The sequence below is a fragment of the Ruegeria sp. BI7 genome (assembly GCF_056537925.1).
Window position 1 is genome coordinate 169,272 of sequence record NZ_JBQFSK010000005.1, and the last position, 53,695, is coordinate 222,966.

Sequence of the window (53,695 nt, forward strand, 5' to 3'; positions counted from 1 at the left end):
TCATCAGCAGGGTCGGGTCATCCTCACCCCGGTTGGGATCAATCACCAGACGCGAGAAATTGGCGGCAATAACTGGCGCGTTCAGGATTTCCCCCAAATGCTTTGACACCTCATACGCGCCCACGTCATAGGCGATGTGACGCTCCATATCCTCGCGCGGCAGGCCGAGGTCTCCGCCGTTGATTTCGGGGGGCACCGTGTTGGTTGCGTGGTCACATGTGATCAGCCAGCGCGAGGGGCGATCAGCGCCGTGGATAAAAAACGGGGAATACGTCATAAGCCTGTCATCTAGTTTGCCGCAGGTGTAGGGCAGTTGCTTCGGAAAGGGAATTGCGCAATAAGCAGCCTGATGCAATGTTTGCGGTAACATTTGTGCGATTCAGACAGAAGACGTGAGGAGAGAAATACCAATGCGACGCCTGAGGAATGTAAAAATCGTGGCGACGCTGGGACCGGCGTCTAATGATTATGACACCATCCGTGCGCTGCACGAGACCGGGGCAGATGTGTTTCGTCTGAACATGAGCCACGGCAGCCATGATGAGATTCGCGAACGTCACCGGATCATCCGACAGGTGGAAAAGGATCTGGAAAGCCCGATTGCGATTCTGGCTGACCTGCAAGGACCCAAACTGCGCGTGGGTGAGTTCGCCAATGACGCCGAAGAACTGGAAGAGGGCGCAGCCTTCCGTCTGGACCTTGACGCCACACCGGGGGACAGAGGCCGCGTTTGTCTGCCGCATCCCGAGATCTTCGCCGCACTTGAACCGGGCGCGCGGCTATTGGTCAATGACGGCAAAATCCGCCTGATCGTTCAGGATTGTGGCAAGGAATTCGCCAATTGCACGGTGGAGGTCGGAGGCACGATATCGAACCGGAAAGGTGTGAACGTCCCCGATGTGGTTCTTCCGTTGGCCGCGCTGTCTGAAAAAGATCGCGATGATCTGGAGTTTGTCTGTAAATTGGGCGTTGACTGGCTGGGGTTGAGCTTTGTTCAGCGCGCCAAGGACGTCTTTGAGGCCCGCGCACTGGCTGATGGTCGCGCCTCGATCCTGTCCAAGATCGAAAAACCGGCGGCAGTTGAGGCATTTGACGAAATACTCGATGCCTCGGACGGGATCATGGTGGCGCGTGGTGACCTGGGGGTTGAATTGCCGGTTTCAGCCGTACCTCCGATCCAGAAACGGCTGGTAAGACGATGCCGCGCGGCGGCTAAGCCGGTGATCGTGGCCACTCAGATGTTGGAGAGTATGATCGAAAGCCCGATGCCAACGCGAGCCGAGGTTTCGGACGTTGCGACAGCGATTTATGAAGGCACTGATGCCATCATGCTCAGTGCTGAATCAGCGGCGGGGTCGTATCCGATAGAGGCCGTGCAAACCATGAACAAGGTCGCTATCGAGGTCGAGGCCGATCCGACCTACACCCAGATCATCGCCGCCTCGCGCACCGCAAAGGGCACCACAATTGCTGACGGGATCGTGGCAGCTGCGCGTGAGATTGCTGAAAAGACAGACATCAAGGCCATTTGTTGCTTTACCCAAAGCGGCACAACGGCGCTGTTGACCGCGCGGGAACGTCCCGGTGTGCCGATCATCGCCATGACGCCCGCCACCGGAACCGCACGGCGCCTGTGCCTGAGCTGGGGCTGCCATTGTGTGATGACGCCCGAGCTTGAGCGCTTTAAGGGTGCTGTTGTCAATGCCGCCCGCACTGCCCGCGCCAGTGGGTTTGCGACCGAGACCGATCAGATTGTGGTCACCGCTGGGGTGCCGTTCAACGTACCCGGAACCACTAATATCCTGCGTATTGCGCCCTGTGACGAACGTTTGATTTACAACACAGATCCGGGCTGATGAACTTGCGTCAACGTGCATGCTGCCTCATGGCAGACAGGTCACTTGTCAAGCGACAGGGCTTTTTACGATCTCCATTACAGTAAATGAGCTTGTCTGGTGAATTCCAGGCAGCTTATTAATTTTCTCACCGAGGATATCGCGGAAGTGCGTGATATCCCGGGTGCGCACCGTCAGGAGATAATCAAACGATCCTGCCACCATTAAGCAGCTTTCAATTTCTGGAATATTGCGGACAGCGTCATTGAACCTGCCAAGAGATTGCTCAGCCGTCGCGGCCAGTGAAACCTGCACAACCGTGACCAAGGCTAGCCCCATTCGCTCTTTATCGACGATGGCACAATAGCCTTTGATGTACCCGTTTTTTTCCAAGCGCTTGACCCGCTCGGAACAGGGAGTATTGGTCAGGTTGACACGTGCCGCAAGATCGACGATTGACAACCTTCCGTTGATTTCCAGCTCTTGCAGGATGCGTTGGTCTATTTTGTCCAATTCTCTATCGATCAGTAAAAATCCCTGAAATCTTAGCGTAAGACGACATTTTTCACTGAATATAGACTAAAATAATCCCCAATTCCTAGTGATTATTCCTGATACTTATCTGAAGACAGCTGCGTCAATGTGTTCCAAGTTTGGCTGTCTTGTCGAGGGCACGGGCCTCGACCCAACGAAAAAAAATTGGAGAACCGACATGACAACAAAAATTGTCATTGGACTGGACGGGACAGAGACCGGGGAGCGCGCGATCGCTTTTGCCAAGGATTTGGCAGGGCGCATCGGTTCATGCGAGTTGCTTGTGGTTTATGTGATCGAATGGTCCCCATTTACTTTTCAGACACCTGAAGAAAATGCCCTGCGCCATAAGCGGCGCGAGGAAGAGGTCGAATTGGCCTCGACACGGATCGTCACCCCTGCGGTGGAAGCTTTGAACGCGGCCGGTTTTACGGCCCATGGCATTGTACGCCATGGTGACGTTGCTGAAACGCTGAACGCGATCACAGTCGAAAACGGTGGTACCCAGATCGTCGTCGGACGCGCCTCGGCCGATGGGTTTAAGAAACGGCTCTTTGGCAGCTCGACCCAAAATCTGGTCATGCATGCCGATGTACCGGTCACCGTTGTGAACTGAGCGGAGGGACGAGAATGAATATGCTTAAAAAACTGGGCTTTGCCACAGCGGCTGCCCTGTTCGCCAGCCCCGCTTTAGCCCAAGAGGCGCCGGGTCTGGACGACAAGATCAACCAAGCCTTTGCTGATTTCACCGGGCCGTTCGTTAGCTTTATCTTTGCCCCGTTTCCGGGCACTAGCTTCCCTTGGATCGTGGGTTGGCTGGTCGTCGCGGCCACAGTGTTCACGCTGTATTTTGCCTTTGTGCAGCTGCGGTTCTTTAGTCACGCGATCAGCCTTGTGAAAGGCGACTATTCCGATCCCAACGATGCGGGTGAGGTCAGCCACTTTCAGGCGTTGGCCACGGCGCTTTCAGGAACGGTCGGTTTGGGCAACATCGCTGGTGTGGCGGTGGCCGTCGGGATCGGCGGGCCGGGTGCCACGTTCTGGATGATCGTCGCGGGCCTGCTGGGCATGGCGTCGAAATTCACTGAGTGTACGCTGGGCGTGAAATACCGCAACGAATACGACGACGGCACCGTTTCCGGTGGCCCGATGTATTACATGTCCAAAGGGTTCAGTGAGCTGGGCTTGCCGGGCGGTAAGATCCTGGCTGTTCTGTTTTCGATCTTCTGTATTCTTGGCGCGCTGGGCGGGGGCAACATGTTCCAGGCCAATCAGGCGCACCAACAGATTGCAGGCATTGTCGGGGATTATCCGGGCTGGATTACAGGCCTGGTCTTTGCCGGCATCGTGTTTGCAGTGATCGTGGGCGGCCTGAAATCCATCGCGCGCGTCACCGAAAAGGTCGTGCCGTTCATGGGTGTTATGTACGTGGCGGCAGCACTAGTGATCATCATCATGCACGCAGACCAGATCGGCTGGGCCTTCGGCCAGATCTTTGCGGGTGCCTTCACTGGCCTCGGCATCGCAGGCGGTATGGTTGGGGCGCTGATCCAGGGCTTCCGCCGTGCGGCGTTCTCGAACGAGGCGGGCGTTGGTTCAGCTGCAATTGCCCACTCGGCGGTGCGGACCAAAGAGCCCATCACCGAGGGCTTCGTGTCGCTGCTTGAGCCGTTCATTGATACGGTCGTGATCTGTACAATGACTGCATTGGTGATCATCATCACTCAGCAGCTGATCATCGACCCGGAAACCGGCCTTTACATGCTGACCGAAGATGGTTCGGCTATTGCCACCGTTGACGGTAATTCGGGTGTCAGCCTGACGTCTGCGGCGTTTGGCAGTGCGTTCAGCTGGTTCCCCTATGTTCTGGCGATCGCGGTGGTTCTGTTTGCCTTCTCGACCATGATCAGTTGGTCCTATTATGGCCTCAAGGCCTGGACTTATCTGTTCGGCGAAGGACACACCAAAGAGCTGGTGTTCAAGGTCATCTTCTGCATCTTCGTTGTCATCGGTGCGGCGGCCAACCTTGGTCCGGTCATCGACTTCTCGGATGCGGCGATCTTTGCAATGGCGGTTGTGAACGTCTTTGCGCTCTACTTCCTGATGAAAGTGGTGCGCGAAGAGCTGGCCAGCTATGCAGCCCGCCTGAAAAGCGGCGAAATCCGCAAATTCGAGCACTAAATCACTCTACCGGGGCGGCCAACGCTGCCCCGGTGCCTGACCACCCTGCGAAAAGCGCAGATTCTGGTCAAAACCCCCTTGCCAGTATGGAAGAACTTGCGTAAACGGCGCTTCTGATCGCGTGACCGGCCAATGTGGCATGCCGAGTCGCGTCAAGTACCGAACCCCGAAAGGAGACGGAAATGCCTAAGATGAAGACAAAGTCGAGCGCCAAGAAGCGCTTTAAGGTGACTGCGACCGGTAAGGTCCTTGCTGGCCAGGCCGGCAAACGGCACGGCATGATCAAGCGGACCAAGAAATTCATCCGCGATGCCCGTGGCAACACCACCCTGTCCGCCCCCGACGCCAAGATCGTCAAGGGCTACATGCCCTACGACCGCTAAGAGGAGATTAAGAGATGTCCCGCGTTAAAGGTGGAACCGTAACTCACGCCCGTCACAAGAAGGTTATCAAGGCAGCCAAAGGTTACTATGGCCGCCGCAAGAGCACCTTCAAGGTTGCCCGTCAGGCCGTCGACAAGGCCAATCAGTACGCAACCCGCGACCGTAAGAACCGCAAGCGCAACTTCCGCGCGCTGTGGATCCAGCGTATCAACGCTGCTGTTCGTTCGCATGACGAAGCACTGACATATTCCCGCTTCATCAACGGCCTGAACCTGGCCGGTATCGAAGTGGACCGCAAAGTTCTGGCCGACCTGGCCGTGCACGAACCGGAAGCGTTCGGCGCGATCGTCGCCAAAGCTCAGGCCGCTCTGACTGCCTGATCCTCTTTCGAGAGACAGTGAATGAAAGGCCGTCCCGATTGGGGCGGTCTTTTTTGCATCCAGAAACTGCCTCAATCCGCTTTGAGCCCTAAGCCAACCCATTCACTCACACATCGAGCCCATTGGCCCTGCCGAAGTCAGTATAGAATGACTTGCTGGTCAACTTTGCGACGGTTTCCTCATCAATCGTTTCAGGGTCCCGAGCGACTTTTCTTATACCTGTCCCCTCAACGAGGCGGTTCACCAAGTTGAACACACCACACACCTGTACCGCATCAAACAACGCGCTTTCCGACCATCCAGCTTCATAGACCGCCTGTGCGTCTGCCTCGATCATACGGGAAGGCGATAGCGTGAGCTTCTCTACATAAGCAAGGATGGGCTTGAATCGTTGATCGACAGGCGCTGAATGAAGGTCTTCCATCAGAGCTTCAACCAGTTTTGGGTCAATGCCATAGGCGCGGGCAAATACAGTATGCGCATCGTGGCAATAGGAGCAGGCATTCAACCCGGAAACGTAGGCAGCTATTAACTCGCGTTCAGAGGCGGAAAGCTCACTCTCTCCTCGCATCACAAGGCTCTCATAATGGCACCAGAGTGAAAGTTTGTCCGGAAACATTTGAAAAACGCTGCCAAGTGTTGCGTCCTCGGGAAGGGATGGAAACAGCCTCTTCATTTGATGACCTCCAAAAAATTGGTGCCTAAGCGTTCGTGTTGCCCGGATCGCCGCATGGACATAAGCCTAACAATATTCGCTTGATCGACAAATGTCCGTTTCGTCCCGCATTCCGGACAGTGGGCGCAACTGTTTCGTTGGTTGTTTGGAAAAGCAAAGGATTTAGGGATTGATCTACTAAACACTAATTCACTCTATGAGATTACTTGCCCTCCTTCTTCACCAACTGCGCCGCAAAGGCGACACCGGTTCCCGGCCCGGCATAGGTCACCATGATCACGTCATCCAGATAGACACCGTGGAATATTCCTGACGAAACATCATCTCCTGATATCCCGGCCTCAGCCAAGACAAAACGGGTGGGGTCGTCCAAGCTGAAGGTGCCCATCGCCTCTTCGACGATCCATTCTTTGTCGCCAATACGGCGCCAGCGGTTTGTCGCGGTGATCAGGTTGCCGTCCAATTTGGTGACTTCCAACTCCATCTCAGTCTGCAGCAGGCCCTTCTTGTGGTTCGGGTTCGATTTGGCGAAGGCCACTAGATAGGTGCCATGCCATGTACCGACGATCTGAGGGAAGCCGCTGCCGTCTTCGGCGCTGGCAGGGGTTGCGATGGCCAGCACAAGGGCGGCGGCAATGCTGCGGAAAAGGTTGAGTGTCATGGGGCGATCTCCTGCAAAGGGTGCCATCAGGCTACCCGAGTTCTGGAAATTGGCAAACCATGGTTTAGAAACAAAAAAACCGGCGCCGAAAGCGCCGGTTTTCATAAGCTTTGTGCAGCGACTTAGCCGAACACACGTCCCAGCGCGCCGTCGACGGCGTCGGTGATCTGGTCGATGTCATCTGCCGTTGCGATCAGTGCGGGCGAGAAGCACAGCGTGTTGTTACGGCTTGGGATCGAGCGGTTGGTGGCACCGATGATGACGCCTTGCGCCATACAATCAGCCACAACGGCCTGAACCTTTTTCTCGTCCATCGGCTCTTTGGTTGAACGGTCCGCGACCAGCTCGGCGCCCAGGAACAGGCCCTTGCCGCGCACGTCGCCGATGACCTTGTGCTTTTCCATCAGCGCCTGCAGGTTGCCCATCATGCGGTCACCCATATCGGTGCAGTTTTGCAGCAGGTTCTCGTCTTGAATGATGCGCATGTTTTCAACCGCAGCTGCCGGGCCGGCGGTGCAGCCACCAAAGGTCGAGATGTCGCGGAAATAGCTCATCGGATCAGCGGCATCGTCCTTGAACATGTCAAAGACTTCCTCGGTGGTGACCATGCAGGCAATCGCCGCATAGCCCGAGGCAACGCCTTTGGCCATGGTCACGAAGTCCGGCTTGATGCCGTATTGCTGATAGCCGAACCAAGTGCCCGTACGACCGACGCCGCAGACCACTTCGTCGATATGCAGCAGCACGTCGTACTTCTTGCAGATTTCCTGCACGCGCTGCCAATAGCCTTCGGGCGCTTCGATCACGCCGCCGCCTGCGGTTACCGGCTCAAGGCACAGTGCGCCAACGGTGTCGGGACCTTCACGCAGGATGACCTCTTCGATCTGATCTGCGGCCCAGACGCCAAAGTTTTCTTCGGGCGCGCCGTCCAGCTCGTGCTTGCGGTACTCCATGCAGTGGGGCACACGCACGAAATCGGGCGCGAAGGGGCCGTACTGGGCGTTGCGCTCGTCCTGACCGCCTGCCGACATGGTCGCCAGGGTCGAGCCGTGATAGTCACGGTCGCGGTACAGGATTTTGGTCTTTTTGCCGCCATAGCGCTTATGCGCGATCTGACGGACCATCTTGAAGGCCTTCTCGTTCGCCTCAGAGCCCGAGTTGGTGTAATACACCCGGCTCATGCCCGGCATTTTGTCGATCAGCATTTCGGCAAAGATCGAGCCGGGGATCGAACCTGCGGTATTGGCGAAATAGCACAGCTTCATCAGCTGTTCGTAGACCGCCTTACAGATTGATTCGCGGCCATAGCCAACGTTGACGGTCCAAACGCCACCGGACACGGCGTCCAGATGCTCTTTGCCCTTTTGATCCCAAACGCGCATGCCCTTGCCTTCGACAATGATGCGTGGGTCATTGGTTTCAAAGGGTTTATGCTGGATCAGGTGATGCCAGATGTGGGCGCGGTCAGCTTCGACTACGCGGGAAAGATCGTTTTCGTTGAACGTGCCGTCCATGACATGTCCTTTCAATAAAGCTCGTTGCACGGATTGCAGGGGCTATCCCGAACCGGCAGATGTTTTCGATGGCTCAGATCACCTTGAATGGCCTGTCGGAGATAGGGCCAGATTGCACCATCCCGTATTGCCAGTCCATTCCTGAGACGTATTTTTACGGGTTTGTCAGAGGCTCAACTTTGTGCTCAATTCGCGCAAATCGCGATTGGGAGGATCAGCGGATGGGAGCCACACAAATTTACGAGCGTCATCTGGACAAATGCCGGGCCAACTATGTGCCGTTGTCCCCGTTGAGCTTTCTCGAGCGCACAGCGCAGGTTTACCCTGATTACCCCTCGGTTGTGTATGGTGATCGCCGGTATAGCTGGGCCGAGACCTATTCCCGATGCCGCCGTCTGGCGGGCGCATTGGTCTCACGTGGAATAGGGCAGGGCGACACTGTGTCGATCATCGCCGCCAATATCCCTGAAATGTACGAGGCACATTTTGGCGTGCCCATGGCCGGTGCCGTATTGAACGCGATCAACACGCGATTGGATGCGGCGATCCTTGCCTTCATCCTTAATCATGCGGAATCCAAGGTGCTGCTGGTCGATCCCGAATTTTCGGGTGTGGTGAAAGAGGCGCTGAAACAGGTCGACCACGACCTGCTGGTCATTGATATCGAAGACGCCAGTTTTGAGGGCGGAGAAAAGTTGGGCAACCTGACCTATGACGCCTTGCTGGCAGACAGCGATCCGGAATTTGAGTGGTCCTTGCCCAAAGACGAATGGGACGCGATCACGCTGAATTACACGTCCGGGACAACGGGCAATCCGAAAGGCGTGGTTTATCACCATCGGGGCGCGGCGCTGAACGCACAGTCGGACTTGTTGGATTGGGATATGCCGAAGCATGCAGTCTATTTGTGGACTTTGCCGATGTTTCATTGCAATGGCTGGTGCTTCCCATGGGCGATGGCGGCCAATGCGGGCGTTTCGGTCTGTCTGCGCGCGGTGCGTGCCGAACCGATCTATGCAGCCTTCAGAGATGAGAAGGTCACACATTTCTGCGGCGCGCCAATTGTGCTGAATATGCTGGCCCATGCACCGGATGAGTTGAAAGACTTTGATCATCAGATCAAGGTGATGACAGCGGGCGCCCCGCCACCCGCCGCTGTGATCGAGGCGATGGAGGCCATGGGGATCGAGGTGACCCATGTGTATGGTCTGACCGAGACCTATGGCCCGTCGGTGGTCTGCGCCTGGAAAGACGAATGGAACACCAAGGATGCACAGGAACGCGCGGCGCTGAAGGTGCGGCAAGGGGTGCGCTATTCGGCCCTGTCGGGCCTGATGGTGGCCGACCCTGAAACGCTAGAACCTGTACCTGCCGATGGCGAAACCATGGGTGAGATTTTCATGCAGGGCAACGTGGTGATGAAGGGCTATCTGAAAAATCCCGAGGCAACGGACAAAGCCTTTAACGGCGGTTGGTTTGCTTCGGGCGATCTGGGGGTGATGTATCCCGACGGCTATATCGCGCTTAAGGATCGGTCCAAGGACATCATCATTTCAGGGGGCGAGAATATCTCGTCGGTCGAGGTCGAGGGCATCCTGTACAAACACCCAGCAGTGATGGAGGCCGCAGTTGTGGCGCGACCGGACGAAAAATGGGGCGAAACCCCCTGCGCCTTTGTCGAGCTAAAGCCTGACGCCACCACGACCGAGGCGGAGTTGATCGCATTCTGCCGGGATAACATGGCCCATTTCAAAGCGCCTAAGACAGTGGTGTTCGGAACCTTGCCCAAAACCTCAACTGGGAAGGTTCAGAAGTTTGTGCTGAGGGATCAGGCGCGTAAGCTGACCTAAGCGCCCATCTTGTCAAAGATCGAAAGGTTCAGCTCAAGCATCTCACCCATCCAGATGGCCCGGTCCCGATGATCCTCAAGGTGCTGTCCGGTTTCGGGGTGGGTGAAGATGGTCAGGCCCTGCCGGTTCAGCATCAGCCACGGAATGACCTGATCGAACGCGTCCGGTGCAAAGGCCAGCTGGCAGCTCCAGCGTGGGTGAGGGCCGACATTGCGTTCATGCACGCGACCCATATCAATAGAAAACAGCCGTGCCGCTTCTTCGCAAACCCGTCGTGCGACATCCACTGTGTCCGTGTCAAAATAGACATGTGCGTGATAGCCGGTGATCTCGGGCATGGTGACCTCATCCATCTGTTTCACAGAAAACCTAGGCCGAACTTGCAGTCATTCCTATCCTCATCGGCACACATACCCTGTGCGCTGGGTTAAGTAGGGGCATTCGCATCCGGATGTGCCGCGGCAAAGGCGGGATGGTCGGCACAGGCGGCCTCGACTGCAAGGATGCGGGGCAGGTCTGACAAATCAACCTGCCAGCGCCGCGCATTATAGAGCTGCGGCATCAAGCATAGATCGGCCAGCCCTGGGCTGCTGCCCGTGCAATAGGGTGTCTGGTCAAATCCCGCCAGCAGCGTTTCAAACGCCAGCAGACCGGGTCGGATGAAGTGGCGCATCCAATCGCCCGGCATCCCTTCGGCACCGTTGCTCAGCGTTGTGGCATATTGCGCCACCGACAGGTTGCAGACCGGGTGGATGTCCACCGCGATGGAGTGTGCCAGCGCCGTTGCCTTGGCGCGCAATGCAGGCTCGGCAGGCAATAAGCCCAACCCCCGGCTTTGATCCAGATAATCGATGATTGCCAGAGATTGCGTCAACCGCAGCCCGTCAATATCCAGCACCGGAACCAGCCCCTGCGGGTTACGCGCAAGATGGTCTTGTGACTTCTGGTCCCCGGCCTTTAGATCAACAAAGACAGAGCGATAGGCAATTCCCGCCAAATTCAGCGCCATGCGCACCCGGTAGCTGGCCGATGAGCGCCAGAAATCAAAAAGAACCACTTCGCCCATTGTTTCAGGTCTCTCTAAGGGCCGCGGCTTCGACTGCCTGGTTCAGCACGTCGGAGTCCCCGATATGGTTTGCCAAAACCAGAACCAGACGCGCGTTCAGCGCGTCACTTGCGGATTTGTCCAACCCGTCATGGGCGGCCAGCAGTCCGGCATAGAAATCATCGGCATTGTCGAGATTGGGGGTGAGGATCAGATCAGTCATTTTCTTACTCCTTGCCGGTGGCCCGGCGGATCGCCTGCCGGAATGCGTTTTCTTCGTAGCTGTTACGCCGCGCGGCAACATGCTGGTCGGGGCGGATCAGGTAGACCGCGCCGGCGGCATCGCCCAGATACCGACGCTTGAGTTCCAGCGTCAGGTCATCCTTGACCGACAACGCAAGCCGGGTGGCTTCAACCCCGTCTTCTTCGATCTGCTCGGGGGCGTCGGCGTCAATGGTCAACAAGGTGAACTTGCCTGCCAATTTTGGCAACAAGAATTCATCGCCCAGCGGTGCATCCGGGCAGGCCGAGCCCGGTCGCGTGATATCCGGGCCATCCAGTGCATCGGCTGAGCTGAGCGAAGACCCCTGATAGGCGCAGGGCGTGCTCAACCGTCCGGAATTGACCAGAGGGCGGGCAAATTCGAAATGTTCGCTGAGGTCCAGAACCGCGTCCCGCAACAGTCGCGACATCTGGGACTTCGGCGTGATGAAGTCGGTAGAGCGGCTGGATTTCGTGATATTCTCATCCGCTGCCTGCACTCGCTCGCGGCTATAGCTGTCCAGCAAAAGCTCGGGCGCTTTGCCGTCCAGAACCAGTTTCAATTTCCAGCACAGGTTATCAGCGTCCTGAATTCCTGTGTTTGCCCCAAGTGCCCCAAAAGGGCTGACCTGATGGGCGCTGTCCCCGGCAAACAGAACGCGCCCATGGCGGAACCGCTCCATCCGGCGGCATTGGAACGTATACACCGATACCCATTCCAGATCGAATTCCACATCTTCGCCCAGCATCGCTTTGAGGCGGGGGATGACATTCTCGGGGCGTTTTTCGCGCTCTTTGTCGATGTCCCAACCCAATTGCAGGTCAATGCGCCAGACATTGTCGGGCTGCTTGTGCAACAGAGCCGACTGCCCGCGATTGAACGGCGGATCGAACCAGAACCAGCGCTCGGTTGGGAGATCGGCTTCCATCACCACGTCGGCGATCAGGAAGTTGTCTTCGAAGACGCGGCCATCGAAATCCAGCCCCAGCATGCGACGGGTCGGAGAGCTGGCACCGTCGCAGGCAATCAGCCACTCGGCTTCGACGTTATAGGGCCCCTCGGGGGTTTCGACCTCAAGCACCACGTGGGTGTCATGGGTGCCGATGGCCTCGACCTTGTTGCGCCCACGGATTTCGATGGGCGCGCCCGAAGCCTGCAATTGCCGCACACGGTCGACCAAAGCATTTTCGAAATAGTATTGCTGAAGATTGATGAAGGCCGGGTTTGCAAAACCCGTGTCGGGTTGCAGATTGAACTCATAGACCTGGCGATTGTCGAAATAGACCTTGCCGACATTCCACTGCACACCCTTGTCCACCATGGGGCTACCCGCACCCAGACGGTCAGCAATATCCAGTGTACGTTGCGAAAAGCAGATGGCCCGGCTGCCGAAGCTGACCTTGTCATTGTCATCCAACACCACGACCGGGACACCTTGCTGGGCCAGATCTATCGCAGTGACCAGCCCGACCGGCCCGGCACCGACCACAATGACCTTGTGCCGGATGGCGATGGCAGCGTCCTGATCCGGGCTGCGTTCGTAGGCGTAAAGTGGGACTTCGAAAATCTTGTTCATGGGTTCTCCCCCGATACATATGCGCGCAAGACGCAAATCTCTTGTCTTCTGACGCGGCCACGCCCGAGACCTTGCCCAATGCTTTCATTGATTTTTCCGACGCAAAACGATCTGGATCAAATGCGACGGAATGTCCTTAACTTTGCAGATCCGACCACATCTCAAGGTCGCGCTGAGCGGTCCAGATGCGTGGGGTGTCAATGCCGCGTGCCTCGTCATAGGCGCGCGCGACGTTGAAGGGCAAACAGTGTTCATAGATCGCATAGTCGGCGAATTTGGGGTCGCATTCAGCGCGCACAGCATCCCAAGCCTGTTTTAAGGTGCCGCCACACGCAGCGACCCGTGCCGCCGGTCGGTAGGTGCTGTTGACGAAGTCGCGGGTGCTTTCAATCGCTGCGTTCACCATGTCTGCCCCGATCAGCGCATTTCCGCGCCCCGGGGCGATGGCATTCAGATCAAACGCCTTGATTGCGTCCAGCGTACCGCCCCAGTCGCCGAAATGCCCGTCACCGCAGTAGCAGGCGGAATGATATTCGACGATGTCGCCAGTGAACATTACGTTCTGGTCTGGCACATGAATCACGATGTCCCCGGCGGTGTGGGCGCGACCCAGGTGCATGAGGTCGACCCTGCGATTGCCCAGATAAACAGTCATCCTGTCACGGAATGAAGTCGTGGGCCACGTCAGGCCGGGAATGCTTTCGTACCCTTCAAACAGGCGGGGAAAGCGCTGAAACTCGCTATCCCAATCCTCTTGCCCGCGTTCGGCAACCATAGCGCGGGCCTTGTCCGACATGATGATCTGCTGCGCCTCATAGGCACTGGCGCCCAGTACACGGACCGCGTGATAGTGCGTCAGCGCCAAATGTGTAATCGGCTTATCCGTGACCGAACGCACGCAGTCGATCACCTTGCGTGCCAGCCGCGGTGTGGCTTGTGCTTCGATAATCATCACGCTGTCGTCGCCGATGATTACGCCGGAATTTGGATCGCCCTGCGCTGTAAAGGCATATAGGCCCTCGCCAATTTCGGTGAACGAGATCGCCTTCTCAGAAAGATCCGATTGCGAGGCGAATGCCTTTGCCATCAGTTTGTTTCCTGCAGGATCTTTGCCAACTCAGGTGTGACTTGTAACGTCACGCGCTGCATGTCAGCGGACAGGGCTCCCATGGTTTGCTGCATGAACGGCTGCATTTTGCCCATGATGGCGCTGCCATGCTCTGATCCGTAGAAATCGATCAATGCAGACAGTTCTTCGGCCGAGAACAAGTCAGCGCTGCTGTCGATCATCTGCTGTTCCAGTTTCGGACGCAGGCTTTGCATCGCGCCAGACATCACAACACCGATACGCTGCAACTGATCCTCCGTCACAGTAACGCCCGGCGGAAGAGTGGCCGCAACCTGTGCTGCCATACCTTCGGGTGAGAACATGTTGTCCATCATCAATTGCACATCCGGCAACTTCACATATTCCTCGGCTAAGGCTTGATTATCGGCGGCCAAGGCCGAATGGCTGAACCCGATGGCAAGTATCAGAGAAGCAACAAGAGTTTTCAGGGTCACGTTTGATCCAATCACGTTTGGGCACGTTTCATCGTGCATATGGGGTGTCGAGCGCGGCGAGAACGGTTCCGGTGCAATTGCCGAAGCCAATCGTGTAACCGTCACCTTTGGCAGCGCCTTTCAACTCTAGCGTGTCGCCATCTTCGATGAAACTGCGGGTTTCACCGCTGTCCAGTGTCAGGGGCTCCTTTCCTCCCCAGCTTAGCTCCAGCAGTGAGCCGCGTTCGGGCTTGGTTGGGCCCGAAATGGTGCCAGACCCAAGCAGATCGCCGGTGTTCATCGGGCAGCCGGATGTGGTGTGATGCGCCAGTTGTTGCGCGGCTGAATAGTACATTTCCTTGTAATTAGTTCGCGTGATGGTTGTGGCGGCCTTGCCATTGGGCGCCATGGAGATTTCCAGATCGATATCATACAGCATCGGGCCGCAATCTTTCAGGTGATCCAGCAGTTCGACCTCACGTTCCGGAGTGTCGCAGCGGAACGGCTCCAACGCCGCTTTGGTGACGATCCACGGGCTAATCGAAGTGGCCGTGGCCTTGGCCTGAAACGGGCCGAGAGGCTGGTATTCCCAGGCCTGGATATCACGCGCGGACCAGTCGTTCAGCAGGACGTAGCCAAAGATGTTGTCGTCAGCCTCCTGCACCGAGATCGGACCCTCCGACGGGGTGCCGACGATGGCGCCCATCTCAAGTTCGATATCGAACCGTGCCGAGGGGGCAAAGCGGGGCGTGTCGTCATTTGGCCCTTTCAGCTGACCCCACGGGCGGCGAATGTCCGTACCCGAGACAACAACTGACGACGCCCGGCCGTTATAACCGATCGGGATGTGTAGCCAGTTCGGCGGCAGCGCGTTTTCCGGGCCGCGGAACATGGTTCCGACATTCTGGGCGTGATGCCGTCCCGCATAGAAATCGGTGTATTCGCTGACGGCAAACGGCATGTGCATTTCAGCCTCTGCCTGCGCGATAAGCAGGGGTTCGACCTTGTCTTGCTCTTCCGACCCTTCGGTCAGCAAATCTGTCAGCCGATCGCGCAGGGCAGCCCAGACGGCGGGGCCCTGCTCCATCAGCGGGTTCCAGAAGGGCAGGTCAAACAGCGGCTCATCGGACAGGTCGATCAAACCCTCGGCTTCGGCCGTGGTGACATCCAGGATCAAGTCTCCGATGGCGACACCACAGCGGGGCTCGTCGCCCCCGGTCGAAAACACGCCATAGGGCAGGTTGTTCAGTGGAAAAGGGTGGGCCGCGTCATTGGCCGAGGCCACCCAGGATTTCATCAAAGGCATCTGTGATCCTTGTTTGTCTGATCTATTGCGCGTCGCGCAAGGATTTTAGCCCCAGCAAAAGCGCGGCCACTATCATGAACCCGCCCCCAGCCCGGTCCAGCCACAGCCGCGCTGCCCCCTTGAGTCGCGCAGCCAGCCAGCTGGCGCTGCCGCCATAGGCAGTCAGAAACAGCCCATCGATGGTCAGATAGGTGGCAGAGAGGATTGCGAATTGCGGCCAGAATGGCAGCGCGCCGTCGAGGAACAGCGGGAACAGGGCCGCGAAGAACACCACAGCCTTGGGGTTGGCGGCCGAGGTGATGAAACCCTGCATCCACAGCGCCTTGCTGCTGGCGCGCGGCGCGGTCTGCGTGGTCTTGCGGTCCGCCTTTATGATCATCTTCACCCCAAGGAACACCAGATAGGCCACGCCCAGCCATTTGATCACCGCCAGCGCTGTGCCCGAGGCCGCAATGATCGCGGCCAGACCAAGCCCAGCAGCCAGCATTTGCAGCAGATTGGCCGTCAGGTCTCCGGCTGCCGTGAACACGCCGCGTTTCAGGCCATTGGTTGCGGAATTGGACAGCATCAGCAATTGGCTGGGGCCGGGTGTGCTCATCAGCAGCAAGACGGTGACGACATAGGTGATCCAGATATCAAAGCTCATCTCAGCCTCACTTTTTGCCAGGGGTTCCGTCGAACTTTTTCTCAAGAGAGGTCCAGCAGTCAATGTAATCGTCCTGCAAGGGGGCCTCGTTGGCGGCAAAAGGCGTCAGATGTTGTGGGAAGCGGGTCTCGAACATGAAGGACATGGTGTTGTCCAGCTTGTCGGGGCCAAGGTTGGCATTCGAGGCCTTTTCGAACGCCTCGCGATCCGGCCCGTGCGGCAGCATCATGTTGTGAAGGCTCATCCCACCGGGAACAAAGCCCTGCGGTTTGGCGTCATACTGACCGTAGATGTTGCCCATCAGCTCGGACATGATGTTCTTGTGATACCATGGCGGGCGGAACGTATCCTCGGCCACCATCCAGCGTTCGCGGAACAGGACAAAGTCGATATTGGCCGTGCCCGGCTGCCCCGAGGGCGCAGTCAGCACAGTAAAGATCGACGGGTCGGGGTGATCAAACAGGATCGCGCCGACCGGGCAATAGGTGCGCAGATCGTATTTGTAGGGCGCATAGTTGCCGTGCCAGGCAACCACATCCAGCGGGCTTTGGCCGATCTTGGTGGTGTGGAATTGCCCGCACCATTTGACGGTCACGGTCGAGGGCACCTCGCGGTCTTCAAACGCCGCCACCGGCGCTTTGAAGTCTCGCGGATTGGCCATGCAATTGGCGCCGATCGGGCCACGACCGGGCATCTCGAATTTCTGACCGTAGTTCTCGCAGACAAAGCCACGTGCGGGGCCTTCCAGTACCTCGACGCGATAGACCAGTCCGCGCGGGATGATGGCAATCTCTTTGGGTTCCAGATCGATGATCCCCAGCTCGGTGGCAAAGCGCAGGCGGCCTTCCTGCGGCACCACCAGCAGCTCGGAGTCGGCTGAGAAGAAGTAAGCATCCTCCATCGACTCGGTAACCAGATAGATATGGCTGGCCATGCCCACCTGCGTGTTCACATCGCCCGCCGTGGTCATCGTGCGCATGCCCGTCAACCACGTCAGCCCCTGATCGGAATGAGGCACTGCATCCCAGCGATACTGGCCCAGGCTGATCACATCCGGATCAACGCATGGCGCGGATTTCCAATAGGGCAGGTCGATCTTCTCGTAGCGATGCGAATGCTTGACCGAGGGCCGGATGCGGTAACACCACGTCCGCTCGGGCGGGTTGGCGGTAAAAGCCGTGCCGCTGAGTTGTTCTCCATAAAGGCCATAATTACAGCGCTGAGGACTGTTCATCCCCTGCGGCAAGGCACCGGGTAAAGCCTCAGTCTCAAAATCATTGCCAAAGCCGGGCATATAGCCTGCATGGGTGCCGACAGGGCTGCTGGCTTGTGTCATTTCATGTAGATCGGTGGGACGGTTCATGCTGTGTTCCTCCGGTTGCTGCTTGTGGAATAATAGTTGATTTTGTAACTAACAAGCATGTCTCAGACTGATTCCAAGAAAATTGATGACTTTGATTTGCAGGAATTCCTGCCCTATCTGCTGAACCGGTCAGCCGAGGAAAGCTCACTGGAGTTTCAGCAGATTTACAAAGATCGCTATGGCATGCTGCGTACCGAATGGCGGGTTTTGTTCCATCTGGGCAACTATGGCGAGATGACCGCGAAAGTGATCGGTGAACGGGCCAGGTTGCACAAAACCAAAATCAGTCGCGCGGTGCACAGGTTGGAAACTCGCCGATATCTGGTGCGCAATCGCAGCGAAACAGACCGCAGGGTGGAAAACCTGATATTGACCCAGACCGGGCTATCCGTCTATCGCGAGCTGTGTGGTATTGCCGCGCAATATGATGCAAAGCTGACAAGCCAATTCGACGTGGATGAAGTTGTACTGTTGCGCAAAATGTTGCGGCGGCTGGCGCATATAGATTGAACACTGGTAATAGCGCCCAGCGACCCCCAGATGACAGTCAGAGCGGACATTGGAAAAACAACAAAATGACAACTTTGACTGCCGAAGCGGCAAAATCAACTGACCTTATCGAATGGCTGGTTGCTCGTGGGCTGGAAGGCGCCACGAAAGAAGAATTGCTGGACGGCTATTGCAATAAGCTGTTGGAACTGGGCGTGCCCTTGATGCGCTTTCACGCTGCGCAGTCTGCCTTGCACCCGGTTTATGGTGGCACCGGATTCAGCTGGCACGAGGGGCAGGGCGGAGAATCGGCGACCTTTAAATATTCCGAACAACCTAACGAGCAGTGGCAGCAAAGCCCTCTTTTCGCGATCCTTAACGACGACTTGGGGGAGATCCGTGAACGCCTGATAGACCAGAATGAAGCAAGCCGGTTTCCGCTGTTAAACGACTTGCGCCAGATCGGGGCGACTGACTATTACGCCACTGGCGTCAGCTTTGACATTCCCACCCACAATGCAACGAAAGACGCCAAAAAGGCTGTTGGTGGTGTGCTTATGTCCTGGACTTCGAATGCACCGCAGGGATTCGAGGACAAAGACCTGGACCTGATCCACACAGCCTTGCCCCACCTGGGGTTGGCGCTGAAATCTGCTGCAAGTGCGCGTGTTTCCAAGGATTTGATGCGGGTCTATCTGGGTCGCGATGCGGGACGGCGGGTGCTGTCTGGTGAAATCCGGCGGGGATCACTGCAGCAGATCGATGCGGTGATGTGGAATTTTGACCTGGAAGGATTCACCAGCCTCTCCGAAGAGCTTCCGGGTGCTGAAATCATCGACATGCTGAATGACTATCTGGCCGTAGCCGTTGGTGTCGTTCACGACAATGACGGCAATATTCTGAAATTCATGGGCGATGGGCTGATGGCGATGTTCGACGTCGGCGAGATCGACGAAGACGCGCGCGCCGCGCTGAAGGCTGTACCGATGTTGCAGCAGCGGATGGAGGCCCTAAACGCCCGCCGTAAGGCAAACGGTTTGCCAGTGGCCAACTTTACTCTGGCCCTGCATGCGGGCGAGATTCTGTATGGCAATATCGGGTCCGAGACCCGGTTGGATTTCACTGTTATCGGGCCAGCAGTAAACCAGACCGCACGGATCGCTGGGATGCACCGGTCGCTGGGGCAGAGAATTCTGATCTCGGATGATGTGGCCCGCGCGGCTCAGCCTTGCGGTCAGGACCTGATCTCGGTTGGGCGTTACATGTTGCGGGGTGTGTCCGAGCCGAAAGAGTTGTTTACGGTCTACAATGCCGCCGAGGCCTAGCCGGGGCATTTAACTGGCTGGATTGATTAGCTCTCTGCCGGTGAAACGGCCCGCTGATACAGGTGCCAGGTGGTGTGGCCAAGGATCGGCAGAGTGAAGATTAAGCCCAGAAACGCCGGAACCATCGATAACAGCATGGTGACCGAGATGATCGCCGCCCAACTAAGCATGACCACCGGGTTTTCCGTGACGACGCGAATGGACGTTATCATGGCAGAAACGAAATTGGTTTCCCGGTCCAGCAGCATGGGCATGGCGATGACGGTCACCGAGAACAGCACAGCAGACAGAAAGCCGCCTACGCAGGTGCCAACAGCCAGAAAAGTCCAGCCCTGCGGCGTGAAGAAGACTGTGTTCAAGAACCCGTCAAAATCCGAAAAGGATGCATTCTGCAGGATTATCGCCAGCCAAAGCCGAACCTGATATACCCACACCCAGAATATGAACAGGGTGACGAAGGCCATCCAGCCCAGTTCACGCTTGCGTTGATTGGCCATGACGGTGAGGATTTCGGACCAGCCGAAGCTTTCCCCTTTTTGCAACCGACGGGACATTTCATAAAGCCCGGCCGCGGCAAACGGCGCGACCAGTGGAAAGCCTACAATGGCGGGAATGATCATCCAAATCTTGCCGAGCCAGACCAGACCCCAAACAAACACGATACCGAAAACCGCATAGAAGAGGCCGAAGAAACCGCTCATTAAGGGGCGAGCTAAAAAGTCGGAAAACCCGGCCTTCAGCGACGCAGTGATATCACCGGCGGTTACTTTGTTGACTTTGGGCATAGCCTGCTGCTGCGGCGTCAGTTTGTCAGGTGGCGTGGAACCAGCGGTCTTGGATGTCATGACATGCCTCCTCCGCAAACAAGTTTGCGTCAGGGGCAGCGCAAGAGCAAGGGTGGAGTATGGCTGCTTGGTTATGCAGCCTTGTCAGAACAACTTCTAAAAGTCGATCTCGACCCCAGGTAGGTTCAATTCCTTCATCATGTCGCGCAGTTCCTGCCGGGCTGCGATGTTCGAGATGTTCAGCTGTTTGACCCCGATATCCTTGAGGTCCAACAGTGTCAGGCCACGCGGGAACAACTCGCGAAAGATAACCCGCTCGGAAAAGCCTGATGCGACGCGGAAGCCGATGCGCTGGGACAGCATTTCGATCGCGCGCTGCATCTTTTCCTTGTTGACCATACGCTGTGTACCGACGCGGTTGCGCACGACCACCCAGTCGATAGGCTTGAGCCCGGCCTGCGCCCGCAATTGCCGCGCGTTCCAGACCATTTCGGAATAGACCGAGGGTCCAAGGATTTTCTCGCCCTTTGAATCGATCCGTGCCAACAGGTCAAAGTCGATGAAGCTGTCGTTCAGCGGTGTGATCAGCGTGTCGGCCAGCGAATGCGCAACCTGACTGAGGCGGGTATGCGAGCCGGGGCAGTCGATCAGGATAAAATCGCTGTCGCTTTCCAGTTCAGAAACGGCGGCGGACAGGCGGTGGTCATAGATATTCTCACCGGGTTTCAGCTTGGAGGCGTCGATCTCGGGCAGGTCATGGTGGCGCGGGCTGGGCAAGGGGACCTCGGACCCGTTCATGAATTTGCCGCGGTTTTCGAAATACCGTCCCAGACTGCGCTGTCTCAGATCCAGGTCCAGCGTGCTGACTTTGTGGCCCAGCCGTGCCAGTGCGGTGGCCACATGCATCGACACGGTCGATTTGCCTGCGCCGCCCTTCTCGTTTCCGACTACGATGATATGTGCCATGCCTGTATTCCCATGTCCCGCCGTGCTTCGCACACGTTGTTGCGAACCACTATATGTTGTGGAAACCGAGATGGGAAGAACCTCAATCGGTGATTTCAGGCTCTAAATTGGAAAACTATGACGTGGAATAGGGTTAAGCTGTGTGCTTGTCAAAAGTGGTACCCTGTTTCAGTGTCAGACGCAAAGAATTGCGATAGGGGCGACCGGTGGATCATCTGTTTCTGAACGTTCTGAACGTGGTCCTACCCGTCCTGATCTGCGCCGGAATCGGATATTGTCTGGCCCTGATCAAAGCGCCGTTCGACAATAAGGTGATCGGGGGAATCGTGTCGCGGGTGGGGTATCCGACGCTGATTATCTCGCACCTGTCTACCACGACGATTGCAATCGATACCTTTCTGGATGTGATGACCGCCGCAGCGCTGGCCATTGCCGGGTTCGGAGTGCTGGGGTTCGTTGCCCTGAAAGCGATGCGCCTGCCGGTGCGCGCGTTTCTGACTCCATTGATGCACAGCAATGTGGGCAATATCGGCTTGCCGATCACGCTGCTGGCGTTGGGTGACGCAGGCATGGCCTATGCGATGGGTTTCGTTGTCGTCGTGCTGATCAGTATCTTCACCATCGGCATGTGGATTCCGGCCGGAGAATTCTCGCCCCGTAAAATTGCCACCTCGCCGATCATCTACGCTGTGACCCTTTCGCTGATTTTAATGGCGACCGGGTACAGCCTGCCGCAACCTATCGCCAAGTCCTTCGACATTCTCGGCGGGTTGTCGATTCCGCTGATGTTGCTGACGCTGGGCCATACACTGGCGACTTTGCGGATCAAACGTCTGGGTCTGGCGGTGGTGCTGACCCTGCTGCATCTGGTTATGGCGGTTGCGATTTCAAGCGCGCTGGTCTGGGTGTTTGGCTTTACCGGGGCTGAACGCGGCGCGTTTATCCTGTGTTGTCTGATGCCATCTTCGGTTGCGACCTACCTGTTCATTGATCAGCACATGCCGGAATACGGCCCGGATGTGGCCGGATTCATTTTGGTTTCGACACTGACCACGATTGTTGTTCTACCGGTTGCGCTGTCCTACTGGATCTGACGCGCACCCTATGCGAAGCGAAAAAAACTGCTAAACTGCTGATAAATTGGATTAAAGACCTACAATTTAAGGGGCGTTGATGACTGACAAGACCTCGGAAGAAGTCACCCCGCAGGCTCGTGCCCGCGTGGTGCTGGCGATGACGGCGATCTGTATGATGGTCGTGGGGTTTAATACCACCGCCGTGACCACCATCCTGCCCAACCTGAAGGCCGAGTTCGACCTGACCCCGTCCGGGCTGCAATGGGTGATGGCAACTTATTCCGTAGCCAGCGCGACGCTTGTCACCATCGTCAGCCGTCTGGGCGACATTACCGGCAAGATGGGCGTATTTTTCTTTGGTATGATCGTATTTGCGATCGGGTCGGCCTTGGCGCTGTTTGCTCAGGATGGGGTGATGCTGCTGATTGGTCGTGGTGCGCAGGGGGCAGGGGCAGCAGCGCTGTTCGGCACTTCGTTGTCTTTGTTGACCGCCGCTACGCCCGAAGAACAACGCGCCAGTGTCACCGGGGCCTGGGGCGCGATCGTTGGTCTGGCCATCGGTGTCGGGCCTATCGTCGGCGGGGCCTTTGGCCACTATGTCAGTTGGCGAGCGGTTTTTGCGGCCGACCTGGTGCTGCTGGCGGTGGCTTTCGCCATCGGACTGCTCGTCAGCAGACGGAAATACATACCCGACACCCGCCTTGCCGGGGCGAAATTTGACTATCCGGGTGCAGTTGCCATCCTGTTGTTCCTTGGGCCACTGTCCTTTGCACTCAGCAATGGGGAAAGCGGTGGATGGGCCGCGCCGCTTACGTTAGTGCCGCTGGCCATCGCGGCGATGGCGACCGTCGTTCTGGTGATTGTCTCACGCCGCAGTGCAGATCCGCTGGTCGAGCTGCGATACTTTCGCCATCCGCGTTACTTTATGGCAGCGGCGGGTATGTTTGTTACCGGTTTCACGCTGTTCTGCTTCTTTGTTTATTTCAACACCTTCATGCAGTCGCCGGACGCCTTCGGATACAGCTCAATTGGGGCAGGGTTAGCGATCATGCCGCTCAGCCTCAGCATGTTCGTCATCTCGGTGACCGCGCCCCGCTTTCTGGCGCCTTACAGTTTCCGGTGGCCCGTTACAATTGGCCTGGGGGCGATGGCCTGCGGGTTCCTGTTGCTGATGACAACCAACAATTCCACGCAATATGCCGAGATTTGGTGGAAGCTTTTGATTGTTGGCGTCGGTATGGGCATCTGTTTTTCCTTGCTGCCGCGCCTCGGCCTGCGTCTTCTACCCGAAGAACATGTCGGCCAGGGGTCAGGCGTGATTAACGCCTGCCTCTATTTCGGAGCCACCCTTGGAGCGGTGGTCGGTGGACTGGCCGAGTCCATCACAATTCGTCGCGGTCTGTCCGAGGTGATCGCTGCGCTGCCCGCTGGGTCAACCCAGCGCGAGGATCTGGCACATGCGCTGACCCACGGCACGCCCAGCCAGATCCAGCAATTGATCGCGGGGATGGATCCATCGACCAGCTCTGTCTTGGCCAGAGCTTTGCGCGAACTGCAGGACAATGCCTTTGACAGCGCCATGGTGGTCGCCGCGGTTGCCGCGCTTGTTGGCATGGTACTGGCCTTGGTGCTGCTGCGCGGGCCGGTGCCGCCGTTGCACAGTGCGGCAGAACTGACGCGGGCACCCAGGTAAATGCATTAGCGGAAAAGGACGTCGACCGGTCTGGATCAAATGGGTTTAACCTCCAAGGTACACCCCATCTTTGGGTCGATAGAAAACCTTCTGATCGTGCAGCTTGCCAAGAAGATCATGGACGCGGCGCAGGGTATTTTCGCGAACCACTTTCCCATCATCCGTTTCATCTGGTGTTGCCAGCGAACGGGAGGCAGCCAAGCCGCGCAAGGCTGTTTCGATCAGATCCATATCCTGCACCGAAAGTTCGAACATATCATTGTACTTGGGCATTTCAGGGTCTCCGTCGTATCAGGGCGGTTCTTGGTGCCAAGTGTAGCACCTTTTCGGCATTGTGCGGCGATCACTGCGTGTGACGCGTGAGATCGGCGAGGGTGCCTTCAGGGGCTTCCTTTCTGGCAGGCCCTTTGTATCGTCTCACATGCCTGTCCCAAAAAGAAAAAGGCCGCCCCTCGGGACGGCCTTTCGCATTTGAAATGGGTTGAGGTTAGAAGCCCAGACCTTCGTATTTCTTCTTGAACTTCGACACGCGGCCGCCGGCGTCCATCAGGCGCGACGAGCCACCGGTCCACGCGGGGTGCGAGGAGGGGTCGATTTCCAATGCCAGCTGGTCGCCTTCGCTGCCCCAGGTGGATTTCATCTGAACCACGGTGCCATCGGTCATTTTGACGTTGATGAAGTGGTAATCGGGATGGATGTCTTTTTTCATCTTTCCGCTCCTTACGCCTCGGCGCCAGCTTTGGGCTTGTAGTTTGTGACTTCTGCGATACGTGCGGATTTACCGCGACGGGTGCGCAGATAGTACAGTTTGGCGCGACGGACGCGGCCACGGCGGACAACGGTGATGCTGTCGATGTTGGTCGAATGCAGTGGGAACACACGCTCCACGCCTTCGCCAAACGAGATTTTGCGGACGGTGAACGATCCGGCGATGCCGTCGCCACCTTTGCGCGCGATGCAGACGCCTTCGTAGTTCTGCACACGGGTGCGCGACCCTTCGGTCACTTTAAAGCCGACACGGATGGTGTCACCGGCTTTGAAATCGGGGATGTCTTTCCCCAGGGCGGCAATCTGTTCCGCCTCAAGCTGTGCGATCAAGTCCATCGCAGTTACTCCTATCTGCTCGTGGTTGGTCCACGAAGTTAAGCACGGCCTGAGAGCTCTTGGTCTTCACCGGGTCCTGCGTACAGCCCGCCAGAGGTCAGATCGAATGTTCCTTTGGTCTGGCCTGCCCTGACACGCCGTGGCTGAAGAAAGCTGAGCGATGCGCCATGATGCAACCCAAAACACCGGAGTCGCGTTACGCGGCACCGGATTGCGCTGCTTTACGGGGTTTGCGATCAGGGATCAAGATAAAAACACCATATTTTCAACGCAAGGGTGGTGGGTTTTCGCCGTAAGCAAACTGCACCGTTGCCTTATCAGGCCGATCAGGCATTCTGGGGGCAATTATAAGAGCAGTAATTTAAAAACAGGAACCGATCATGCGCATTGCATTGATGCTGGCCGTCATGGCCTTTGCGACTCTGTCCTGCGGTCGCAGCACACCTCCGCCTCAAAAGGTCGAGGCCAAAGCTTTTCTGAGTACAACTTCCCCTTCAGTCATCTACCCGGCCTTTCGCGACGCCGACCCGCATGACTGGGATGGGCGGCATCCTGGCCACTATCCGGTGCATGGGCTGGATGTCTCACGCTGGCAGGGGCCGATCGATTGGCATCAGGCCAAGGCATCAGGCGTCAGTTTTGTGTTCATCAAAGCGACCGAAGGTGGAGATGTCGCCGACCCCTTGTTCGAAGACCATCGCCGTGGCGCGCAAGCTGCGGGCGTGCCGTGGGGGGCGTATCACTATTATTATTTCTGCCGCCCAGCGCATGAGCAGGCCCGGTGGTTCATCAAGAATGTGCCAAAGGGGGCCGACCTGCCGCATGTGCTGGATATGGAGTGGACGCCGCATTCCAGAACCTGCAGGTTGCGCCCCGATGGTGCCACCGTCCGGGCCGAGGCTAAGCGGTTTCTAGATATCTTGGAACGTCACTATGGACGCCGTCCGATCGTCTATACAACGGTGGATTTTCATGGGGATACAGAAATAGGACGTCTGCGCGGGACCGAATTCTGGCTGCGATCCGTTGCCGGACACCCCCATCAGGTTTATCCGAGATCGTCCTGGCGGTTCTGGCAATATACCGGCACCGGGCTGGTGCCTGGCGTGCAGGGCAAGGTGGATATCAACACGTTCAACGGCCACCCCGAAAGCTGGGCGCGCTGGAAGGCGGGGGGCTAGTCCCGCTCCTTTCGGTAGATCTCCCACAGATCGGGTCGCCGTTCGCGGGTGATCTGTTCTGACATTTCGTGCCGCCAATCGGCAATGCGCCCGTGGTGGCCGGACATCAGAATGTCGGGGATCGGGCGGCCCTTCCATTCAGCGGGGCGCGTGTATTGCGGATGCTCCAGCAAACCAGACGAAAAGCTTTCTTCCTCGGCCGAGGCTTGATTGCCCAATACGCCGGGGATCAATCGCACCGTGGCGTCGATAAGTGCTTGCGCTGCGATCTCACCACCGGTCATAACGAAGTCGCCCAAGCTGACCTCTTGGACGCCATAATGTTCCAGCACCCGCTCATCGACACCCTCGAAGCGTCCACACAGCAGAGTCATGCCGTCGCAGCGCGCGAGGTTTTGCATCATACGTTGATCCATCCGGCGTCCACGCGGGCTGAGATAGATCAGCGGCCAATTGCCCTGAACACCCGCAATCGTGTGTTCGATCGCCTCTCCAAGAACGTCGGCACGCAGCACCATGCCTGCACCACCACCCGCAGGTGTGTCGTCGACGTTGCGATGTTTGCCGATGCCGAACGGGCGCAGATCAACGGTTTCCAGCTGCCACAAACCTTCCTGTAATGCCTTTCCGGTCAGGCTTTCGCCCAGCACCCCAGGAAAGGCTGAAGGAAACAGAGTGATGATCTTGGCCTTCCACACCCCGTGCAGATCAGGCGTAGGAGTCAACAGCTCGCGCGGTTTCAGGGTTGGGCGGATCGCCTTGCGACCGTGGGATTTACTGGGTTTGTCTGTCATGTCGTGCCGGTCAGAGCGCCTTTTGCGCGTTCAATTATCGCCGTCTTTTGCGCAATCAAGGCGGCTTCGTCCAGACGCGAGCGATTCAAATCCAGCAATTCCCCCAGAACGTCCTCGGGTAGGCGATTGTTCACCCGGGAAGGCGGCACCAGACGTTTGGTCTTGTCGCGCGACAGGTTCAGAAATTCGGCGAACGGGGTGCCGGGACCAAAGCGTTGCAGTTGCAATTCCTCAAGCCAACCTGTCTTCACAGTGACTGAAGGCAACCGATCGCGGATTTGGTCTGCCGTGTCTTGCAAAGATGGCAGATGATTCATGCTCGCCCGGAAGGCTTCGAAGTCATGGACCTGACGAATGCGTTCCAGATCATGCGCCCAGAGGCTGCGCAGCCAGCCGCCGCGCTGGCGTAAGGACAGATAGATTGTGATCTCGGCCTCTTGCTGGTCAAAGCGGTGCCGGACCGCGTCCACCATACAAGCGGCAAGTTCCGGTGCGGCTGCGTAGCCCTGTTCGATGTTGCGGCTAGGGCGCAATCCGGCAAAGTTTTCTTCGCTGACGATCAATCCGCGTCTGGTGCCGAAGTCCAGTGTTTCGAGAAAGGCGCGCATTCGGGTTCCGAATTCGGACAACGTACCCACGGTGCCATATATGGAATGTGTGGTGGCCGCGCGGGACAGGCCCGAGTTTCGGGTGCGATAGGGCAAGATCAGCGAGAAATGCGGCCAGATCAATTCGCGGTTGTCATACAGGAAAGACTGGGCCGCGGTGGTGCCGGTTTTGTGCAGCCCTAGATGCAACAAAACCCTCCGCATCAGATCAGCCCTTCGGGCGGATCAGCGACAATGCGGCCCTTGTCCAGATCAACCGTCGGAACAGCCTCGCGCGTAAAGGGCAGCAAGACCGTAGATTTCAGATCCGGACCATGCAGTTCCAGCAAGTCGGCTGCGCCGTGGTTCTGCACCGATTTCACCCGGCCCAGCAGAGTGCCGCCTGTATCATAAACCTCAAGCCCGATCAGATCGGTGTGATAAAATTCGTCGTCGGGCAACGAGGGCAGCTGATCGCGACGGGCATACAGACGCAGGCCATTGATCGCGTCCGCTTGTTCTTTGGTTTCAATCCCGCCCAATCGGGCGGCGAACCCGTTCTTGATGGGGCGGGTCAAAACCAAGGGGTAACGCTCGCCGCCGTTTTCGTCCGTCAGAGGGGAATAGGTCTCGATATCCTCAGGGACCGCGCAAAAGCTTTTCAGGCGCACTTCGCCGCGCACCCCGTACGAGCCCGCAATGCTGCCGACACAGATCAGATCACTCATTTGGCTTGTCCACCGTCACACATAATCCGTCCTGCCAATCGCCGCGTGCCTCACAGGCCTCGCGCTGGTTCGAGCGTTCAAAGAACACGCCCACAATAAATGCGATCATCAGCAGGATGGGAAGTCGAATAAGCCCGAACATTCTTAGCGAACCTCAATCGGCAGCGTGTCGTGGCGGCTTTCCCAGCCAACACGTTCCAATTCGGGGGTGTCGGAAAACTCTTCCGGCTGCCCGACGCAGAAATAGCCGATCAGCCGCCAGTCGTCCGACACGTTCAAGTCACGGGCCAGCCTGTCTGGGTCCAGGATCGACACCCAGCCCAGCCCCAGCCCTTCGGCCCGCAAGGTGAGCCAGAACAGGGTAACGGCCGACACAACAGAATAGCGCCGCATCTCGGGCATGGTTCCGGCACCCAGACCTTGCCCCTTATCGGTGGCATCATCGCAGAACACGGCCAATTGTACCGGGGCTTCTTGCATGCCGGACAGTTTCAACTGGCTGTAAAGATGCGCTTTTTCGCCGGAGTAACCGTCCAACGCCTGCGCGTTGGCGGTTTGGAAATTCTCAAGCGCCGCGGCACGCGCGGCTTCGCTTTCGACGCGGATCACACGCCAGGGTTCGCTAAGCCCCACCGAAGGGGCCAGTCGAAACGCGTCGAGGCAGCGCGTCAGCACTGCCTCGTCTATCGCATCGGTGCGGAACCGGCGCACATCGCGCCGGAGCCGCATCAACAGATCGAACTGCGTGCGGAAATCGTCAGTGAAAGTCTGATCCTGCACGCGCTCGCCTGCTTATTCTTCTGCTGCTGCTTCTTCAGCCGGTGCAGCAGCTGCTTCGGCAGCTTCAGCAGCCTTTGCAGCTTTCTCTTCCGCGCGTTCCTGAGCTTTCTTGCCCGGGGTCCCCTTGTTGGGGTTGTTACGCTCGGCTTTGTCACGGGTGCCAGCGGCTTCCAGCATGCGCGCGATACGGTCGGTGGGCTGTGCGCCCTGATCCAGCCAGTACTGGATGCGCTCCATGTTCATTTTCACGCGCTCTTCGCTGTCTTTCGGCAGCAGCGGGTTGTAGGTGCCCAGTTTCTCGATGAAACGACCGTCGCGAGGCATGCGGCTGTCAGCAGCCACGATGCGGTAGAATGGACGTTTTTTCGAGCCGCCGCGGGCGAGACGAATTTTCATTGCCATGGTGGTATCTCCTTTGGATGGCGTTTACCGGGATCGTTTCCGGTTAATTCTGGTGTTTCTTGTGGTGTCGGATGACTTCCTGAATGATGAAATTCAGGAAAGCCTTGGCGAAGTCGGGGTCTAGATCGGCCTCTTTCGCCAGGTCTTCTAATCGTGCGATCTGCGCAGCCTCGCGCGAAGGATCGGACGGGGGAAGGTCGTGTGCGGCCTTGAGCTTGCCAACAGCCTGCGTGTGCTTGAACCGCTCGCCCAGCGTATAGACAAGGATCGCGTCCAGCCGGTCGATGCTTTCGCGATGCTCTTTCAACAGCGCGGCAGCCTGTGTCACGGGGTTGGTCATTGGCCGTTCCTCTTTGCGGGCAAAGCGATGTGGGTCATGCGTAGGCCTCCATGCCGCCATTCACCAGATCGGCGGGGGCAGGGTGGCGCCAGATTTCGGTCGCGCCGAATTTCGGGTGTTCGTAGTGATAGTCGAGCTTAGCGCCCAGCCGTTTGGCCACGGCCTTGCTGGCGTGGTTTTCCGGGTCGATCAGTGAAATCGCCGTGTCCCAGCCCAATAGGTCATAGGCATGGGCGCGCGCGGCCAGAGCGGCCTCGGTCGCATAGCCCTTTCCGGTCGCATGATTCATCAGGGTCCAACCGACCTCGGGCTCGGGCCAACCTTCGGGGAACCAAAGGCCGATCCGCCCGACATAGTTGCCAGAGTCTTTTTCGTCGACGCTCCAATATCCATAACCACGCAGAGCCCAATGGCCAAAATGCATGGCAATGATCCGCCACACTTCATCCCGACGCAGAGGTCCGCCGACATGCTTCGCAGCATCGCTGGCAAAGAATGCGGCGTCCGCGTCCAGATCAGTTTCAGATGGTGCGCGCAGGATCAGACGTTCGGTTTCCAGAGTCGGTATGGCCAGAGCAAGTTTCATGCCGGCACCTCGCCATAGCGCCAGACATGCTGGTCTGCATCAAATGCACGTTCGGCAACTGCGTCGCGCGATGCACCCAGACGTTGTGCCAACGCATTCGAACGGGCATTTGAAGCCGATACATAGCTTACGAATTGCCCAGATCCCAACAGGTCAAAACCGAAATCGCGAACAGCTGAGCACGCCTCGGTGGCGTAACCCTGCAGTCTGTGATCCGCGCGGAACAGGTAACCAAGCTCGGGCTCCTGATCGTCCCATTCGAGACCCAGAATGACAAAGCCAATGACCTGAGCATCCTCTTTCAGTGTGACGGTGAACAGACCATGTCCGTGCAACAGCCAGCCGGAGGTATAGTAGGAGAACTCGGTCCAGGCGTCCTGATTGGTGTCGCCAAAGCTCTCTTTGCAGATCGACGTCCACACTGGCAGGTCGTCCAAAGTGGGTGCGCGCAGAACCAGCCGCCGGGTCTTAAGGACCGGCAGGGCCGCGCGATTCTGCGCTGCTGCCATCGCCGCCTTGCCGGACGGGGGCTGGGTGCAGCGTGCTGGGGTCACTTTTTCTTTCCGAACCCGCTGAGACCCGGAGGCAGACCCATGCCGCCACCCATACCGGGCATGCCGGGCATTTTGCCACCCATTGCCTTGGCCGCCTGTTCCAGCGCCTTGGGGTCCATACCTGCGGCCATTTCCTCGGGCGACGGGCCACCTTTGCCGAACATGCCCTTCATGGCTTGTTTCAGCATCTTGCCTTTACCCATCTTGCCCATCTTTTTCATCATGTCCGACATCTGCCGGTGCATCTTGAGCAGTTTGTTGAGGTCGCTGACCTCCATACCGGAACCGGCGGCAATCCGCTTCTTGCGGCTGGCCTGCAACAGTTGCGGGTTGGCACGTTCGCGTTTGGTCATCGACTGGATCAGGGCGATCTGCTGGCGCAGGATTTTGTCGTCCAGACCGGCCTGATCCATCTGCTTGGCCATCTTGTTCATGCCCGGCATCATGCCCATCATGCCCTGCATGCCACCCATCTGGATCATCTGCTCCAGCTGCATTTTCAGGTCGTTCATGTTGAACTGACCTTTGACCATGCGCTTCATCATGCGCTCGGTCTGTTCCATCTCCATCGTTTCCTGGGCCTTTTCGACCAGAGCAACGATGTCGCCCATTCCCAGAATACGACCAGCGATCCGGTCCGGCTCAAAGGTTTCGAGGGCGTCCATCTTTTCGCCCAAGCCGACAAAGCGGATCGGCTTGCCGGTGACCGCGCGCATCGACAGCGCCGCACCACCACGTCCGTCACCGTCCATCCGGGTCAGAACTACGCCGGAGATGCCGACCTTGGCATCGAATTCTTCGGCGACCTCAACAGCGACCTGGCCGGTCAGGCCGTCGACCACCAGCAGCGTTTCGCGCGGGTCTACCGCGTTGCGCACCTGCTCGACCTCGTCCATCAGGACTTCGTCGATATGCAGACGGCCCGCGGTGTCGAGCATATAGACGTCATAGCCACCCAGCGTCGCCTGTTGCTTGGCGCGCTTGGCAATGTCGACCGGTTTTTGGCCAGGGACGATCGGCAGGGTATCGACGCCGACCTGTGTGCCCAGAACGGCCAGCTGATCCATCGCCGCCGGGCGATAGACGTCCAGCGAGGCCATAAGGACCTTCTTGCCCTCTTTCTCTTTCAGGCGTTTGGCGAGTTTACCGGTGGTGGTCGTCTTACCCGAACCCTGCAGACCGACCATCAGGATCGGGGCAGGCGGGTTGTCGATCTTCAGCGCACCGGGGTCTTCCTCGCCGCGCAGCACGTCGACCAGCGTATCATGCACGATCTTGACGACCTGCTGACCTGGGGTGATCGACTTGGTGACCGCCTGACCGGTGGCCTGGCTTTGAACCTTCTTGACGAATTCACGGGCAACCGGCAGCGAGACGTCAGCCTCAAGCAGCGCAACCCGAACCTCACGCAGGGCGGTCTTGACGTCTTCCTCGGACAGGGCGCCCTGCTTGGTCAGCCGGTCAAAGACGCCGGAAAGGCGTTCGGATAGATTTTCAAACATGCCTTCGGCCTCCTTAGCCGGTTATCTCGTGGCGCCTCTTAGATAAGAAACACCGGTTAAATGCACAATTGCCCCCTCCCACTGAATTAGACGTGGGGGTAATGCCAAATGGCATTGCCCCCACGGGCGAAACTCGCTGGTGGGGGGCGATCCCTGAACGACTCAAGGGACCGGAAGATCAGATGCTTCCGGATGTTGGCGGCGATTTAGGCCGATTGGCTGGCAGAGTCAACCTTGCGTGCCGGAAGCCATTCATTGACGGCATCCACCAGCCGATGCGCGCCGCGCCCACTGGAATAGGCCTCAACAATGGGGTGCCGACCCGCGCTCATGCCTTTGTCCAGTATGAGTACGGGGCGATACAGCGTAGATGAGCCCTTGTTGCTGCGCGAAATCGTTGTTTCAATCTCGGCATGGGACAGGTTCGACAGCATGTGTTCGACGGCATCATAGCCAAAAACCGAATGCCTGCGGATCACGATGCTGTCTTTGTCCCGGTCCAGAATGACCTGAACGCGCCGTACAAAAGCGCAGAAGGCCCCAAATCCTAACCCTCCGCCGCCGAGGGCGAATATCAGGCCGAACAGGATGGCCTCGCCCCCCTCGGTCATCAAGAAGAGACCGAGGCCGACAAAGATTAGAATAAATAAGACAAGTGTGATGCCTATGAACCATGGGGTATCGGACAGGATCAGTTGGTTCGGTGTATTGCGCGTGACTTTCATGGCGGCACGCTAGCACTGTGTCGCGGGTCTGTCGTGCCTTGAATCTTGTTCCATGTTGCGCGAAGAGCTCGTTACATAGGAGGTTCCCATGGACGCATCATCTGCCTTTCAAGATACATTGCCGCTCAGCTCTGACGCGCTGCTGACGCAGTTGGGCGATTGGGGGCTGGCCTATCGGTTGCACAGCCATATCCCGTTGCGCACGGTCGAGGATGCGAAAGGGGTTGAGGATCAGTTTCTGGTGCCCGGAGAAAATACGCTGCGGCTCAAAAACCTGTACCTGCGTGACAAGAAAAAGCGGAACTATCTGGTGACGCTGGAACAGAGCCGCGAGATTGACCTTAAAGCCCTGGGTGCGGAGTTGGGTGTCGGGAACCTGTCCTTCGGTTCGGCGGATCGACTGATGCAGAACCTCGGTATCCGGCCCGGCGCGGTCAGCCCACTGGCGATGATCAATGGGGTTCAGAACGAAGTGCGGTTCTTTATGGATAGTGCGGCGCAGAATTCAGACGTGATCAACATGCACCCGCTGGTGAACGACCGTACCGTAGTAATGACGCGCGCCGATCTGATGGCGTTCTTTGACCGGATCGGCTGTGAAGTGACCTGGTTGCCCTGATCAACCCTCCAGCGCCTCTTTCAAAGCCGCCTCGACATGCGCTGCGGACGGGTTGATGAACAGGTGTCCGTCGGACTTGAAAACCGGATCGTCCAGATGATCAGGAAAGGCCAGGGGTAACTCGGTGCAGGCCAGGAGGATAGCGGTGCCGGGGGTGGCATGTTTGTTGCAAAAAGTCAGTAGTCGTGTGCGGGCCGTGTCCGACGCGCCGCCGTAGAATTCGCTGTCGATCATGGCCTGCATCTCGGCAATCTCGGGTTCCGGCAGGCGGTCGTTGGCCGTGATGCCCTCTTTGGCCAGCCGATCGGCATAGTCAGTCGCCTGCATGGTCACCGCCGTCCCCAGAACCAGCGCGCTTGATGCTCCGGCAGAGGCAGTGGCTTCGGCGGTTGCGTCAAAAATGCTCAGAATTGGCATCGCCACGCCTTGCCGGATCGCGTGCAGCCTTGCGTGTGGCGTGTTCGAGGCGATGATACCGAAATCGCAGCCTGCGCGTTCCAACGTCAAAAGGGCCTCGCGGAAGACGGCGTCGAATTCGACCCAGCTGGCCTCATCCCCTGCCACACCGCGCAGGGCGCGGGTTTTGGCCTGTGTGACGGATTCAATGGTCATGGGCGGGATGGGTAGTGGCGAGCCGTGACCGAGGTCAGCAAAATACCGGCCCGCGCCCTGGGCAATCGCCCGGTAATAATCCACGGTCGAGGCCCAGCCCACTCCGCCCAGAATTCCGATCTTTTTCATAACTAACGCCCAGCCTGCCAATTCCCGTTCGGGAAGAAGACTGGACGTTTCAGCGTATAAAGACCAGAGGCGATCAGGCCGCCAGCTCAGTTACCGCCTTGTGGGCGTTGTTCAGCGCGGCCTCGGCGTCCAGCGCCATTTTGTCGGCGGCGACCACGTCGACATTGGTGATGCCAATAAAGCCCAGAACGTGACGCACATAGTTGGTGGCAAAATCGATCTCGGACCCAACGGCAGTGCCGCCCGAGGCGATGGCCAGAACCACGCGTTTGTCTGTCAGCAGTCCCACTGGGCCGTTCTCAGTATACGAGAATGTCAGGCCGACGCGGGCAACTAGATCAATCCAGGCTTTGAATGCGGCAGGCACCGAAAAGTTATAGATCGGCAGACCGATTACGATGGTGTCGGCCTGTTGCAGCTCACCCACCAGGGCATCGGACAGCGCCAGATGTTTGCGTTGCGCATCATTGCGCTGATCGGCGGGGGTGAAGTTGGCGCTGATCCAGTCCTCGGTCAGCAGGGGCAGGGGGGAGGCCAGATCACGGCGGATAATGCGTGCAGCACCCAGATGGTTGACGATACGGTTCGACAGATCGCGGGTAGCTGAACCTTCACGGCGGGCCGAGGCGTCGATATGCAGGATGGTCTTGGTCATTTCACTTGGTCCTTCTGATAGGATTTTCGTCTGCGGCCAATATGGATATTGCGAGAATGAACAAAACTCGGATATATCAACACTGACTGTTGGAATTTGCACACCTGAGGTAATGCCGTGGACAATTGGGACGAAGTAAGAACCGCTTATCAGGTTGCCCGTATGGGGACCGTCAGCGGCGCGGCCGAGGTTTTGGGCGTGCATCATGCCACCGTGATCCGCCATATCGACGCGATCGAGGCACGGCTGGGTGTCAAACTGTTCCAGCGTCATGCGCGTGGTTACACGCCGACCGAAGCCGGGGATGATCTGTTGCGTGTGGCACAAGCGACCGAGGATCAGTTCAACCAACTGGTCGGGCGAATGAAGGGGCGGGGGGACGATGTCTCGGGGGAGTTGGTTGTAACGTCTCTGTCCTCACTGGCGCCTTTGGTGGTTCCGGTACTTAGTGAATTCCAACGCCTGCACCCGGGCTTGATCGTGCGCTATCTGACTGGGGATCGCCTGTTTCGTCTGGAATATGGCGAAGCGCATGTGGCGATCCGGGCGGGTTCGGCCCCTGATCAACCGGACAATGTGGTGCAGCCGTTTATCGATCAGGAAGTCGGGCTTTATGCCAGTACAGCATATGTGGAGCGTCACGGTCAGCCCAAGAGTGTCGAGGACCTTAGAAACCATTTCTTCGTTGGTGCCGACGATGAAAACAGCCGCGCTCCGTTTTCGCGCTGGTTGCGCAAGACCGTACCGGCCGAAAACATCATATTTCGCTGTACCAATAATTTCTGCAACCGCGAGGCGGTTATGTCCGGGGCTGGGATCGGCTTCATGGCTCGTTGGGAGGCGGGCCGTGACCCTAGTCTGATCGAGGTGATAGAGCCGCTGCCCGAATGGTTCGGGAACCTGTGGCTTGTGACCCATGTGGACCTGCACCGCACCACCAAGGTTCAGAGTTTCCTGACCTATCTGAAAGAGCAATCCAAAGGTTGGTCGGCGTGAGCCCTCAGGCCCAGGGCCATCTGGCCATGCTGGTTTTTTCGGCTCTGGTGGCGGGTAGTTTTTCGCTGGGGTCACTGATCGCCAACCAGATCGCGCCCGAAGCAATCACGGCAGCCCGTTTTCTGATCGCATCAGTTGTGATCGGCGTTGCGGCGCTTCTGACGACCGGCTTGCCTCGAAGTGCGGCGCAGGCACCCTGGCGTTATCTGGTCTTGGGCGGATTGTTCGCCAGCTATTTCGTGCTGATGTTCCATGGATTGAAGACCGCGCCCCCGGTCAGTGCAGCGGCAGTGTTCACGCTGACGCCGGTGATGTCAGCGGTTGCAGGGTGGGTGTTGCTGCGGCAGGTCACCACGCCAAGAATGGCTTTTGCCCTGTCAGTTGGCGCAGTGGGCGCGCTTTGGGTCATATTCCGGGCCGACTGGCGGGCCTTTATGGCGTTCGAGATCGGTGGCGGTGAGATCATCTATTTCTGGGGCTGTTTGGCGCATGCGATCTACACGCCCATGGTGCGCAAGCTGAACCGAGGTGAGCCGGCGGTGGTGTTCACCTTTGGTACTCTGGTCGCGGGCTGCGTGTTGCTGACGTTGTATGGTTGGGCCGAGATTCGCGCGACCAACTGGGCCAACCTGCCGTTGATTGTTTGGGTCGGATTGCTCTATGTCTCGATCTTTGCCACAGCGGCCAGCTTTGTTCTGGTGCAATTCGCAACCCTGCGGCTGCCTTCGGCCAAAGTGATGGCTTACACCTATCTGACGCCCAGCTGGGTGATCCTGTGGGAGGTTGCATTGGGTCAGAAGCCCCCAGGCTTACTGGTGTTTGTGGGTGCAATTCTGACCGTCGTGGCGCTTGTACTCTTGTTAAAGGTCGAGGGTCAGCCGCGCGCATCATCCAAGCCCGTGCCCGAATGACGCTTGTATTCCCGTCAGATTGTGCGAGCGTTGGTCGCAGGCAAAACAGGGGCAATAACCAATGAGACCAGCACTTTATCTGATCGCGGCGGTGGGGCTGTCGGCCTGTACGCAAAAGTCCATGGGCAATGCGGTTTCAGAAACGGATTTGCAGGGCAGTTGTGAAGCGCTTGTTTCCGCCGAAACGGGGGTTGGCCCCAAGGACGTGAACGCCATTTCCACCCGGTCCGAGCCGACAGGGTCGGTGACAACCTTGTCGGTCGCAGGGGCGCAGGCACCATGGTTGTGCATGTCTGATCCGTTCGGTGTCATCACGGGTGTACAATACAGCCAAGAAGGTTAGTGGCCGTCAGGGTTCAGCACGCCCGTTGAGGTAGATCAATGTCGATACATGCGAATAACCTTATGCTTGGGACCAAGGAGGAATTCGTCATGTATACTCACATTATGTTCCCAGTTGACTTGCATCTTCCCCCCGAGGTTCGCAAAGCCGCCGATGTCGCTGCTGAAGTTGCCAAGTGGCAGGATGCGAAGATAACCGTAGTCAGTGTGACCGGAACTCAACCTGGTGACCCGGTTCAGACGGACGCAGCAGTCAACGAAGAATTGCAGGGTTTCGCCGATGAACTGGCCAAGAGCGGCGGGACAGAAGTCGCATACCGCAATATTCACTCGGTCGATGTTGCAGCTGAGGTTGATGGTGACCTGATGCGCGCCGCCGAGGAAATTGGTGCTGACCTGATTGTTGTGGGAACTCACGCCCCGCGGATCACGGACTATATCTTTTCAAGCCATGCTGGGTACCTGGCTAACCACGCCAAGGTTTCGGTTTTCGTCGTGCGCTAAATCTAGGGATCGTCAGCCGCAGGCAGTTCAATTTCCAGAAACCGTTCGAACGCGTCCAGATTGACGGGCTCGAACTGTCCAAAGCCTTGCATCCAGACCGACGCCGTGCGCAAAGCGTCAGGTTCCAGCTTGCACCACTTTACCCGTCCGCGTTTTTCCTGGCTGATCAATCCAGCCTTGGTCAGGATCACCAGATGTTTCGAGATTGCGGCCAATGACATCTCGAACGGTTCTGCCACATCGGTCACGGCCATATCATCCTCAAGCAGCATCGCCAGAATGGCGCGGCGCGTGGGGTCGGCGAGAGCTGCGAATACGGTGTCGAGATCATTGGACATGCCTTCGCTCAACCACAGCCTTCGAGTTTGGTCAACCATTTGGTTGAATATGCGGATTCAGGGGTTTTGGTTGAAGCCGCTGCGCTTGCGCAGGTTTTGCCTTGGCTGAAGTTGGGTGAAAAACGCTTAAAATCAATAATTTAAGCTGCGGCAATTCGGTTGCTCAACGCCGTTGACTCTGTGCGCCTTGCCCCTTAGCACCCTACCCAAGACTGTGCGAGGGAAACGCCCGTGACCGATGATGACCAAAAGCAGCGTATGGCGCAGCTGGAGGCGAAGATCGAGGCGGCGAAAAAGGCGAAGCAGCCAAAGCCTCGTGCAGATGCTGACGTGTCCGGGGGCGAGCTTGCCTGGAGGATGGTCATCGAAATGGTATCCGGTCTGGGGATCGGATTTGGCATCGGATACGGGCTGGACAGCCTGCTCGGGACGATCCCGATCTTTCTGGTGCTGTTCACATTGCTGGGCCTCGTCGCCGGAGTAAAAGTAATGCTCCGCAGCGCCAAAGAGGTTCAAGAGAAACAGATGGCGGCCAACGATCAGGCCGACCGAGACGAAAGGGACTGAACGTGGCGACTGAGACCACCGCAGCAGAAGGCAGCAGCCTGGTTTTCCACCCGATGGATCAGTTCATCGTCAAACCGCTTTTCGGTGACGGTGCAATTGCATGGTACACGCCCACCAACGTGACCCTGTGGATGTTCCTGGCGATTGCCGCGATCTTTGCTCTGCTGGTTCTCAGCACTTCGAAACGCGCGATTGTTCCGACCCGGATGCAGTCGGTGGCTGAACTGGCCTATGGTTTCATCTACAAGATGTTGGAAGACATCTGCGGCAAGGAAGGCGTTAAGTACTTCCCCTATGTCATGACCCTGTTCATGTTCATCGTCTGCGCAAACTTCCTGGGCATGATCCCGACGTCCTTTACCACCACATCGCATTTCGCCGTGACCATCCCGCTGGCGTTGGCCGTGTTCCTGACCGTGACTGTTCTGGGTTTCGTCAAGAACGGTGCCGCGTTTCTGGGTCTGTTCTGGGTCTCCAGCGCACCGCTGGCCCTGCGTCCGGTTCTGGCGATCATCGAGCTGATTTCGTACTTCGTACGCCCTGTCAGCCACTCCATTCGTCTTGCTGGTAACGTCATGGCGGGCCACGCGGTTATCAAGGTGTTCGCAGGCTTTGCCGCGATCGCCGTGATCTCGCCCGTGTCTGTTCTGGCGATCACCGCAATGTATGGCCTCGAGGTCCTTGTGTCCTTTATCCAGGCCTACGTTTTCACCATTCTGACCTGTGTCTATCTGAAAGATGCGCTGCATCCGTCGCACTAAGGTCTGATACCCCAACATCGAAACTTCCAATTCGTAAGGAGAAACATCATGGAAGGCGATCTCGCACACATCGGCGCAGGCCTGGCAGCAATCGGTTCCGGCGCAGCCGCAATCGGGGTGGGCAACGTTGCAGGCAACTTCCTGGCCGGCGCCCTGCGCAACCCTTCGGCGGCTGCTTCGCAGACCGCAACCCTGTTCATCGGTATCGCATTCGCAGAAGCCCTGGGGATCTTCGCATTCCTGGTCTCGCTGCTGCTGATGTTCGCCGTATAATCTGCGGAACCTGATCCTTACGCGCAGGTGGGCCCAAGCCATAGCGGCCCGCCTGTTGTAAAGACAACGTTCCGACGGAGGACAACATGGCGACTGAACCTATTGCCGAAGAAGTAGTTGGCAAATGCGTAGACTCCCATGGCTCGGCCATCGGGATGCCGCAGCTCTGCTTTGATTGGTTCCCCAACCAGATTTTCTGGCTGGTCATCACGCTGGTCGTCATCTTTCTGGTCCTGTCCCGCGTGGCCTTGCCGCGCATCGCGGCAATCCTGGCTGAACGTCAGGGGACCATTACAAATGACCTGGCTGCGGCCGAAGATCTGAAGGCCAAAGCGGTCGAGGCCGAAGAAGCCTATAACAAGGCGCTGGCCGATGCCCGTTCTGAGGCGCAGCGTATCGCTGCCGAAGCACGCGCCGAAATTCAGGCTGGTCTGGATGACGCGATCGCCAAGGCGGACGCGGAAATCGCTGCAAAGGCGGCTGAATCGGAAAAGGCGATCGCCGATATCCGTGCAGGTGCGCTGGAAAGCATTCAAGTGGTTGCCAAGGACACGGCGGCTGAACTGGTTACTGCACTGGGTGGTGAGGCGGATGCCAAAGCCATTGACGGTGCTGTTGACGCGCAGATGAAAGGATAAGCGACATGCGGAACACTCTTGCCCTTATCCTGACCTTTGGCGCTGCCAGCCCCGCGCTGGCCGCAAGCGGCCCGTTCTTCTCGCTTGGCAACACCGACTTTGTGGTCCTGTTGGGCTTTATCGTCTTCATCGCGGTCCTGTTCTATTTCAAGGTGCCGGGCATGATCGGTGGCGCGCTGGATAATCGCGCCGAAGGCATCAAGTCCGAGTTGGATGAAGCCCGTGCCCTGCACGAAGAAGCCCGCACCCTGCTGGCCTCATACGAGCGCAAGCAACGCGAAGTTCAAACGCAGGCAGACGCGATTGTGGCGGCTGCAAAAGACGACGCCGCGCTGGCGGCCGAACAGGCCAAGGCCGATCTGGAAAAATCCATTGCGCGCCGTCTGGCCGCTGCACAGGATCAGATCGCATCGGCCGAGGCTTCGGCAGTTAAAGAGGTGCGTGATCAGGCGATTACTGTTGCTGTTTCGGCGGCAAATGCGGTTCTGGCCAAGCAGATGACGGCGACGCAGGCGAACAAGCTGATCGACGCTGCAATTGCCGATGTGGGCGAAAAGCTGCATTAAGATCTTCACATGATGAAATTGAAAAACCCGGCCTCAGAGCCGGGTTTTTTCTTTCTTACGATGCGAAGATCAAGCCGCTGAGCGTTGACTTGGGAGCCGGTTCAGAATGTCCGCATATTTGGCTGAGGCGACAAACAGTTCCGGTAGTTCGCTCAGTACAGCGTCGATGGGATCGTAAACCGCCGACGCTTGATCTAGAATCTCATCGGGTATGGATTTCTTTGCGCGTTCTATTCTTTCGGGCAGGGAAAAGTTCAACTCCAGAAAATCGGCAACTTCGCTCTGTCTGCGCCAGATGGCATCATAGCTCAGGCACAGGACAGGCACGTTTTCGAACGTGGCCCATTGCTTCATCTGCTCTGCTTGGTTGAGAACGTCATATTTGAACAGATCCTCAAAAGTTCCTTTGGCGTGAAGATGTTCGAAATGCTGGCGGATCCAGTCGCGACCATAGCGACCAAGCACGGAATAGACCGAAAGCGCCGAGTCTTTTGTCGGGCCATAGCAGAACAAGACCTTGACGTTGTCACGACCTCTCAGCACGCCGGGAAAATCATGTGTTTTGACAAGGTTTCCCTGATGCAATTCGGCCTGTGCCAGCTCCATTTCAAAGGTCGCCTTGGGCTTGGGCCACACACGCCGCCGCTTTTGCGCCTTCCACAAAGCATCAAACATGAGCGTGCTACCGGATCGACCGTTGCTGGCCACGATCAGGCAGGGGTTCGTTTTTGGGCGTTGCCCGGGTTTGAAAAGGATCATGTCAGACACCAGGGTTTCAGCGACGGTTAAGGTTCGCGACTTGCCTGTCTAATTGGTTTGGCTACGGGTCAATATCCAGCAGATAACCAGCAGAAATTGCGTAATAAATTATGAACTTTTTGTGTTCGGATTTGAGCCACGACAGTTGGACGCTGCACTGATACCTCGCGCGCCTCTTCAGGTTTGACCAGTCTCATGCTGCAGCCGTTGCTGTGCGATGGCTTCGTTTCGCAGGGCTTTCTGGTGATCTTCCATACAGCTCTGGACATAGTTCAGATGCTGCTGGACTGCATCGCGGGCTGCATCGGGGTCGCGTGCCTGCAGGGCTGTGTTGATCGCGCGGTGCTGGTCCAGAATGGCACCACGCGTTGTGCGCTGCTGAAACATCATCTGACGATTGTAGAACACGCCCTGTTGCAGCAGGTCGTACATCGACCGCATCATATGCAGCATAACTACGTTGTGGCTGGCCTCGATGATGGCCATGTGGAATTGCGCATCCAATTGTGCCTCGTCCTGAGGGGCATTGCGCGCATGCGCAGCCTGCATCTTGTCGAAAATCGCCTGAACCACTTTCAAATCGCTGTCTGATCCCAGCCGTGCGGCACGCTCGGCCGCCAACCCTTCTAGATCGCGGCGGAAAGACAGATAGTCGAACACCGCTTCTTCGTGGCTGCTGAACAGCCGAACCAGCGCCGGGGAAAAGGCAGAGCCCAGAACCTCGGCCACATAGATACCGGACCCGGCCTTGGCGGTCAGCAACCCCTGATCCTGCAATTCCGAGATCGCTTCGCGCAACGAGGGGCGCGATACGCCCAGCCGCTCTGCCAACTCGCGTTCCGCCGGAAGCCGCTCGCCTGGGCGCAGGATGCCACGCAGGATCAGCAATTCGATCTGTTTCACCACTGCGATGGACAGCTTTTCAGTCTGGACTTTTTGAAAGGGCATGTCGGCTTTTCCGAAATTGGTCAAATCATATGACCACGTAATATTGACCGGTTCAAGAACAGGTGAATGTTGGTTCGAAATATTAGGTCAGAATGATTGACATTAAATAAATCACGCTTAGTCTGCGCTGCGAGGTAGGGGAGGAGACCAATGTCGACCAAAGACCTGTTTGCCACGCGAACAAAGCGGATGAAGGCGTCCGAGATACGCGAATTGCTCAAGCTGTTGGACCAGCCGGGCATTATTTCCTTCGCGGGAGGAATTCCGGATCCAGCGTTGTTTCCGGCAGAGGGTTTTGCCGCTGCGTTCCAGAACGCACTGGGCACTGAACTAAGAGATCAGGCGCTGCAATATTCCGTCAGCGAGGGCTATGTCCCGCTGCGGGAATGGCTAGTCGATCACATGCGCCAGATCGGGATCGACTGCGGGCTTGATAACATCCTGATCACGTCGGGTTCGCAGCAGGCACTAGACTACTTGGGCAAGTTGTATCTGTCGCCGGGTGATACAGCACTGGTCGGATGGCCCACCTATCTGGGGGCATTGGCCGCGTTCAATGCTTATGAACCGCGCTTTGACCGGCTTGGCATCAACGGCAACCGCAGGGCGGCTGAATACGCTGCCGCAGCGGGTGAGGGGGCTGTTAAATTTGCGTATCTGTCGCCTGACTTTGCCAACCCGACCGGAGAAACTGTAGACCTGCGCGGCCGCGAATCCCTGCTCGATCTGGCGGACGAATTGAACTGCGCTGTGATCGAAGACGGCGCCTATCAGGCCCTGCGCTATGATGGGGAAGCAATTCCGCCAGTTCTGGCGTTGGAATTGGCGCGCAAAGGGTCGATCGAAAACTGCAGGACGATTTATTGTGGCAGCTTCTCGAAAACTTTGTCTCCGGGTCTGCGGGTGGGATGGGTCGTGGCGGCCAAGCCGGTGATCTCGCAGCTGGTGTTGATGAAACAAGCGGCTGACTTGCATTCCGCGACGATCAACCAAATGGCTATCAACGAAGTGGCGCGTGCCTGCTTTGATACGCACATCCCCATGTTGCGCCGCGTTTACGGCGCACGACGCGATGCGATGCTCAGCGCATTGCGCGAACATATGCCCGGTGGGGTGGACTGGACCAAGCCCGAGGGTGGCATGTTCATTTGGGTGACCCTGCCCAAGGGCCTCAGCGGGGCTGACCTGCTGGCCAAAGCGCTTGAGACTGTGAAGGTGGCATTTGTTCCGGGCCAGGCGTTTTTCCCGGACGAAACCGGGGCCAATACTATCCGTCTGAGCTTTTCGAATTCGGATGAGGCAACAATCCGCGAGGGTATCCGCCGGTTGGGCGACGTCCTGCGAACCTAAATGCAGGAAAGGTTCTGTTAACCATATTGCGGCAATGCTGGCCGCATGATCCGGTATCTGTTCCTCCTATCGGTGCTGGCCGCCTGTTCGGCCGGCACCCCCTATTTCCGGGATATCCCTGCAACCCGCATCGCCGTGAACGGCAGTGTCTTTGACGTACGCGTGCGCGGGGATCTGGCCGAGGCCGTGCGGATCAACACCCAATACGCCCCGCGTCTGGGGCCGATCAAAGATCGGGCGGGGCTGGCCATGGCGCAGGTTTCGGGCTGTCCAATCCTGGATGTACTGGGCGACGCCGCGGTGACCGTTGGTGTGCTGGGCTGTGACCACGAGGCGGGGGAACGTCTGTTGCTGACCGCCATCTCGACACCGAATTACGAATGCGTCGATTATGGTGTTTATGAGGATATCGGGAAGGAGTACGGCTTTCAGGTGTTCGAGTGTACGCCGTACTGAGATACGCGTATTCCTGCGCATTTCGGCAAGATATTGTGGATAAGTCGGGGTGATATCCCATATCCTGCGCAACTTCGTTGACTCAGCCCCCATCCGTTGCGCAGACTTCCTTCACATAGGAATCACAGGACTCATTGCCTTTGCGCTTTAGCAAACTCAAACTTACCGGCTTCAAAAGCTTTGTTGATCCGACCGATCTGATCATTGCGGATGGGTTGACCGGTGTGGTGGGCCCGAATGGCTGCGGCAAGTCCAACCTTCTGGAAGCTCTGCGTTGGGTGATGGGGGAAAACCGCCCCAAATCCATGCGTGGCGGCGCGATGGAGGATGTGATTTTTGCAGGCGCCGCGACGCGCCCAGCCCGTAACTTTGCCGAAGTTGTCCTGACCATGGACAACTCGGAACGGCTGGCACCGTCAGGGTTCAACGACGCGGATCAGCTTGAGATCGTGCGTCGCATCACCCGCGACGTGGGCAGCGCCTATAAGACCAATGGCAAGGACGTGCGGGCGAGAGATGTTCAGATGCTGTTCGCCGATGCTTCGACAGGTGCGCATTCACCTGCGCTTGTTGGGCAGAACCGCATTGCCGAACTTATCAACGCCAAACCCCGCGCCCGCCGCCGCATTCTGGAAGAGGCCGCAGGTATCTCGGGTCTTTATCAACGTCGGCACGAAGCCGAATTGAAGTTGAAGGGCACTGAATCCAATCTGACCCGCGTCGACGATGTGCTTGAACAACTGGGCGGTCAGCTTGCGCAACTGGCGCGCCAGGCCCGTCAGGCCGCGCGCTATCGCGAGATTGGCGAGCAACTGCGCCAGGCCGAAGGCATGTTGCTCTATCGTCGCTGGAAAGAGGCAGACATGGCCCGCCAGCAGGCCGAAGAAAAGCTGCGCGAACGGATCACCGAGGCGTCGCGGGCCGAGGCCGAAGCCCGCGCGGCCGCCACCAAACGTGCCGAAATCGAAGAGACCCTGCCACCTCTGCGCGAAGAAGAAGCCATCGCCGCCGCCGTCCTGCAACGCCAGCAGGTACAACGTGATGCCCTGTCGGATCAGGAAACTCGCGCCCGCCAGACCATTGAGACGCTGACCAACCGTATTCAGCAATTAGGCAACGATATAGAACGCGAAACCGGCCTGAATCGCGATGCCGGCCAGATGATCGAACGTCTGGAATGGGAAGCGCGCGAATTGGCCAAGGCGGCCGAAGGGCACGAGGATAAGGTGGCCGAGGCTGCCGAAATCGCGCGTGAAGCGGCGTCAGTGTTGCAGGACCGCGAAGATCATCTGTCGCAGGAAACCGAGGATATGGCGCGCTTGGTCGCCCGCCACCAATCGGCGCAGCGTCTGGTTGAAGACAGCCGCAAGACGTTGACTCGATCCGAGGCCGAAGAGGAAAAGGCCCGCAGCGCCGTGGATGAGGCGCGCGAAGCTTTGACCAACGCAAGCGACGCGTTTGAGACTGCGCAAGAGGGCGAGGAAGAAGCCCGCGAGGCGGCTGAGGCCGCCGAGGAAGCGCTGGCCGCAGCGGATGAGCTGCGCAATGATACGCAAGCGCGTGAGGCTGAGGCCCGCGCACAACGGTCTGAGGCCGAGGGCGAACTGGGCGCGATCCGTGCCGAAACCTCAGCGCTGGCAAAGCTGGTGGAACGCGACACAGCCGAAGGCGGTCAGGTTCTTGACCTGCTACGCGTCGAACCCGGTTACGAAAAGGCACTCGGAGCTGCACTGGCCGATGATCTGCGTGCCCCACTGGTCGAAGGGGACGGTCCATCGGGTTGGGTGCAGGTAGCGGGCTATGATGCTGATCAGCCATTGCCGGATGGGGTTGAACCGCTGGCGCTGCATGTGTCTGGCCCGGATCGCCTGAGCCGTCGGATCGCGCAGATTGGTCTGGTTGATGCGGATCAGGGTGCGCGTTTGCAGGCTTCGCTGAAGCCGGGGCAGCGTCTGGTGTCCCGGTCCGGCGATTTGTGGCGGTGGGACGGGTTCCGCGCCTGGGCTGAGGATGCACCAAGCGCCGCTGCCCTGCGGCTGGAGCAGCTCAATAAGCTGGAGGCGCTGAAACAGGAGCTGACCCGCACCGAGGCACAGGCCGAAGGTGCCCGCGCCGCGCATGAGGCGTTGTCGCAGCAACTGGCTGATGTCACTGAAGCGGACCGCCGCGCCCGCGATGCCCGCCGCGCCGCCGATCAGCGTATGGCCGAAACCGCTCGCGCGCTCAGCCGCGCCGAAGCTGACCGCAATCTGGCGCAAGGCAAGCTTGAGACCCTGTCGCTGGCCGTGGATCGCCACAAAGAGGACGCCATGTCCGCCCGCGCGCTGCTGCGCGAGGCCGAGGGTGCGTTGACCGGTCTGGGCGATCTCGACACCGCCCGCGCGCAGGTCGAAGATATCAAACAGACGGTTGAGGCTGCGCGGATCACTATGCTGACCCATCGCTCGTCCCATGATGAATTGCGCCGCGAGGGCGAGGCCCGCACGCGACGTTCGCAAGAGGTCACAAAAGACCTCAGCGGTTGGAAGCATCGTCTGGAAACGGCGGAAAAACGGATATCAGAACTGGCCGAACGCAAGGAAAGTTCGGAAGAAGAGCTGTCCGAAGCGATGGCAGCGCCCAGCGAGATCGCCGAAGCCCGCGAGGAGCTGAACGAGCTGATTGAAACCGCCGAGGCCCGTCGCGCCGAGGCCGCCGATAAGTTGGCCGAAGCCGAAACCCAGCAGCGCGAAGTGGTGCTGGCCGAACGGGATGCGGAACGTCAGGCTTCGGAAGCACGCGAATCCCGCGCGGCGGCAGAAGCACGTTGTGATGCCGCCAAGGAAAGCGTGACTGCAACGGCAGAACGGATTGCTGAAGATCAGCAGCTGACCCCGAACCAGTTGCTGAATCAGTTAGACGTGAACCCCGATCAGATGCCTGCCGCCGACGCGCTTGAGGCCGAAGTGAACCGTCACAAGCGCCAGCGCGATGCGATGGGTGCGGTGAACCTGCGCGCTGAAGAAGATGCCAAAGAAGTTCAGGAAGAGTTTGACACACTGAACAGCGAAAAGGCGGATTTGGAAGAGGCAATCAAAGCCCTGCGCTCTGGTATCGCCAGCCTCAACCGCGAAGGCCGCGAACGTCTGTTGACCGCGTTTGAACAGGTGAACTCAAACTTTGCCATGCTGTTCAAGCACCTCTTCGGCGGTGGCGAGGCCAATTTAGTTATGGTCGAAAGCGACGATCCGCTGGATGCCGGGCTTGAGATCATGTGCCAGCCGCCGGGTAAGAAACTGTCGACGCTCAGCCTATTGTCGGGCGGTGAACAGACCTTGACAGCGACGGCCTTGATTTTTGGCGTCTTCCTCGCCAATCCGGCCCCGATCTGCGTGCTGGATGAGGTCGACGCGCCGCTTGACGATGCCAATGTCACTCGGTTCTGCGACCTGCTGGATGAGATGTGCCGCCAAACCGATACACGTTTCCTGATCATCACCCACCACGCGGTGACGATGGCGCGGATGGATCGTTTGTTCGGCGTGACCATGCAGGAACAGGGCGTCAGTCAACTGGTCTCGGTCGATCTGAAAAAGGCCGAGCAGATGGTCGCTTGACCCATCACTGCAACGTTATGCCCTTTTCATCACCACTCGGGGTAGGGTGTTGGTATGACCCGTCTTTTGATCCTTATCCTGCTGATCGCAAGCCCGGTATGGGCGGCGGAATGGCCAACCAAACCCGGAGATGTTCCCCTGACGCCAACAGAACTGGAGGCGCTGGCCGGGCGCACACTGACCTTTTATGATGATGGGCAGTCCAGTTTCTCAGTCGGCGGAGCCTACTCTTACACCTATGCCAGCGGCGAATCCGCCTTTGGCACCTATTCGATCGCCGAGGATGGCAGCGTCTGCATCCAGTACAGAAACGGGTTCGACCGCTGCGATTTGTATGTGCGCAGCGGCGAACGACTGATCCTGATTGATCAAAAGGGCGATCGTTATCCGGTGCGACCGGAGTAATTGATTGCCAAATGTGAACTCTGGTTGTCATTTGATAGAAGAAATTCCAAAAAAGTTGGAAATTTGGGAAAAAAACTACACAATGAGTTGATATACCAGCCACATCTGAAATTTTTGAATAGGCGAACAGATGTGTCGGTTTCTGGCTTGGGTCGGCGAGCAGCGGTATCTTGATGAATTGGTTCTGGATCAAGAGCAATCTCTTGTCATTCAGAGCCGCAACGCGCTGATCGGGAAGACGCCCGTAAATGCCGATGGATTTGGGCTTGCGTGGTATTCTGATCGTGAGACGCCATGTTTTTATAAAGATACACACCCAGCCTGGTCGGACGCAAACCTCAAGCAATTGACCCATCATACCAGATCGCGCCTTTTCCTGGCCCACGTTCGGGCTTCGACCGGGACAGCCACGTCTCGGAACAACTGTCATCCTTTTGGGGTCGGTGCATGGAGCTTTATGCACAATGGCCAAGCCGGAGGGCATGATCTGATCCGGCAGGAACTGGACGCGATGATCCCGGCACATCTGTATGGGTATAGATTTGGCGCAACAGAAAGCGAAGCGATCTTTCTGATCGCGCAAGGCGAGGGGCTAGACGCTGACCCGGTAGCAGCAATGTCCCGAGCGGTCGCGCGAGTGGAGGCGGCGTCAAGACGATGCGGTGTGTTACCCTATCTTAGGTTCGCGGCCTGCTGGTCAGATGGAGAACGTATATTTGCAGCGCGTTATGCTTCGGATCGGTACGCGCCGAGCCTGCATTACCGTCGCTGCAAAGATGGTATTATCATCTCATCAGAACCATTGGATGGTGACAGCGACGGCTGGGTCGAAATTCAGCCGAACACTGCAATCGAAACGGAAGGATCAGAGATCATTTCACACGCGTTCGAACCTGGCCGAGCACTTTTTGCGGCAAAAAGCGCGTAATCCAACAACGTTTTACAAACGTCCAAGCAATTCGGCCGTCGGCCAGGCATCCGCCGGTAATCCGAGCCGCGCTTGTTCGGCCTGAACAGCAGCCCGTGTACCCGCGCCCAGAATTCCGTCGATTTTGCCTACATCATACCCGCGCGCCTGTAGCTTGCTTTGCAGTTGTTTCATTTGTGCGCCTGAAAGCCCCTGTGAAGCATTACCGGCATCATAGATTTGACCACCTTCCAGCCGTGTGCCGAAATAGGCGGCGGTTAGAACGTAGACAAAGCTCTGATTCCATTCGAAATAGACATCGAAATTCGGATAGGCCAAAAAGGCCGGGCCGTTGCGGCCCTGCGGCAATATCAGCGATGCGGGCAAGTTAGCCAAAGATCCGTTGCGGGCCTGCACACCCATGGCCTGCCAGTCGGACACTGGGCGCGGTTTGCCCGGGCCGGACAGCGACCAGTCCATTTGCGCGGGCACCGTCACCTCTTGCAGCCACGGCTGCCCCGGCTGCCAGCCCAGGTGCGACAGCATCTTGGCGCCCGACATCAGCGCGTCCGGCGCGGACGTTTTCAACGAGACCGTGCCATCTCCGTCCCCGTCGACACCGTTTTCTAGAATGTCGCGAGGCAGCATTTGCACCATTCCAATCTCACCAGCCCAGGCACCGGTGGTGCGACTCGGTTCGAAATTGCCCTGTTGGTACAGCTCAATGGCCGCAAAGATCTGTGGTCGGAACAATTCTGGGCGGCGGCAATCATGGGCCAGTGTCACCAGCGCGTTGCGGGTGTTGAAGTCGCCCTGAAACGCGCCATAGTCGGTCTCGAACGCCCAAAAGGCCAAAAGAACCCCGCGTGAGACGCCGTATTCCTGCTCAATCCGATCAAACACCGCATCATATTTGCGTGACATGGCCTGACCCCGGTCGATCCGGTTTTGCGAGATCAAATGGCGTGAGAAGTCGATGAACGGTTTCTGAAACACACCCTGCGTGCGGTCGGCTTTCAGGACGGCGCCGTCCTGCTGCACGCCGTTGAAAAACGCATTGACGGTGGATTTGTCGAACCCTTGCTGTATGGCCTCAGCCTTCAGCCCTTTGACGAAGGAATTGAATCCGCCACCGCATTGGGCAAGGGCGGGCGAGGCGAGCAGAACGGCGGCAACAAGGCCAGAGAGAATGCGCATGGGCAGGTCCGTCAGAGAATAAAGCTAACCCCAACCCACACCGATAGAAGGCCAAGCGCAAGCCCCCAAACGGTCCACAGCATGTTACATGCGCGGAAAACCTCTGACGCGCCGATTTCGCGCGGAGCATCGCCGTTCACCCAGGCTAGATCGCGGACTTTACCGTCATAACTGCGCGGGCCCGCAAGGGCCACGTTCAGGGCGCGCGCCATGGCGGCCTCGGGCCATCCTGCATTGGGAGAGATATGGCGGCGCGCATCCGCGACCATGTCAGGCCAGCGTGCCCATTGGCCGGACAGTGCCACGATCATCAGGCAGGTCAGGCGTGCGGGGATCAGGTTCAGCATGTCGTCCAGTCGGGCGGCGGCCCAGCCAAAGTCGCGGTACTTTTCGGTGCGGTAGCCGATCATACTGTCGGCGGTGTTGATAGCCTTGTAAATCAGCAACCCCGGCAACCCGGCGAGCAGGAACCAGAAAGCAGGTGCGATGACCCCGTCGCTGAGGTTCTCAGCCGCGCTTTCGATCGCAGAGCGGGCAACCTGCGCCTCGGTCATGTCGCGAGTGTCGCGGGACACGATCATCGCGACCTTGGCGCGGCCCTCGGCCAAGGACACGCGCAGCCCTTCGCCCACATCGCGCACATGCGACACCAGCGATTTCTGCGCCAGCAGGGTGGCGCAGAGTATGATCTCAGCGACTGGTCCTAGCAGTGCCAGCAAACGCCCAAGGATCAATGCGCCAACGACCAGCATTATCACTACTGCGACGCCTTTCATTCGCCGCTGCGCGCCGTGGTTCAGGTGCTTGTCCAACCACCCGATGATGTTGCCCATCACGACGGCCGGGTGGCGAACACGCGACCAGAGCCAGCTCGGCTCACCCAATGCCGCGTCCAGACACATGGCGCAGACCAGCATGAAAGTGATGCTCACAGTGCGGCCTCCAACCTGCTCCATCCATCCGCTGGGGGCAGGCCAAGTCGCAAGTAGGTCTGGGAATAGGGGAAGATGCGGCTCCAGATTTGGGCTTGGGCCAGACGGTCCTGCCATTGGGCTGCGTTTTCGACGGTGTAGAGGCGAAACAGCGAGGTGCCCCCGACCAGGGTGGCTCCTTTGTTGATCAGTAATCGATCCAGCCGGTCAGACTCGGCGGTCAGGTGCTGACGGGTGGAACTGGCCCAGTCAAGGTCCCGCAAAGCCTGCTCTCCGATCCGCAGGGCAGGGCCGGACACGGACCAAGGCCCCGTCAGGTCGTTCAGCCGGGCGATCAGGTCAGGATGACCGATGGCAAACCCCAGCCGCAGCCCGGCGAGCCCCCAGAACTTGCCAAAGCTTTTCAGCACGATCACACCGGGGCGCGCGGCCAGATGGATCAGTGAAACACCGGGGCTGACATCGCAAAAGCTCTCGTCGATCACGGTCAGCGGGGCGTTTGCATCCGCCTTGGACCAAATCCGGCCATCGGGATTGTTGGGATGCACGATGACACGGGCGTCGGCTGGGCCGTTGGATTGAACGGTCCAGCCTTGCGCGGCGAAGGCGGCGGCATGTTCGTTGTAAGTGGGCGTTGTGATCTGAACCCGACCACGGGCGGCCAGCGCCGGAATGCGGGAGATCACCGCCGATGCGCCGGGCGCGGGCAGGATTGCGGCCCCATTGGGCACTGCCCAGAACTGGCGGGCGGCCTCAGTCAGGCGCTCGAAGGCACCATGATCCGGCAACTCAGCCCAGTCTGAAGGGATCAGTCCAGACACCTGATAGGGGTGAGGATTTATCCCGGTGGACAGGTCCACCCAATCGGTGCGCGTGCCGCCATAAGATGCGATGGCCCCGTCCAGCCCTCCGCCATGGTCGCGTGCGGCGCGCGGGTTCAAATTCTCGGTAGGGCTTGCCATGGGGTTTCTCGCTGGAATCGCCTGTTTCGGCCCGTTTCAAGCGGATTTTTGCCGTCTACACAAGCGAATCCGCAAGTTCCGGGCCTTGCGGCAACGTCGTTAACGCTTTGTTAAGGAATAAGCGTGATCACAATTCACGGGGGGTCGGCACCATTCACTCTTTTTTGGGCCGAGGTTGTCGCAAATGAATGTTTTGATTGTTGAGAGTAACCCCGACCTTGGTCGGGTCTGGAAAAGGCATCTTGAACGGCACGGCACCGAAGTGACGCTGGTGGCCGGGCAGGAGGCAGCGATTCTGGCGCTGTATGGTCAGGAGTTCGATATTATCGTGCTGGATCTGGTGCTTGAAACCGGCAGCGCGCTGGCCGTGGCCGATTTTGCCAGCTATCGCCGCCCCGAGGCGCGGGTGATCTTTGTCACAAACACCACCTTTTTCTCGGATGGTTCGATCTTTGCCCACAGCCCGAATGCCTGCGCCTATGTGCAAAGCGCAACGCCGCCAGAGGATCTGGCGGCGATGGTCGAACATTACGCGGCGGGTCGCTGACCGCGCCCGTGGGGCTGCAGATAATCCAAGGATGGGTTCACTGGGATGATCCGGCTCGGATTGATTGTTTCGTGGCTGTAGTGATAGTGGCGCACGATATGGTTCATATTTACCGTCTGTGCGACACCGGGCCATTGATATAGCTCGCGTGTGTAGGCCCACAGGTTCGGATAGTCGATCAACCGCCGCTTGTTGCATTTGAAATGCAGATGATAGACCGGATCAAACCGGATCAGGGTGGTGAACAGCCGCCAATCTGCTTCAGTCACCTGATCGCCCATCAGATACCGGTTTCGGGCAAGGCGATCCTCAAGCCAGTCCAGTGTGTCGAACAGGGGATGCACGGCGGCGTCA

Annotated in this window: 66 protein-coding genes (2 of these 66 only partly in view); 27 read left to right on the forward strand and 39 right to left on the reverse strand. The window is 58.0% G+C overall.

Annotation, left to right across the window (positions count from 1 at the left end; all coding sequences use genetic code 11):
- Positions 1–277 carry the 5' portion of an N-formylglutamate amidohydrolase gene (locus ACR0JB_RS13665; protein WP_425081518.1) on the reverse strand. 461 nt of this gene lie to the left of the window's left edge, so only the first 277 of its 738 coding nucleotides appear in the window; the start codon lies at positions 275–277; its stop codon lies off the left edge, out of view.
- Between the two features lie 133 nt (positions 278–410).
- Between ACR0JB_RS13665 and pyk the strand changes: the two genes are divergently transcribed.
- Positions 411–1,856 (forward strand): pyruvate kinase, encoded by a 1,446-nt coding sequence (gene pyk / locus ACR0JB_RS13670; protein ID WP_480789996.1) that lies wholly within the window; start codon positions 411–413, stop codon positions 1,854–1,856.
- Between the two features lie 48 nt (positions 1,857–1,904).
- Here the strand turns inward: pyk and ACR0JB_RS13675 are convergent, their stop codons facing one another.
- Positions 1,905–2,348: an Lrp/AsnC family transcriptional regulator gene (locus ACR0JB_RS13675; RefSeq protein ID WP_174818870.1), complete on the reverse strand. Its 444-nt coding sequence runs from the start codon at positions 2,346–2,348 to the stop codon at positions 1,905–1,907.
- Positions 2,349–2,547: 199 nt separating this feature from the next.
- Between ACR0JB_RS13675 and ACR0JB_RS13680 the strand changes: the two genes are divergently transcribed.
- The 4 genes from ACR0JB_RS13680 to rplT all read left to right on the forward strand — a co-directional run bounded on the left by ACR0JB_RS13680 (position 2,548) and on the right by rplT (position 5,313).
- Positions 2,548–2,985, forward strand: coding sequence for a universal stress protein (locus ACR0JB_RS13680; RefSeq protein WP_170359925.1), 438 nt, complete (start codon positions 2,548–2,550; stop codon positions 2,983–2,985).
- A 14-nt stretch (positions 2,986–2,999) separates the two neighbouring features.
- Positions 3,000–4,550: an alanine/glycine:cation symporter family protein gene (locus ACR0JB_RS13685; RefSeq protein ID WP_170350296.1), complete on the forward strand. Its 1,551-nt coding sequence runs from the start codon at positions 3,000–3,002 to the stop codon at positions 4,548–4,550.
- A 182-nt stretch (positions 4,551–4,732) separates the two neighbouring features.
- Positions 4,733–4,933, forward strand: coding sequence for a 50S ribosomal protein L35 (rpmI, locus tag ACR0JB_RS13690; protein ID WP_010443552.1), 201 nt, complete (start codon positions 4,733–4,735; stop codon positions 4,931–4,933).
- A gap of 14 nt (positions 4,934–4,947) precedes the next feature.
- Positions 4,948–5,313: a 50S ribosomal protein L20 gene (gene rplT, locus ACR0JB_RS13695; RefSeq protein WP_152457001.1), complete on the forward strand. Its 366-nt coding sequence runs from the start codon at positions 4,948–4,950 to the stop codon at positions 5,311–5,313.
- 106 nt (positions 5,314–5,419) lie between these two features.
- Here the strand turns inward: rplT and ACR0JB_RS13700 are convergent, their stop codons facing one another.
- The 3 genes from ACR0JB_RS13700 to ACR0JB_RS13710 form a co-directional block, all read right to left on the reverse strand.
- Positions 5,420–5,989 (reverse strand): carboxymuconolactone decarboxylase family protein, encoded by a 570-nt coding sequence (locus ACR0JB_RS13700; protein ID WP_170398553.1) that lies wholly within the window; start codon positions 5,987–5,989, stop codon positions 5,420–5,422.
- A gap of 202 nt (positions 5,990–6,191) precedes the next feature.
- Entirely contained in the window at positions 6,192–6,650 is a 459-nt protein-coding gene (locus ACR0JB_RS13705; RefSeq protein ID WP_170398556.1) for a hypothetical protein, read from the reverse strand.
- Between the two features lie 122 nt (positions 6,651–6,772).
- Positions 6,773–8,164, reverse strand: a complete 1,392-nt coding sequence (locus tag ACR0JB_RS13710) for an aminotransferase family protein (protein ID WP_170398558.1) — start codon at positions 8,162–8,164, stop codon at positions 6,773–6,775.
- A 221-nt stretch (positions 8,165–8,385) separates the two neighbouring features.
- Here ACR0JB_RS13710 and ACR0JB_RS13715 point away from each other — a divergent pair, with 221 nt between their 5' ends.
- Entirely contained in the window at positions 8,386–10,014 is a 1,629-nt protein-coding gene (locus ACR0JB_RS13715) for an acyl-CoA synthetase (RefSeq protein WP_170398561.1), read from the forward strand.
- Here ACR0JB_RS13715 and ACR0JB_RS13720 read toward each other — a convergent pair.
- The 9 genes from ACR0JB_RS13720 to hmgA form a co-directional block, all read right to left on the reverse strand.
- Positions 10,011–10,352, reverse strand: coding sequence for a DOPA 4,5-dioxygenase family protein (locus ACR0JB_RS13720; RefSeq protein WP_170398564.1), 342 nt, complete (start codon positions 10,350–10,352; stop codon positions 10,011–10,013). The genes ACR0JB_RS13715 and ACR0JB_RS13720 overlap by 4 nt on opposite strands.
- A gap of 89 nt (positions 10,353–10,441) precedes the next feature.
- Complete coding sequence (gene maiA / locus ACR0JB_RS13725; protein WP_170398567.1) at positions 10,442–11,080, reverse strand: maleylacetoacetate isomerase; 639 nt, start codon at positions 11,078–11,080, stop codon at positions 10,442–10,444.
- A gap of 4 nt (positions 11,081–11,084) precedes the next feature.
- Positions 11,085–11,282, reverse strand: coding sequence for a DUF2783 domain-containing protein (locus tag ACR0JB_RS13730; protein WP_170350302.1), 198 nt, complete (start codon positions 11,280–11,282; stop codon positions 11,085–11,087).
- Positions 11,283–11,286: 4 nt separating this feature from the next.
- On the reverse strand, positions 11,287–12,897 hold the full coding sequence (locus ACR0JB_RS13735; RefSeq protein WP_170507346.1) for an FAD-dependent oxidoreductase: 1,611 nt from the start codon (positions 12,895–12,897) through the stop codon (positions 11,287–11,289).
- A gap of 136 nt (positions 12,898–13,033) precedes the next feature.
- Entirely contained in the window at positions 13,034–13,984 is a 951-nt protein-coding gene (locus tag ACR0JB_RS13740; RefSeq protein WP_170507348.1) for an MBL fold metallo-hydrolase, read from the reverse strand.
- A complete protein-coding gene (locus ACR0JB_RS13745; protein ID WP_170359943.1) occupies positions 13,984–14,460 on the reverse strand; it encodes a DUF2059 domain-containing protein in 477 nt (158 codons plus the stop codon). The genes ACR0JB_RS13740 and ACR0JB_RS13745 overlap by 1 nt, the downstream gene beginning before the upstream one ends.
- Positions 14,461–14,488: 28 nt before the next feature.
- Complete coding sequence (fahA, locus tag ACR0JB_RS13750) at positions 14,489–15,745, reverse strand: fumarylacetoacetase (protein ID WP_170398576.1); 1,257 nt, start codon at positions 15,743–15,745, stop codon at positions 14,489–14,491.
- A 22-nt stretch (positions 15,746–15,767) separates the two neighbouring features.
- A complete protein-coding gene (locus tag ACR0JB_RS13755; RefSeq protein ID WP_170398579.1) occupies positions 15,768–16,391 on the reverse strand; it encodes a LysE family translocator in 624 nt (207 codons plus the stop codon).
- A gap of 7 nt (positions 16,392–16,398) precedes the next feature.
- A complete protein-coding gene (gene hmgA, locus ACR0JB_RS13760) occupies positions 16,399–17,754 on the reverse strand; it encodes a homogentisate 1,2-dioxygenase (protein ID WP_170507352.1) in 1,356 nt (451 codons plus the stop codon).
- Between the two features lie 57 nt (positions 17,755–17,811).
- Here hmgA and ACR0JB_RS13765 point away from each other — a divergent pair, with 57 nt between their 5' ends.
- Together ACR0JB_RS13765 and ACR0JB_RS13770 are read left to right on the forward strand one after the other, a co-directional pair.
- On the forward strand, positions 17,812–18,264 hold the full coding sequence (locus ACR0JB_RS13765) for a MarR family winged helix-turn-helix transcriptional regulator (RefSeq protein WP_170507354.1): 453 nt from the start codon (positions 17,812–17,814) through the stop codon (positions 18,262–18,264).
- A 65-nt stretch (positions 18,265–18,329) separates the two neighbouring features.
- A complete protein-coding gene (locus ACR0JB_RS13770) occupies positions 18,330–19,568 on the forward strand; it encodes an adenylate/guanylate cyclase domain-containing protein (protein WP_170507356.1) in 1,239 nt (412 codons plus the stop codon).
- A 26-nt stretch (positions 19,569–19,594) separates the two neighbouring features.
- Here the strand turns inward: ACR0JB_RS13770 and ACR0JB_RS13775 are convergent, their stop codons facing one another.
- Together ACR0JB_RS13775 and ACR0JB_RS13780 are read right to left on the reverse strand one after the other, a co-directional pair.
- On the reverse strand, positions 19,595–20,413 hold the full coding sequence (locus tag ACR0JB_RS13775; RefSeq protein ID WP_170350311.1) for a DUF2189 domain-containing protein: 819 nt from the start codon (positions 20,411–20,413) through the stop codon (positions 19,595–19,597).
- A gap of 96 nt (positions 20,414–20,509) precedes the next feature.
- Positions 20,510–21,319: a division plane positioning ATPase MipZ gene (locus ACR0JB_RS13780; RefSeq protein ID WP_170350312.1), complete on the reverse strand. Its 810-nt coding sequence runs from the start codon at positions 21,317–21,319 to the stop codon at positions 20,510–20,512.
- A gap of 206 nt (positions 21,320–21,525) precedes the next feature.
- Here ACR0JB_RS13780 and ACR0JB_RS13785 point away from each other — a divergent pair, with 206 nt between their 5' ends.
- Together ACR0JB_RS13785 and ACR0JB_RS13790 are read left to right on the forward strand one after the other, a co-directional pair.
- A complete protein-coding gene (locus ACR0JB_RS13785; RefSeq protein ID WP_170377439.1) occupies positions 21,526–22,413 on the forward strand; it encodes an AEC family transporter in 888 nt (295 codons plus the stop codon).
- Between the two features lie 79 nt (positions 22,414–22,492).
- Positions 22,493–24,088 carry an MFS transporter gene (locus tag ACR0JB_RS13790; protein ID WP_170398585.1) on the forward strand — a complete coding sequence of 532 codons (1,596 nt, stop codon included), beginning with the start codon at positions 22,493–22,495 and terminating at the stop codon, positions 24,086–24,088.
- Positions 24,089–24,133: 45 nt separating this feature from the next.
- Here ACR0JB_RS13790 and ACR0JB_RS13795 read toward each other — a convergent pair whose 3' ends face one another.
- From ACR0JB_RS13795 to rplS, 3 genes are all read right to left on the reverse strand, one after another.
- Positions 24,134–24,361 (reverse strand): hypothetical protein, encoded by a 228-nt coding sequence (locus tag ACR0JB_RS13795; protein WP_170350315.1) that lies wholly within the window; start codon positions 24,359–24,361, stop codon positions 24,134–24,136.
- A 214-nt stretch (positions 24,362–24,575) separates the two neighbouring features.
- A complete protein-coding gene (rpmE, locus tag ACR0JB_RS13800) occupies positions 24,576–24,797 on the reverse strand; it encodes a 50S ribosomal protein L31 (RefSeq protein ID WP_170350316.1) in 222 nt (73 codons plus the stop codon).
- Positions 24,798–24,808: 11 nt separating this feature from the next.
- The gene (rplS, locus tag ACR0JB_RS13805; protein WP_170350317.1) at positions 24,809–25,192 is read right to left on the reverse strand and encodes a 50S ribosomal protein L19; all 384 of its coding nucleotides are present in this window, start codon (positions 25,190–25,192) and stop codon (positions 24,809–24,811) included.
- 380 nt (positions 25,193–25,572) lie between these two features.
- On the opposite strand from rplS, the gene ACR0JB_RS13810 reads away from it, so the two are divergent.
- Positions 25,573–26,373 carry a glycoside hydrolase family 25 protein gene (locus ACR0JB_RS13810; RefSeq protein ID WP_170398587.1) on the forward strand — a complete coding sequence of 267 codons (801 nt, stop codon included), beginning with the start codon at positions 25,573–25,575 and terminating at the stop codon, positions 26,371–26,373.
- On the opposite strand, the gene trmD is transcribed toward ACR0JB_RS13810, so the two are convergent.
- The 11 genes from trmD to ACR0JB_RS13865 form a co-directional block, all read right to left on the reverse strand.
- A complete protein-coding gene (gene trmD, locus ACR0JB_RS13815) occupies positions 26,370–27,167 on the reverse strand; it encodes a tRNA (guanosine(37)-N1)-methyltransferase TrmD (protein ID WP_480789997.1) in 798 nt (265 codons plus the stop codon). The two genes, ACR0JB_RS13810 and trmD, sit on opposite strands and share 4 nt — an antisense overlap.
- The gene (locus tag ACR0JB_RS13820) at positions 27,164–27,979 is read right to left on the reverse strand and encodes a hypothetical protein (protein WP_480789998.1); all 816 of its coding nucleotides are present in this window, start codon (positions 27,977–27,979) and stop codon (positions 27,164–27,166) included. The genes trmD and ACR0JB_RS13820 overlap by 4 nt, the downstream gene beginning before the upstream one ends.
- Positions 27,979–28,482: a ribosome maturation factor RimM gene (gene rimM, locus ACR0JB_RS13825; RefSeq protein ID WP_170398594.1), complete on the reverse strand. Its 504-nt coding sequence runs from the start codon at positions 28,480–28,482 to the stop codon at positions 27,979–27,981. Before rimM ends, ACR0JB_RS13820 begins: the two co-directional genes overlap by 1 nt.
- Positions 28,475–28,624: a hypothetical protein gene (locus tag ACR0JB_RS13830; RefSeq protein ID WP_165590802.1), complete on the reverse strand. Its 150-nt coding sequence runs from the start codon at positions 28,622–28,624 to the stop codon at positions 28,475–28,477. The genes rimM and ACR0JB_RS13830 overlap by 8 nt, the downstream gene beginning before the upstream one ends.
- Before the next feature lie 2 nt (positions 28,625–28,626).
- Entirely contained in the window at positions 28,627–29,262 is a 636-nt protein-coding gene (bluB, locus tag ACR0JB_RS13835; RefSeq protein WP_170398597.1) for a 5,6-dimethylbenzimidazole synthase, read from the reverse strand.
- A 12-nt stretch (positions 29,263–29,274) separates the two neighbouring features.
- The gene (rpsP, locus tag ACR0JB_RS13840; protein WP_170350323.1) at positions 29,275–29,664 is read right to left on the reverse strand and encodes a 30S ribosomal protein S16; all 390 of its coding nucleotides are present in this window, start codon (positions 29,662–29,664) and stop codon (positions 29,275–29,277) included.
- Between the two features lie 43 nt (positions 29,665–29,707).
- Positions 29,708–30,004, reverse strand: a complete 297-nt coding sequence (locus ACR0JB_RS13845; protein WP_170350324.1) for a chorismate mutase — start codon at positions 30,002–30,004, stop codon at positions 29,708–29,710.
- A 34-nt stretch (positions 30,005–30,038) separates the two neighbouring features.
- The gene (locus tag ACR0JB_RS13850; RefSeq protein WP_170398599.1) at positions 30,039–30,590 is read right to left on the reverse strand and encodes a GNAT family N-acetyltransferase; all 552 of its coding nucleotides are present in this window, start codon (positions 30,588–30,590) and stop codon (positions 30,039–30,041) included.
- Positions 30,587–31,144 (reverse strand): GNAT family N-acetyltransferase, encoded by a 558-nt coding sequence (locus ACR0JB_RS13855; protein ID WP_170398602.1) that lies wholly within the window; start codon positions 31,142–31,144, stop codon positions 30,587–30,589. The genes ACR0JB_RS13850 and ACR0JB_RS13855 overlap by 4 nt, the downstream gene beginning before the upstream one ends.
- Positions 31,141–32,646, reverse strand: coding sequence for a signal recognition particle protein (gene ffh / locus ACR0JB_RS13860; protein WP_170359970.1), 1,506 nt, complete (start codon positions 32,644–32,646; stop codon positions 31,141–31,143). Before ffh ends, ACR0JB_RS13855 begins: the two co-directional genes overlap by 4 nt.
- Before the next feature lie 206 nt (positions 32,647–32,852).
- The gene (locus ACR0JB_RS13865; RefSeq protein ID WP_170350328.1) at positions 32,853–33,371 is read right to left on the reverse strand and encodes a hypothetical protein; all 519 of its coding nucleotides are present in this window, start codon (positions 33,369–33,371) and stop codon (positions 32,853–32,855) included.
- Positions 33,372–33,459: 88 nt separating this feature from the next.
- Between ACR0JB_RS13865 and ACR0JB_RS13870 the strand changes: the two genes are divergently transcribed.
- A complete protein-coding gene (locus ACR0JB_RS13870) occupies positions 33,460–33,990 on the forward strand; it encodes a prolyl-tRNA synthetase associated domain-containing protein (RefSeq protein ID WP_170350329.1) in 531 nt (176 codons plus the stop codon).
- On the opposite strand, the gene ACR0JB_RS13875 is transcribed toward ACR0JB_RS13870, so the two are convergent.
- Positions 33,991–34,731: an aspartate/glutamate racemase family protein gene (locus ACR0JB_RS13875; protein ID WP_480789999.1), complete on the reverse strand. Its 741-nt coding sequence runs from the start codon at positions 34,729–34,731 to the stop codon at positions 33,991–33,993.
- Positions 34,732–34,804: 73 nt separating this feature from the next.
- Positions 34,805–35,386 (reverse strand): FMN-dependent NADH-azoreductase, encoded by a 582-nt coding sequence (locus tag ACR0JB_RS13880; protein ID WP_170350331.1) that lies wholly within the window; start codon positions 35,384–35,386, stop codon positions 34,805–34,807.
- Positions 35,387–35,503: 117 nt separating this feature from the next.
- Between ACR0JB_RS13880 and ACR0JB_RS13885 the strand changes: the two genes are divergently transcribed.
- The 4 genes from ACR0JB_RS13885 (at position 35,504) to ACR0JB_RS13900 (ending at position 38,139) form a co-directional block, all read left to right on the forward strand.
- Positions 35,504–36,382, forward strand: coding sequence for a LysR family transcriptional regulator (locus ACR0JB_RS13885; protein ID WP_170359977.1), 879 nt, complete (start codon positions 35,504–35,506; stop codon positions 36,380–36,382).
- Positions 36,379–37,293, forward strand: coding sequence for a DMT family transporter (locus ACR0JB_RS13890; RefSeq protein WP_170398615.1), 915 nt, complete (start codon positions 36,379–36,381; stop codon positions 37,291–37,293). The genes ACR0JB_RS13885 and ACR0JB_RS13890 overlap by 4 nt, the downstream gene beginning before the upstream one ends.
- A 61-nt stretch (positions 37,294–37,354) precedes the next feature.
- Complete coding sequence (locus ACR0JB_RS13895) at positions 37,355–37,636, forward strand: hypothetical protein (RefSeq protein ID WP_170377465.1); 282 nt, start codon at positions 37,355–37,357, stop codon at positions 37,634–37,636.
- 89 nt (positions 37,637–37,725) lie between these two features.
- The gene (locus tag ACR0JB_RS13900) at positions 37,726–38,139 is read left to right on the forward strand and encodes a universal stress protein (protein WP_170359981.1); all 414 of its coding nucleotides are present in this window, start codon (positions 37,726–37,728) and stop codon (positions 38,137–38,139) included.
- A gap of 2 nt (positions 38,140–38,141) precedes the next feature.
- Here ACR0JB_RS13900 and ACR0JB_RS13905 read toward each other — a convergent pair whose 3' ends face one another.
- The gene (locus ACR0JB_RS13905) at positions 38,142–38,477 is read right to left on the reverse strand and encodes an ArsR/SmtB family transcription factor (RefSeq protein WP_170350335.1); all 336 of its coding nucleotides are present in this window, start codon (positions 38,475–38,477) and stop codon (positions 38,142–38,144) included.
- Positions 38,478–38,708: 231 nt separating this feature from the next.
- Here ACR0JB_RS13905 and ACR0JB_RS13910 point away from each other — a divergent pair, with 231 nt between their 5' ends.
- The 5 genes from ACR0JB_RS13910 to ACR0JB_RS13930 all read left to right on the forward strand — a co-directional run bounded on the left by ACR0JB_RS13910 (position 38,709) and on the right by ACR0JB_RS13930 (position 41,282).
- Positions 38,709–39,044, forward strand: a complete 336-nt coding sequence (locus ACR0JB_RS13910) for an AtpZ/AtpI family protein (RefSeq protein ID WP_170398618.1) — start codon at positions 38,709–38,711, stop codon at positions 39,042–39,044.
- Between the two features lie 2 nt (positions 39,045–39,046).
- Complete coding sequence (locus ACR0JB_RS13915; RefSeq protein ID WP_170350337.1) at positions 39,047–39,805, forward strand: F0F1 ATP synthase subunit A; 759 nt, start codon at positions 39,047–39,049, stop codon at positions 39,803–39,805.
- A 48-nt stretch (positions 39,806–39,853) separates the two neighbouring features.
- Positions 39,854–40,078: a F0F1 ATP synthase subunit C gene (locus tag ACR0JB_RS13920; RefSeq protein ID WP_005981269.1), complete on the forward strand. Its 225-nt coding sequence runs from the start codon at positions 39,854–39,856 to the stop codon at positions 40,076–40,078.
- A gap of 86 nt (positions 40,079–40,164) precedes the next feature.
- Positions 40,165–40,716, forward strand: a complete 552-nt coding sequence (locus ACR0JB_RS13925) for a F0F1 ATP synthase subunit B' (protein ID WP_170350338.1) — start codon at positions 40,165–40,167, stop codon at positions 40,714–40,716.
- A gap of 5 nt (positions 40,717–40,721) precedes the next feature.
- Positions 40,722–41,282 carry a F0F1 ATP synthase subunit B gene (locus ACR0JB_RS13930; RefSeq protein WP_170350339.1) on the forward strand — a complete coding sequence of 187 codons (561 nt, stop codon included), beginning with the start codon at positions 40,722–40,724 and terminating at the stop codon, positions 41,280–41,282.
- A 69-nt stretch (positions 41,283–41,351) separates the two neighbouring features.
- Here the strand turns inward: ACR0JB_RS13930 and ACR0JB_RS13935 are convergent, their stop codons facing one another.
- Together ACR0JB_RS13935 and ACR0JB_RS13940 are read right to left on the reverse strand one after the other, a co-directional pair.
- Positions 41,352–42,041 carry a hypothetical protein gene (locus ACR0JB_RS13935; protein ID WP_170507367.1) on the reverse strand — a complete coding sequence of 230 codons (690 nt, stop codon included), beginning with the start codon at positions 42,039–42,041 and terminating at the stop codon, positions 41,352–41,354.
- A gap of 177 nt (positions 42,042–42,218) precedes the next feature.
- Positions 42,219–42,989, reverse strand: a complete 771-nt coding sequence (locus ACR0JB_RS13940; protein ID WP_170507370.1) for a FadR/GntR family transcriptional regulator — start codon at positions 42,987–42,989, stop codon at positions 42,219–42,221.
- A gap of 150 nt (positions 42,990–43,139) precedes the next feature.
- Here ACR0JB_RS13940 and ACR0JB_RS13945 point away from each other — a divergent pair, with 150 nt between their 5' ends.
- The 5 genes from ACR0JB_RS13945 (at position 43,140) to ACR0JB_RS13965 (ending at position 49,724) form a co-directional block, all read left to right on the forward strand.
- A complete protein-coding gene (locus ACR0JB_RS13945) occupies positions 43,140–44,339 on the forward strand; it encodes an aminotransferase-like domain-containing protein (protein WP_170507373.1) in 1,200 nt (399 codons plus the stop codon).
- A 45-nt stretch (positions 44,340–44,384) separates the two neighbouring features.
- A complete protein-coding gene (locus ACR0JB_RS13950) occupies positions 44,385–44,795 on the forward strand; it encodes a hypothetical protein (RefSeq protein ID WP_170398626.1) in 411 nt (136 codons plus the stop codon).
- A 140-nt stretch (positions 44,796–44,935) separates the two neighbouring features.
- Positions 44,936–48,391, forward strand: a complete 3,456-nt coding sequence (locus ACR0JB_RS13955) for a chromosome segregation SMC family protein (protein ID WP_170507376.1) — start codon at positions 44,936–44,938, stop codon at positions 48,389–48,391.
- A 54-nt stretch (positions 48,392–48,445) separates the two neighbouring features.
- Positions 48,446–48,796, forward strand: coding sequence for a hypothetical protein (locus ACR0JB_RS13960; protein ID WP_170398631.1), 351 nt, complete (start codon positions 48,446–48,448; stop codon positions 48,794–48,796).
- 130 nt (positions 48,797–48,926) lie between these two features.
- Positions 48,927–49,724, forward strand: a complete 798-nt coding sequence (locus ACR0JB_RS13965; protein WP_170350346.1) for a class II glutamine amidotransferase — start codon at positions 48,927–48,929, stop codon at positions 49,722–49,724.
- Between the two features lie 12 nt (positions 49,725–49,736).
- Here the strand turns inward: ACR0JB_RS13965 and ACR0JB_RS13970 are convergent, their stop codons facing one another.
- Genes ACR0JB_RS13970 through ACR0JB_RS13980 form a run of 3 tightly spaced genes read right to left on the reverse strand, consistent with a single transcriptional unit; the run spans position 49,737 to position 52,794 of the window.
- Positions 49,737–50,900, reverse strand: coding sequence for a lytic murein transglycosylase (locus ACR0JB_RS13970; RefSeq protein ID WP_170398634.1), 1,164 nt, complete (start codon positions 50,898–50,900; stop codon positions 49,737–49,739).
- Positions 50,901–50,911: 11 nt separating this feature from the next.
- Positions 50,912–51,832, reverse strand: a complete 921-nt coding sequence (gene cbiB / locus ACR0JB_RS13975; protein WP_170398635.1) for an adenosylcobinamide-phosphate synthase CbiB — start codon at positions 51,830–51,832, stop codon at positions 50,912–50,914.
- Positions 51,829–52,794, reverse strand: a complete 966-nt coding sequence (locus ACR0JB_RS13980; RefSeq protein WP_480790000.1) for a threonine-phosphate decarboxylase — start codon at positions 52,792–52,794, stop codon at positions 51,829–51,831. The genes cbiB and ACR0JB_RS13980 overlap by 4 nt, the downstream gene beginning before the upstream one ends.
- A 184-nt stretch (positions 52,795–52,978) precedes the next feature.
- Between ACR0JB_RS13980 and ACR0JB_RS13985 the strand changes: the two genes are divergently transcribed.
- Positions 52,979–53,341, forward strand: coding sequence for a response regulator transcription factor (locus ACR0JB_RS13985; RefSeq protein ID WP_170350350.1), 363 nt, complete (start codon positions 52,979–52,981; stop codon positions 53,339–53,341).
- Here ACR0JB_RS13985 and ACR0JB_RS13990 read toward each other — a convergent pair.
- Positions 53,323–53,695, reverse strand: the 3' end of a protein-coding gene (locus ACR0JB_RS13990) for a glutathione S-transferase family protein (protein WP_480790001.1). The gene runs 617 nt beyond the window's last position; 373 of the gene's 990 nt are visible here — the last part of the coding sequence; its start codon lies off the right edge, out of view; it ends in the stop codon at positions 53,323–53,325. The genes ACR0JB_RS13985 and ACR0JB_RS13990 overlap by 19 nt on opposite strands.

Coding starts and splice junctions, on each gene's coding strand:
- rpsP (WP_170350323.1), bottom strand. CDS start 29,664: ATGGCAATGAAAATTCGTCTCGCCCGCGGCGGCTCGAAAAAACGTCCA.
- ACR0JB_RS13845 (WP_170350324.1), bottom strand. CDS start 30,004: ATGACCAACCCCGTGACACAGGCTGCCGCGCTGTTGAAAGAGCATCGC.
- ACR0JB_RS13970 (WP_170398634.1), bottom strand. CDS start 50,900: ATGCGCATTCTCTCTGGCCTTGTTGCCGCCGTTCTGCTCGCCTCGCCC.
- ACR0JB_RS13925 (WP_170350338.1), top strand. CDS start 40,165: ATGGCGACTGAACCTATTGCCGAAGAAGTAGTTGGCAAATGCGTAGAC.
- ACR0JB_RS13905 (WP_170350335.1), bottom strand. CDS start 38,477: ATGTCCAATGATCTCGACACCGTATTCGCAGCTCTCGCCGACCCCACG.
- ACR0JB_RS13895 (WP_170377465.1), top strand. CDS start 37,355: ATGAGACCAGCACTTTATCTGATCGCGGCGGTGGGGCTGTCGGCCTGT.
- ACR0JB_RS13880 (WP_170350331.1), bottom strand. CDS start 35,386: ATGACCAAGACCATCCTGCATATCGACGCCTCGGCCCGCCGTGAAGGT.
- ACR0JB_RS13950 (WP_170398626.1), top strand. CDS start 44,385: ATGATCCGGTATCTGTTCCTCCTATCGGTGCTGGCCGCCTGTTCGGCC.
- ACR0JB_RS13765 (WP_170507354.1), top strand. CDS start 17,812: ATGTCTCAGACTGATTCCAAGAAAATTGATGACTTTGATTTGCAGGAA.
- rplS (WP_170350317.1), bottom strand. CDS start 25,192: ATGGACTTGATCGCACAGCTTGAGGCGGAACAGATTGCCGCCCTGGGG.
- ACR0JB_RS13680 (WP_170359925.1), top strand. CDS start 2,548: ATGACAACAAAAATTGTCATTGGACTGGACGGGACAGAGACCGGGGAG.
- ACR0JB_RS13945 (WP_170507373.1), top strand. CDS start 43,140: ATGTCGACCAAAGACCTGTTTGCCACGCGAACAAAGCGGATGAAGGCG.
- ACR0JB_RS13985 (WP_170350350.1), top strand. CDS start 52,979: ATGAATGTTTTGATTGTTGAGAGTAACCCCGACCTTGGTCGGGTCTGG.
- rpmI (WP_010443552.1), top strand. CDS start 4,733: ATGCCTAAGATGAAGACAAAGTCGAGCGCCAAGAAGCGCTTTAAGGTG.
- ACR0JB_RS13960 (WP_170398631.1), top strand. CDS start 48,446: ATGACCCGTCTTTTGATCCTTATCCTGCTGATCGCAAGCCCGGTATGG.
- ACR0JB_RS13775 (WP_170350311.1), bottom strand. CDS start 20,413: ATGACATCCAAGACCGCTGGTTCCACGCCACCTGACAAACTGACGCCG.
- ACR0JB_RS13795 (WP_170350315.1), bottom strand. CDS start 24,361: ATGCCCAAGTACAATGATATGTTCGAACTTTCGGTGCAGGATATGGAT.
- ACR0JB_RS13870 (WP_170350329.1), top strand. CDS start 33,460: ATGGACGCATCATCTGCCTTTCAAGATACATTGCCGCTCAGCTCTGAC.
- rpmE (WP_170350316.1), bottom strand. CDS start 24,797: ATGAAAAAAGACATCCATCCCGATTACCACTTCATCAACGTCAAAATG.
- pyk (WP_480789996.1), top strand. CDS start 411: ATGCGACGCCTGAGGAATGTAAAAATCGTGGCGACGCTGGGACCGGCG.
- hmgA (WP_170507352.1), bottom strand. CDS start 17,754: ATGAACCGTCCCACCGATCTACATGAAATGACACAAGCCAGCAGCCCT.
- ffh (WP_170359970.1), bottom strand. CDS start 32,646: ATGTTTGAAAATCTATCCGAACGCCTTTCCGGCGTCTTTGACCGGCTG.
- ACR0JB_RS13715 (WP_170398561.1), top strand. CDS start 8,386: ATGGGAGCCACACAAATTTACGAGCGTCATCTGGACAAATGCCGGGCC.
- ACR0JB_RS13730 (WP_170350302.1), bottom strand. CDS start 11,282: ATGACTGATCTGATCCTCACCCCCAATCTCGACAATGCCGATGATTTC.
- fahA (WP_170398576.1), bottom strand. CDS start 15,745: ATGCCTTTGATGAAATCCTGGGTGGCCTCGGCCAATGACGCGGCCCAC.
- ACR0JB_RS13820 (WP_480789998.1), bottom strand. CDS start 27,979: ATGCGGAGGGTTTTGTTGCATCTAGGGCTGCACAAAACCGGCACCACC.
- trmD (WP_480789997.1), bottom strand. CDS start 27,167: ATGACAGACAAACCCAGTAAATCCCACGGTCGCAAGGCGATCCGCCCA.
- ACR0JB_RS13720 (WP_170398564.1), bottom strand. CDS start 10,352: ATGCCCGAGATCACCGGCTATCACGCACATGTCTATTTTGACACGGAC.
- ACR0JB_RS13830 (WP_165590802.1), bottom strand. CDS start 28,624: ATGTTCGGGCTTATTCGACTTCCCATCCTGCTGATGATCGCATTTATT.
- ACR0JB_RS13790 (WP_170398585.1), top strand. CDS start 22,493: ATGACTGACAAGACCTCGGAAGAAGTCACCCCGCAGGCTCGTGCCCGC.
- ACR0JB_RS13700 (WP_170398553.1), bottom strand. CDS start 5,989: ATGAAGAGGCTGTTTCCATCCCTTCCCGAGGACGCAACACTTGGCAGC.
- ACR0JB_RS13755 (WP_170398579.1), bottom strand. CDS start 16,391: ATGAGCTTTGATATCTGGATCACCTATGTCGTCACCGTCTTGCTGCTG.
- ACR0JB_RS13685 (WP_170350296.1), top strand. CDS start 3,000: ATGAATATGCTTAAAAAACTGGGCTTTGCCACAGCGGCTGCCCTGTTC.
- ACR0JB_RS13900 (WP_170359981.1), top strand. CDS start 37,726: ATGTATACTCACATTATGTTCCCAGTTGACTTGCATCTTCCCCCCGAG.
- ACR0JB_RS13770 (WP_170507356.1), top strand. CDS start 18,330: ATGACAACTTTGACTGCCGAAGCGGCAAAATCAACTGACCTTATCGAA.
- ACR0JB_RS13980 (WP_480790000.1), bottom strand. CDS start 52,794: ATGGCAAGCCCTACCGAGAATTTGAACCCGCGCGCCGCACGCGACCAT.
- ACR0JB_RS13875 (WP_480789999.1), bottom strand. CDS start 34,731: ATGAAAAAGATCGGAATTCTGGGCGGAGTGGGCTGGGCCTCGACCGTG.
- rplT (WP_152457001.1), top strand. CDS start 4,948: ATGTCCCGCGTTAAAGGTGGAACCGTAACTCACGCCCGTCACAAGAAG.
- ACR0JB_RS13865 (WP_170350328.1), bottom strand. CDS start 33,371: ATGAAAGTCACGCGCAATACACCGAACCAACTGATCCTGTCCGATACC.
- ACR0JB_RS13930 (WP_170350339.1), top strand. CDS start 40,722: ATGCGGAACACTCTTGCCCTTATCCTGACCTTTGGCGCTGCCAGCCCC.
- ACR0JB_RS13850 (WP_170398599.1), bottom strand. CDS start 30,590: ATGAAACTTGCTCTGGCCATACCGACTCTGGAAACCGAACGTCTGATC.
- ACR0JB_RS13935 (WP_170507367.1), bottom strand. CDS start 42,041: ATGATCCTTTTCAAACCCGGGCAACGCCCAAAAACGAACCCCTGCCTG.
- ACR0JB_RS13710 (WP_170398558.1), bottom strand. CDS start 8,164: ATGGACGGCACGTTCAACGAAAACGATCTTTCCCGCGTAGTCGAAGCT.
- ACR0JB_RS13735 (WP_170507346.1), bottom strand. CDS start 12,897: ATGAACAAGATTTTCGAAGTCCCACTTTACGCCTACGAACGCAGCCCG.
- ACR0JB_RS13965 (WP_170350346.1), top strand. CDS start 48,927: ATGTGTCGGTTTCTGGCTTGGGTCGGCGAGCAGCGGTATCTTGATGAA.
- ACR0JB_RS13705 (WP_170398556.1), bottom strand. CDS start 6,650: ATGACACTCAACCTTTTCCGCAGCATTGCCGCCGCCCTTGTGCTGGCC.
- ACR0JB_RS13810 (WP_170398587.1), top strand. CDS start 25,573: ATGCGCATTGCATTGATGCTGGCCGTCATGGCCTTTGCGACTCTGTCC.
- rimM (WP_170398594.1), bottom strand. CDS start 28,482: ATGAGTGATCTGATCTGTGTCGGCAGCATTGCGGGCTCGTACGGGGTG.
- ACR0JB_RS13740 (WP_170507348.1), bottom strand. CDS start 13,984: ATGGCAAAGGCATTCGCCTCGCAATCGGATCTTTCTGAGAAGGCGATC.
- ACR0JB_RS13780 (WP_170350312.1), bottom strand. CDS start 21,319: ATGGCACATATCATCGTAGTCGGAAACGAGAAGGGCGGCGCAGGCAAA.
- ACR0JB_RS13940 (WP_170507370.1), bottom strand. CDS start 42,989: ATGCCCTTTCAAAAAGTCCAGACTGAAAAGCTGTCCATCGCAGTGGTG.
- maiA (WP_170398567.1), bottom strand. CDS start 11,080: ATGGGCGAAGTGGTTCTTTTTGATTTCTGGCGCTCATCGGCCAGCTAC.
- ACR0JB_RS13920 (WP_005981269.1), top strand. CDS start 39,854: ATGGAAGGCGATCTCGCACACATCGGCGCAGGCCTGGCAGCAATCGGT.